The sequence below is a fragment of the Pseudomonadota bacterium genome (assembly GCA_026388255.1).
In the GTDB taxonomy this organism is placed as follows: domain Bacteria; phylum Desulfobacterota; class Syntrophorhabdia; order Syntrophorhabdales; family Syntrophorhabdaceae; genus JAPLKB01.
This window is the reverse complement of record JAPLKC010000043.1, coordinates 1-57,671: the sequence shown is the minus strand read 5'-3', so window position 1 is coordinate 57,671 and position 57,671 is coordinate 1. Positions and strand designations below refer to the sequence as shown.

Below are 57,671 nucleotides of genomic sequence, written 5' to 3'. Positions count from 1 at the left end.
TTTCTGCAGAAAACCTCCCGGTTTCTCAAGGATATCTCTTTGCCGCAAACCTCGAATGCCCAGATCGTATGAAGATATTCGATGCTGTCATAAAAACACCGGTGACCAATGCCACATTAGAAAGGATGCTTACCGCATACAAGAAGGTCGAGCCGGATTCAAGCAACACAAAGCCCAAATCCATGAAAAAACAGGTTAAAAGTCTTGTATCAATAAAAACAACCTTTGAGACGGGCCTTGGAACCTATTTGAGGGAAGATATTGAAAAGTTTCTTTATGAACTACAGGTTTTCTGTGATTTTGTACAACAACAGGCGCCCATGGCTCCATACGGTAAGAAAAGACCACCACAAGTGTGAGAGGGGCAGTGAATAGTGAATAGTTAAAAAGCAGAAAATGTGAAAAAAGCAGTGAATAGTGAATTACTGTTGATTGTATTTCTCCGAAATCGCCCATAGTTAAGGGCAATCAAAAAAACATTGAACTTTAAGGAGGTATAGGCAAGTTTTGACATTTGATAAATTGACACTCTACTATCTTAAATGGCAAAATATTTGCGAGGAAAAACCAATATTACACAAAGCCAAGTGCGACATCAAATTGTAGCCGAGGATCTATGAAACCTGTCTGGACAAAAGAAAATGCCACAAAACTTCTCAGAACAGCCCTGGATGATGAAACAGCCGGTTTTCGTGACGGTCAGTGGGAAACCATAGACGCTTTAATCCATAATCGTAAGAAAATACTATTGGTTGAGCGTACAGGATGGGGCAAGAGCATTGTCTATTTCATAAGCGCTAAAATACTCCGGGACTGGGGGCAGGGTCCTGCAGTTATCATTTCGCCGTTGTTGGCGCTTATGCGGAATCAGATTACCGCGGCGGAAAGAATCGGGATTCGTGCTGTTACAATAAATTCGACGAATCAGGATGAATGGAAATCGGTTAAAGATCAGATGCTTGATAATCAGGTAGATGTAATGCTTATATCTCCCGAAAGACTGTCGAATGACGATTTCATAAAAGATATTCTCATGCCGGTTGGTCAGCGCCTCGGGCTTCTGGTGATAGATGAGGCTCATTGTATTTCAGATTGGGGGCACGACTTCCGCCCTGATTACCGGAGAATTGTCAGCGTGTTACAACAGATGCCGCCCAACATGCCCGTATTGGGTACAACTGCGACCGCCAATAACAGAGTTATTCTTGATATTAAAAATCAACTCGGCGACATTCTGTTAGTACGAGGACCGCTCATAAGGGAAAGCCTTACCTTGCAGAATATACGATTGAAAGACCAGGCTGCACGACTTGCCTGGCTTGCAGAGCAGATTCCTCGCTTACACGGAACCGGCATCGTTTATACCCTCACGAAACGCGATGCAGAAATAGTGGCGAGCTGGCTTCAAAGGAACGGAATTGTCGCTGCAGCGTATCATTCGGATGTAGAACACCCTGATTTTCCTGATTCAGACGCATACCGCAAAAATCTCGAAGAAAGGCTTCTGCGGAACGATTTGAAAGCCCTTGTCGCCACTACTGCTCTTGGCATGGGGTACGACAAGCCTGATCTCGGTTTTGTAATTCATTTTCAATCTCCCGGCTCAGTTGTCGCATATTATCAGCAGGTAGGCAGGGCAGGCCGGGCAATTAAGCATGCATACGGGGTATTGCTTTCCGGGGAGGAGGACCATGAAATTCATGAGTATTTCTGGAAATCGGCCTTTCCGGATGAAAATCACGTTAAAAAGATATTGAACATACTGGATGATTCTGATGGACTGTCTATTCAGGAATTGCAGGGAAAGGTCAATTTGAGGCAATCACAGATCGAGCATGTATTAAAAATTCTTCGGGTTGATAATCCGGCGCCTGTAATAAAGGAAGGAAGTAAGTGGTTCAGGACAACATCCAATTATGATATAGATAAGGAACGAGTCGCTTTTCTCACAGGTCAACGATTACATGAGTGGGAAGAGGTCCAGCAATATATCGACAGCAAGGACTGCCTGATGAAATTTCTTCGTAATGCATTAAATGATCCTGATGATAGTTCCTGCGGAAAATGTGCAAACTGCAGGCCGGACATTGCGTTACCTTTGGAATGCTCTCGTATTCTCGGTGTATCGGCAGCGGAGTTTCTTCGCCACGGGGAGATAATACTGGAGCCGAAGAAGCTGATCCTGAAAGATGCATTTCCAATCTATGGATTTCATGGAAAATTTGAAAAACAGGGTCTTGCATCGGAACCCGGGCGTATCCTGGCACGATGGGGCGATGCCGGTTGGGGTCATGTGGTAATTACCAATAAAAATGCAGGGCATTTCGATGATATTCTCGTTGATGCTGTTGCAAAGATGGTTTCTGAGAGATGGAGACCTGCACCGGTTCCTTTATGGGTAACATGCGTGCCGTCTTTAATCCACCCCGAACTGGCGCCCGATTTCGCACGCCGGGTTGCATCGAAGCTGCAAATCCCCTTTTTGCCTGTTATTGAAAAAATCAAAAAGAACGAACCGCAGAAATTGAAAAATAACCGCTTCTACCAATGCCGTAATCTTGATGGTGTTTTTGAAATACGGAATCAGGTTCCAAAGGCTCCTGCGTTGCTGGTTGATGATATTGTAGATTCAGGATGGACCCTGACAGTGACAGGCGCGCTTTTAAGGAAAGCTGGTTGCACAAAGGTTTATCCATTAGCATTAGCGACGACTGCGGGGAGATAAGGGAATGACGAAAATATCGAGCAATACACAGGTAGTTCTTCTTTTAACAACACATATAAGTAAACCGGGAAAAGGAGACCCTGAGCCGCTCAACATCAGTGAGTGGAACATCCTTTCCGGTTGGTTTAACGATAAGGGCTTGCAAATAGGAGATTTATTGACAGGTGACCCCGTGGAACTTTTCTATGGCTGGAAGAATGAAAAATGTTCTATAGAAAGAATTCAATATTTGTTGAATCGGGGAACAGCCCTCGCTCTTGCTGTTGAAAAATGGCAGCGGGTTGGAATCTGGGTTTTAGTGCGTTCAGATAGTGAATATCCCGGACTCTTGAAAGAGCGACTTAAAAATCATTCTCCCCCGGTTTTGTTCGGATGCGGGAATAAAAGGTTATTAAATTCAAGCTGCATTGGCGTTGTAGGATCGAGAGATGCCGACAATGAGGATCTGGACTTTGCCCGCACCCTCGGAAAAAAACTGGTTGATTCGGAAAGATCGGTCGTGTCCGGCGGAGCCCGTGGTATTGACGAGGCTGCCATGCTTTCTGCTCTTGAAAGGGATGGAACAGTTATCGGAGTTCTGGCCGACAACCTTTTTAAAGCGGTATTCTCACAGAAATACAGAGCTGCACTGAAACAACAGAATCTCGTCCTTATCTCACCATTTTACCCGGAGGCAGGGTTTAATGCAGGAAACGCAATGGCCCGCAACAAGTATATCTATTGCATTTCCGACGCAACAATTGTCGTTCATTCGGGAACAACAGGCGGAACATGGAATGGGGCTCTGGAGAATTTGAGAAAGGGGTGGGCGCCTGTCTGGGTTAAGTGGAGCACCGGCAAATATTCCGGCAACTCTTTAATAGTTCAGCGTGGCGGCAAATGGTTACCGAAAGAAATATTCGAAAGTAATTTGAATGCAATATTAAAACCGAAGAACATTGACAAGGGGTTGGCTGAACAAAATATCGGGCAAAGCGTGACTGAACAGCAAACAATATATCACTCAGGGACGGAGGAAGACCTTCTCTCTGACGACATGAAGGGAGACAAGACAGCAAGCAAAGAATGGCAGGATAAATCATTGTATGATGTTTTCTGTTTGAAGCTTGAACTAATGCTGGCCAATGGACCCCTGGAATCAGAAGGGCTCCATGAAAAATTCAATATAACAGAGACCCGGATGAAGGTCTGGTTAAAACAGGCAATAGATAATGGCTTGATTGTTAAAAGAAACAAACCTTTAAGGTATGAACTGGCAAAGGACAGGGCACATAAACAAATGAACCTCTTTTGAGAATGAATAAATCAGAAGAAATCGCCGGTACAATACTCTCAACCCTTGCAGCAATAAGGAGGAAAACATGTCGGAATTAATTGATGCAAAGGGGCTTGCATGCCCTGAACCGGTTGTTCTCGCAAAGAAGGCTTTGAATTTGCACGATGAAGTGACTGTTATTGTAGATAACGAGACTGCAAGAGAAAACGTGAATCGCCTTGCCGCAAGTTCAGGCTGTGCAGTTGACATGACGGAGGAACCCGGCGGTATTTTCAGGATACACATTAAGAAACAACAGAATAGACAGGCTGGAGGAGATGCGCCGTCGGTGTGCCGGCGCCCCGAAGATACGCCGACTTCTGCGCATGGGCCTACGGTGTTTGTCATTTCATCAAACGTCATGGGACATGGAAACGATGATCTGGGCGCTGTCCTCATGAAGGCCTTCATACACACTGCTGTTGATCTGGATTATGGGCCGGATATCATGATTTTTTATAATACCGGCGTAAAGTTTACAGCTTCCGACTCTGATGTTATTGATGACCTGTTAGCGCTTCAGGAAAAGGGCGTGAAGCTCCTGATATGCGGCGCCTGCGCAAACTTTTTTAATCTGACCAATAAAATCGGTGCAGGGAGCATATCAAATATGTATGACATTGCAGGGGCTCTTTCAACGGCGGGAAGGATCATCAAGCCATGAAAGATGATAGAAACTATTGCGTGGCCTTATTCGACTCGGTAAGCCACGCGATGAAGGCAGAGAAGATACTCAAAAAAGCAGGCATACCTCACAAGCTCATTCCGGTACCGCGAAGCATAAGCTCTGACTGCGGAGTCTGCCTGCGCTTCCTTCCTGAGCAGAAGGACGCGATCATAGATGCTCTCGAATCAACCATCCGCATAAGCGAGATACGAGAACTTTTACCATAAGGCAGTTCCATGCTTTTCATGTCTTTACCAGGGCGCTACGTTCCGTTCAATTCGTTAAATTGTTCCTCAAATTCCATTGATTTTCTGTGATGTTCACCGGTAAGCCTGTCCAAATCATCAAAAAGCCGTTCTATCTCTATCTTTGAGTTGTGAATAGAGATCGAAAGTGATGTGATTGTCTTTCCGTCACCCACGTTAGACGCACGGATAAGGGTTTGGTTGTCGTCTTCTATCCGGTTTTCCAGTTTTGTTATAGCCTTTTCAAGTATTTCAATCTCTTGCTGGAGTGGCCCTAATACTTTTGAGCGGCTTTCGATCAAACGGGCACGCACCCGCCGCAAGTCCTTCCTGCTTGCCCCTTTATTCTGAGATTCTATCGTCTTTCCATTATTCGCCTTTGTGATCGTTTTTTCGTCTTCCCAGCCGATCCTTTCGAGAAAATCGTCGTATGTGCCTTCGAAGATACTTATTTTCCCATTGTCAAAGACAATTAACTTTGTCGCGATTGCCCTGAGTATCATTTCGCTGTGAGTTACAAAGAGGACAGCCCCTGTAAATGTGTCGATTGCTTCTATGAGAGAGTCTATTGACTCGGTGTCAAGGTGGTTGTCAGGCTCGTCAAGTAGAATCAGGTTTGCGGGACTTACAAGAAGCTTTCCTATCAACACCCTGCTCTTTTCGCCGCCGGACAGAACAGCAACTTTTTTCAACGCGTTGTCGCCGTCGAACATCATTGACCCGCAGATGCCCCTTGCAGAACCAAGGCTGTGGGCCGGGTGGGCGTTGAGCACTTCTTCGAGTACTGTTTTGTCCGGATCAAGCCTCGCGACGTTAGTCTGTCCGAAATAGGCAAGTTTCAGATTCTGGTTGTATCTGATTTCGCCTTGCTTAGGTTGAAACTCACCCGCAAGCAGGTTTAGCAGGGTTGTCTTACCCTTTCCATTCTTACCGATAATAGCGATACGGTCATTTTTTTTAATGGCAACCCGAAAGGCATGAATCAGAGGAGGAACATCTTCTGAAAAGAAAAATGATACATTATCAGCCTCTACAAGCCATTTTCCGGGGAATGGCGCCGAGTTAAAGGTAAAATCAAGTTCAGGAAGTTCTGTCAATTTCTCACGCTTTTCCCTTTTCTCAAGCATCCTTACCTTTGACTGGACAGCCTTTGCCCTCGATGCCTGAGCCCTGAACCGGTTAACAAAAAGCTCAACATCTTTTATCTTTCTCTCATCATTTACCCGGGTCTTTTCGTAAACCTCTTCATCCTGGAGTATCTGCTGATATAGTTTTTCCGTTGAACCTGCAATCTTGCGGATGTTTTGCCTGTGAATGCCCATTGTGTGGGTAGTCACGCTATTCATAAACGCACGGTCATGTGTAATAAGGATTAGCTCATTTTTCCATATCCGCAAAAATTGTATGAGCCACCTCACCGACACAATGTCGAGGTAGTTTGTGGGTTCGTCAAGAAGCAGGAGGTTCGGCCCCGAGGCCAATATCTTTGCAAGATTCAGGCGTACCTGGAAACCGCCCGATAAATGATATGGGTTCCGGTGAAATTCGCCCGGAGAAAAACCAAGGCCGGAGAGAATGGATTTTACCCTGTAGGCCTCATCCCTGCCATCCTCGGCAACCTTCAACGCCAGGCAAGCCTCTTCCAGGACAGAGCTTTTAGTAAAATTGATATGTTGGGAGAGATATTGGATTGTATATCCGTTAGGGATACCGACATCGCCCGAATCAGGTTCTTCCTCGCCAAGTATGAGCCTGAAGAGCGTTGTCTTGCCCGAACCATTTCTCCCGGTGAGGCCGATACGTTCGCCAGGATTTACCGAAAAGGAGACATTGTCAAAGAGAACCTGTCTGCCGTATGTTTTTGAAAGGCCTGTAACTATAAGCATTATAATAAAACCTGTCCACAGTTCATGGCTTACCGTTTACAGCGGGAATATTATTTATGGATTTTTCTTCAGAGAGATTTTGCATTACATCTTCGTATTCAGGTATAACTATGCCCCGTTTTACCATAATGTCGTAGATGATTTTTGCACGCCTTTCAACATAGCGCGACTCCCCGTCAACACGGAGTTTCCTCGGGTTTGGGAGTACAACGGCAAGTCTGGCAGCTTCTTCCGGGCTCAAGGCTGATGCAGGCTTACCATAATAATGGAGCGATGCTGCTTCAACCCCGAATATGCCTTCGCCCCATTCTGCCACGTTGAGGTAAAGTTCAAGGATTCTCCTCTTAGAGAGCGTCCTCTCTATTCTCCAGGTCAGGACCGCCTCTTTCAACTTCCGCATGGGGTTCCTTGCCGGGGTAAGGTAGAGGTTTTTCGAAAGCTGCTGACTAATGGTGCTTCCACCAACTTTAAATGCCCCCCTCTCAATATTCTTTTCAAGCGCCTTCTGAATAGCCTCTACATCAAACCCATGATGTGACCAGAATTTGTCATCTTCTGCAATAATTACTGCCTTGATAAGGTAGGGAGATATATTGGACAGGGAAACCCATTTTTTCCGAATCTTCAGTTTTTTACCTTTGTTTTCCCATTCTTTTTCACGGTACTCCATAAAAGATGTCTTACCCGGGTTCTCCTTTTTCATCCTTGATATATCGGGGAAGACAAAATAATAGCCTGCGCCGGTAATGAAAGCAAAAACGACGATAAGAAAAACAACCTTTATTATCTTTGAAAAACTTTTTTTCCGCCCTTTCATTTGAAACCGCTATTAGCATAAAGGAATGTACGAAAAAATACAATCCTGTTTGCACTAAAAAAATAACTGGTACGTGAATCCCTAATCGCTTTTTTATCATGGATCAAAAAACGTTTCATGGTTGGTTACACCAATAAGATGAATAAGTCTTTTTGTCGTTCCGGCAAAAAACATCCATTCTGCTCGCTTTGGGTCCATGTCCACAATGTCTTGAAATTTTAAACCGGTCACCAACCTTTATTTGCTAAAAATGGGCTGTAGCGCAAATTATGAAGGGTGGATATGGTTTTATATGGATAATGCCGTATTTTTTCAACAGCGATGAAATTTGAAGGTGCAAAAATTTCTTAAAAATAAGCAAAAATATTTTTAAAGTTTAGAAAATTTTGTCAGCATGAAAAACAACTTTAAGATTTTATTATTTGCGAGAGAGGGGATTTGAACCCCTACGGTTTAACCCGCTGGATCCTAAGTCCAGTGCGTCTGCCAATTCCGCCACTCTCGCGTGCTTGATTTAGAATTTAACATCATTTAATCCGTTTTATCAACATTGGCGTTCTTTTCTCTTGCATATTGTTTTAAAAACATCAGGTCATTTTCTGTAAATCCCTGCCATGCAAAGGGAAACAGGGCATTATTCTGGTACGCCGGATCATCTGTCAAAGGGTAACGGGCAAAAGATTTAAATTCGTCAAACATAGAAGTGTGTGGAATCGGTGTGTATTCTGCAATATGTGCCCGTACACCGAAATCCGTAATATAATCTATGGTTGTTTTCACATCTTCCCACTTCTGAAAAGGCAGGCCGGCAAGCATGTAGATACTGATTGTACTGGCAGGAAACCCTGCTTTAATCAGACAGCTCAAGGCATTTTCAAATGTCCTCGGATTCACTTTTCCACCGGTTGATTTCTGAATAAGAGGATTAACCGTCTCAAGTCCTATCCTTATGTCTTTGAACCCTGCCCCCAGAAGAAGAAAGGCCAATTCTTCATCTACCAGTGCAGCATTCAGGGCATTGGGATTATATATTTTAACGGGAAAGGGAAGTTCTATAATATGTCTAAGCAAGGGTTTTGCAAACAGCTCTTTATTAAACAGAAAGTTGTCGTCATAGATTACGAAACTATTTAAACCGTAGTTATGCCAGAATAAAATCTCATCTGCAGTGCTTTCCGGTTTCCTTCGTACTATATTCGGATGCATATATGGTGTTGCACAGTATGTGCATTTGTAAGTACACCCGTAAGACGTAAGCAAGGGGACAAAGGGGATATGGTAATACAAATCAAAACACGGATAGGGGAGATTATCAAGATCGTACATATCGGGCTTATAAGATAGCGCGGTAGTTAACTCTTTCTCTATAAAGCCGTAAAAGCTGTTTATTTCGTTATTTTTAACAATAAGATCAGCGCTTGTCATTGCCTTTAAGGCGTGCTCATAACACAATGAAGGGTAAATACCGCCAATCACAATTTTGGCCCCGGGAAATAAGTTTCTTGTCGCATCGGATACTTCTTTTGCGCCGGCATACCAGTATGTCATGATCGAAGTAATAAGAATCAGGTCCGGACTTTCCACCGAAGAAAGCTCTTTTATTAAGACTTCTTTTGAGATGCCGTATCTTTTTAATCTTTTTCTTATGCCTTTCAATGGTTGAGGCTTATTAACCCTTTCCTTTATAAAAGGTGCCCTTCCGTCCTCTTTTCTTTTATTTTCCTCCACCCTGAGACAATCAATAAGTTTTATTTCCATGCCGTTTTTTCTTAAAACACTGCCAAGATATAACAAGCCAAGCGGGGTTGACCAGTAGCTGTATGCTGAAAAATCATAAATATACGGATTAATAAGAAGAGCCTTTAAACGTTTCACGTGAAACGCCGTTTTGTCACTTTTTTTGATGTGAACATCTTAATCGTTATCAGCCCGAAAATAAACCCACCTATATGGGCGTACCAGGCAATACCTTCTGTTTGAGAGAAAACAAGTTGTATAAAAAACCATATGGTAAGAAGCACAACGGCCGGAAGTTCAACGACCTTTATGAATATTAATATGAATATCAGAGTTTTTATGCGCGCATGAGGAAAAAGCAACAGATATGCACCGAGAATACCGGATACAGCGCCACTTGCACCGATCATCGGGACAGCCGAGGACGGATCATACAGAAGCTGAAAAAGAGCTGCGGCAATGCCTGAGCAAATATAAAAGAAAATAAATCGTCCGTGTCCCATGGAATCCTCGATGTTGTTGCCGAAAATCCACAGATACAACATGTTCCCGCCAAGGTGAATAAATCCCCCGTGAAGAAACATGGATGTAAAAACAGTTAACACGTTGTAAGGAAGCAGTTCGTATTTGCTTGTAAAAGCCATGAAAAAATCATGTGGAACCAGCCCATAATATTTATATATGTTATTGCTTTCAACAGAGGTTAGGGAAAGCCTCTGCCAAAGAAAAATTAATATATTTACAAAGATAATACTTGTTGTTATAATGGGTTTGATGCGCGTTGGAATATTATCTTTTAAGGGTATCATTAACGTATTTCTTACCATTTGTTGCAAGCCAAGTCAAAAGCAACAGCATAAAAATATAGCGGAAAGGTTTAACATATGCCCGAATTAAGAAAAGACCCTATTACTAGCAGATGGGTTATCATATCAACAGAAAGGGGGAAAAGACCTGTTTTTCTTACAGAGGAAAACCCTCCCCAGAAAGCAGGGATGTGCCCGCTTTGCCAAGGCAATGAAAATATGACACCTCCTGAAGTCTATGCTATAAGGCCGCATTTGTCCCAGTCCAATAGCCCGAACTGGATACTGCGGGTTGTTCCGAACAAATTTCCGGCATTAAGAATTGAAGGAGGGCTTGACAAAGAAGGGATTGGCCTTTACGACAAAATGAACGGATTAGGGGCACATGAGGTTATTATAGAGACCCCGTTACATGGACAAACTTTATCAAAAATGGATGCGCACGAAATACAGAGAGTTTTTGTAGCTTACAGGGAAAGAATGCTGGATCTTGCAAATGATAAACGGTTTAAGTATATAATGGTATTTAAGAATCACGGTTCTATTGCAGGGGCATCTCTCGACCACTCACACTCACAACTTATAGCGCTCCCTATTGTTCCTAAAAAGGTTTCGGAAGAAATCGATGGCGGACTGGCATACTTTAAATATAAAGACAGATGCATTTTTTGTGACATTATTACACAGGAAAAAGAAGATAATGTTAGAGTTGTTATGGAAAACGACAAGTTCATAGCGCTCTCCCCATATGCTGCCCGATTCCCTTTTGAAGTCTGGGTGCTGCCGAAGAAGCACGAGGCCTATTTTGATCAGCACGAAAAAGATGATAACTATTATGCAATTTCAGAGATTACCTCTCTTGTTTTAAAAAAGTATGACAAAGCACTTAATTCACCTCCATACAACTACATACTTCACACAACGCCATCGGGCTTTGGCGATATGCCTTATTTCCACTGGCATATGGAGATTATACCAAGACTGACAAAAATGGCAGGGTTTGAATGGGGAACAGGCTTCTATATCAACCCAACACCACCGGAAGAAGCTACGGCATACCTTAAAGAAACAAATGTTTAAGGGGGTAATATGAATGTTTTAATAGCATCTCCTGAAGTTTTTCCGTTCATTAAGACCGGCGGTCTAGCTGATGTGACGGGCTCGCTCCCGAAGGCGCTGAAAAAATTAGGCGTTGATGTGAGAATAATACTACCGAAGCACAAAGGAATTGAAGAGCAAGGATTTCCAATTAAATATAAAAACTACAAATTTTCGTGCCCTATATCTCAGGGATACATTGACGGAGAGATTGCGTTGACCGAGTATGATGGTGTTACCGCATATCTTGTGGAGAAAGATGAGTATTATTACAGAGATTATCTGTACAGCACACCTGATGGAGACTACCTTGATAACGCTGAAAGATTTATCTTTTTTTCAAAAAGCATCCTTGAGGCAATAAAGGTAACAGGGTTTGTGCCCGATGTATTGCATTGCAACGATTGGGAAACTGCCCTTGCGCCGATGTTTTTAAAGACATTGTACAAAGATGAGCCGGTTTTAAAAAATATTGCAAGTCTGTTTACTATCCACAACCTTGGATACCAGGGAGTTTTCTGGCAATATGATATGCATCTTTTGAATGTAGGCTGGGAGTATTTTGCGCCCGATTACCTTGAATTTTTCGGTAATATCAACTTTTTAAAGGGGGGTATAGTTTTTTCGGACATAATCAACACAGTAAGCAGGAAATACAGCGAGGAAATACAGACACCGGAGTTTGGCTTCGGCCTTGACGGTGTATTGCAGACAAGGAAATCAGACCTTTACGGTATAATAAACGGGATAGATTATGAAGACTGGAGTCCAGAAAAAGATCCCTATATCCCTGCTCATTATGACAACAAGGACACGACAAACAAAAAAATATGCAAAGCATTGCTCCAGGAAGTATTTGAGCTCCCGGTGGCCGAGGACATCCCGCTGATCGGCACCATATCAAGACTTGCCGACCAGAAAGGTTTTGATCTAATAGCATCTTCCCTTGAAGAAATGCTCTCACTTGGGACACAATATATAATTCTTGGAACAGGGGAGAGAAAATATCATGATCTTTTTACGGAATTATCCAAAAAGTTTCCGAAATCATTTTCATTGAAAATAGCCTACGATAATAAGCTTGCACACTTAATTGAGGCAGGCGCGGACATGTTTCTTATGCCGTCAAGATATGAACCGTGCGGCTTAAACCAGTTGTACAGCCTCAGATATGGCACCGTTCCTGTTGTAAGGGGTGTGGGCGGGCTTGAGGATACAATTACGGATTATACAAAAGAACCTGAACGCGGCACAGGATTTAAATTCTACGATTACACAAAAAAAGAAATGCTTGATACAATAAAAAGGGCGTTAAAAGTTTACGAAAACAAAAGCACATGGATTTCTCTTATAAAAAGATGTATGAGCGAGGATTTCTCGTGGCAAAGGTCGGCAAAGGAATATATGGGACTCTATAAAAAAGCTATTGAGAAGCATGAATCCCGTTGATTTATTTGGAAAAATTATTGAAATATCCCACTCAAACCTCGAAATAATATCGAGAATTAACGCAATCCTTAACATTATAGCAAAGGAAATGTATTTTGATGAAGCGATTGTCTTTACTTACGACGAGGACAGAAGGCTTACATGTAAATATATGAACCAGAAAAGCCTTTTATTTAAAATACTTTGCATGTACAGATGCCATATCGGTGAGGGCATAATTGGCAGTATAGCACAAAAAAGAATGCCCCAATATTTTTCAAAGAGAGACATTCCTTTGAGGTTTGGTTGTCTTTTTTATCCTGAGCTTGACGGGTGTATTGAGAAATATAAGACGTTTTCTTTTCACCCTCTGACCGATGACAGCTATCTTTATGGTGTGCTGGTGACATGCTCTTCGACCAGGGAATTCATACACGATTCGGAAAAAATCCTTTTATCCATAATTTCAAGAGAAATTGGAGGGGTTTTAAAGACTAACGAAATGCTTATCTCTTCTAAAAAAAGGATCAGTGAGCTTGTAACTCTTTCTGAGCTTGGCAAGCTTCTGACATCGAACACAGAACCCCATACGCTTTTTAAAAACATCGGATTGATTGTAGCAAAAGCCTTGAATGCAACATTTGTTACGATTAAGCTGGAGCATGCTTTCCTTAAGTTTGATTTAGAAAGAATTACCTACGGCGAAATAGACCCTGCAACGGAAAACCATGTCAACAGACTTGAGAAAGAGGCAGTGCAGCAGAAAAGCGCAGTTATCATAAAGAATCATTTATTAGATCAGGGTGATATGCCGCCGATAAGTTTTTCCATGTATTCGATGCCTATTGTGTCAAGAGATAGAGTCATAGGAATAATAACGATAGGCGGGACAAAATCGCAACAAAATTTTACCTTAGAGCAAAGCGGGCAATACCTTGTTAATACCATAGTAAATTATATAACAAACGGGTTTGAAAACACTTTATTGAATTTGAAGCTAAGGAATGTAATAGAGGAATTAAATAATGCACAGAAAAGACTGATAGAACAGGAAAAATTCAGAAGTCTTGGCGAGATGACTGCAAATATTGCCCACGAGATAAAAAATCCGCTTGTAATCATAGGCGGCTTTGCGAAAAGACTTGCGAAGAAGTTGTCTTTGGACCGGACAGAGAACAGGTATGTGGATATAATTATAAAAGAGGTTTCGAGGCTTGAGGCTGTTCTTAACGAAATCCTTGATTATGTAAAAGAAACGCATGCCCCCAGAGAAACGTGCAATATGAACGATTGTATTGACGAGATCCTCTATCTTTTTTCATCTGTTCCGACATGGGAGAAAATAGAAATAGACAAAAAAACCGACAACAATCTTCCGACGATATTGTGTGATATTCAACAGATTAAGCAAGTATTTATAAACATAATAGTGAACGCTTACGAAGCCATGCATGGTCTTGGAAAAATAACCATACAAACAGAACAGACCGTGCTGGACGACGATCCCTTTCTGGTTGTTTCCATAACTGACACTGGGGGCGGGATAGACCCGGCAGTTATAGATAATATATTTAATCCTTTTTTTACAACTAAAGAAAAAGGTACAGGTTTAGGTCTTGCCATATCAAACAGAATCATTATGAACCATCTCGGAAGAATTGAAATAAAAAATATGGCAGGGAAAGGCGTCACGTTCTTTGTTTACCTCCCTTTAAAAGAAAATACAATAAAAGAGGAGTTTTTATGAATGCGATAAGAATATTGGTTGTGGATGACGAAGATAATATACGGTTTCTTTTTAAGGAAGAGCTCGAGGAAGAGGGATACCAGATAGAGATCGCTTCAAACGGGTTCGAAGCGATTGAAAAAGTGAAAGGTGCAAGGTTTGATTTAATTGTGATGGATATAAAAATGCCCGGAATGGATGGAATACAAGCATTGAACGAAATTAAAAACCTGAACAAGGATCAGCTTGTAATTTTATGCTCAGCTTACGGAGAGTTTAAACAGGATTTTTCAAGCTGGGTTTCAGATGCGTATGTGGTGAAATCTGCAGACATGAGCGAGATGAAACTAACGATAAAAAGGCTTCTGGGCATTAATTAACGGCTTAACAGGCAATAAATATCTTGATATTGAAACACATATAAAATAATATAATCACATTGTGGTTTAAAGATGGGGGTGTAGCTCAGCGGGAGAGCATCTCGTTCGCAACGAGAGGGCCGCGGGTTCGATTCCCGCCACCTCCACCATTCTAATTTAGAATTATATAGAAGCATGTTTAAGCCATTACGCAGAGAGCCCCCACGTTCTATTGCTTTATATTTCCCTTACCAGCTAAATATAAGCTACCAGGTTATATCAACATGCTTCCCGGCAGGATATATTAGGTATAAGGAAGCTACAAAAAATAATATCTGCTTGATAAATATTTCTCTTACTGCCTTGGCTGACCGTATTAGATGCCTATAATATTTGGTAGCTTGTTAAATATTACTCTTGCATTTTATGTTAATAACTGTTAGTAAATATAGGATAATTTAATTTAAAAAGGTGCAGAAATGGCTAAATACCCTAAGATTCCAGGGGCTACGGTAAGACGATTATCAAACTATTTAAAATGTCTTGAAGACCTTGAAACGAAAAATGAAAAAGTAGCATCGAGTGCGCTTCTTGCGACAATATGCAATGTTAATGCGGCTCAGGTGAGAAAAGATTTTGCATATTTCGGCGAATTCGGTATCAGAGGTATGGGCTACAACATAAAAGAGCTCGAGCATCATATAAAAGAAATACTTGGTGTGAACAGGGAGTGGAGGATTGCCGTTATTGGTATTGGAAACATTGGAAGTGCCCTCCTTGTATATAAAGACTTTTTAAAACAAAATTATAGGATAGCAGCTGCCTTTGATATAGACCCTGTCAAAGTTATCGGGCAGATATCGGAAAAGGTAGGAAAGCCTGTCGAGATTCTTCATATGGAAATGTTAAAAGAAGTGATAGAATCAAGAAAGATTGAAATAGGCATCATAACAACGCCCCCGCAGGAGGCTCAGAAAGTTGCAGACCTCCTAGTTGATGCAAACATAAAGGGGATTTTAAATTTTTCACCTGCGCCGGTTAGAGCCGAAGACCCTGTTAAAGTAAGAAACGTTTTCTTTACAGCTGCTCTTGACAATCTTGTATACTACCTAACAAACTAAGGGGTTTTGTATGTGGAAACTACTTGGAAATATTGTTGAAATGTTTGTTTATTCCGCAGTTTATATGATTATTGTATTGGTTTCGGTGAAGATTGTTGGCGCAATATTTTCAACCGATTTTGAGAAAAAAATCTCGGAAGAAGGCAACATAGGACTTTCATTAATCTGCGCATGTATTTTTATCGGCCTTGCAATCCTCCTTTCCACGATTGTTAGATAATGAAAACGCTCTTTATAACCGGCACAGATACAGGAGTTGGTAAAACCACAATAGCAGCAAGTATGTCCGCCTTCTTATCGCTTCGGGAAAATTTAAACGTAGGCGTAATGAAGCCCTTTGAAACCGGGATTTCAAAGAGAAATAAAGATCTGCTTCCCTGGGACGCAATCTGCTTGAGAGAGGCATCTGGCAGTACAGACGACCTTGACGATATAAATCCCTATATGTTTGAAGCTCCCCTTGCGCCGGAGGTTGCAGCAAACCTTGAGCATATTCAAATAGATATCGATATTGTTGACAGGATATACAAAAAGATTACAAAAAAACACGATATTGTTGTAATAGAAGGAGCCGGAGGCGTACTCGTACCGATCAAAAAAGATTTTTTTTATGCTGATCTCATAGAAAAGTGGGATGTGCCCACCATCATAATATCAAGAATTGGCTTGGGCACTATAAACCATACATTACTTACCTGCAGCTACCTGCAGTCGAGAGGTATAAAAATTATCGGTGTGATTTTAAACAACGACAGCGGGGTAAATGACCTTGCAGCACAAACTAATCCTGAAGCATTAAGATGGCACATAAAAGTGCCCATACTCGGTGTTTTTCCTCATTTAAAGGGCTTACTAAAAGAAGGTATGGACAGAGAGCTGCTCGCAGATACATTTGCCAAACACATAGATACCGGAACGATCTTGACCGCATTAAAAAAATAGAAACTAAAAAGTTAAATAATCTGCAACTCCATTCTTCAATACACAGCATATGTTCATAAAACTACGGAAAGGATAATATTTTTCTCTGTGCATCACTATTGTTTCACTATCTGGCTTTGGCCAGTACCTCTTTAAAAAATGGTCTTGAACGCTCAATAATATCCATTTCAACACAATATGCGATCCTGAAATAGCCCTGCTTGCCAAAGCCGACCCCTGGAACTGCAAGTACACGATGTTTTTGAAGGTTGCTTACAAATTTAATATCATCCTTTATCGGTGACTTCGGGAAAATATAAAAGGCACCTTCAGGCTTTACAACTTCAAAACCTGCGTCTACAAGTATATTGTATATGACATCCCTCTTTCTCTGATAATCTGCTATATCTACACTCTTCCTCTGAAACTTAGCGACAAGCCTCTGCATGATTGCGGGGGCATTGATGAACCCGAGGATTCTATTTGCAAATATGGCAGCATCGATGAGCTTGCTTGCATTCTTCATAAGGGGAGATATAGTAATATACCCTATTCTTTCACCAGGCAAAGCGAGATCCTTTGAATGAGACGTAATTGTAATGGTATCCTCATAAAGGAGGAATAAATCCGGAAACTGAATATTGTCATAGATGATCTTCCTGTATGCCTCATCGGAGATAACAAATATTCTCTGCCCCTTCCTTTTTCTTTCATTGAGTACAGATGCCAGCTCTTTAAGCTCTTTTTTGTTATACACAACGCCCGTAGGGTTATGAGGAGAATTTATAATAATTACCTTTGTTCTATCGGTAATCGCCTCTTTAATCTTTTCTATATCGAGGTGAAAATTATCCTTTGTGTCTACGAGCTTCATTACACCACCGTGGTTCCCTACATAGAACATGAACTCCACAAAAAACGGGCACGGCACAATTACTTCATCTCCCGGGTCAAGAAGCGACTTCAATGCAACGTTGATGCCCCCTGCCGATCCTACCGTCATTATAATGTTGTTTTTTGTAAAATCAAGCCCTGAACGCTCCCGATAAAATGCCGCAATTTCTTCCCTCACGTCTTCATAGCCGCTGTTTGTCATATACCTGTGCTTGCCTTTTATATCAGATGAAACTATCTTTATAAGTTCCCTTTTTAACTCATCCGGAGGCTCTGTAATTGGATTGCCCAGGGTAAAATCAAATATTTGGTCCTGACCGTATTGTTTTTTCAGCTTCTCCCCTTCTTCAAACATGGCCCGAATCCAGGAAGAGCTCTTCATTAATTCTGAAATCTTATTTGAAATGACCATTTGTTGCCTCCTTACGAATATCGCTTGCCTATTCTTCTGAAACCATCGAGGGCATTCATTATTTTCTCCATAGTCACACAGTATGCAATTCTGAAATAGCCGCTTCTGCCAAACCCTCTTCCCGGCACAACAAGAATCCTCTCCTCCTTCTGCACTCTCTTGACAAATGCAAGCTCGTCCTTAATGGGAGATTTCGGAAACAGGTAAAACGCGCCGCCGGGTTTAACGCATTCAAAGCCTGATTCAATAAGTGTATTGTAAATAATATCCCTCTTTTTTTTGTATTCCATGACATCTACAGAGCTTTCCTGAAACATGCCTGCGGCGCGTTGAAAAAGAGCAGGGGCATTCACAAATCCCAGAGCCCTTATGGATATGATGAGCCCTGAGATAAGAAGATCAATCTCCTTTATATTGGGCGATATAGCGATGTATCCAATTCTCTCGCCGGGTAGGGCAAGGTCTTTTGAATGGGAGGTAATACTTATAGCAAAGTCATAAATCTTAAAGATGTTCGGCAGCATAATGTCGTCATAGACAATCTTTTTATATGCTTCGTCCGCCACAATATATATCTCTTTACCCTCCTCTCTTTTCCTGTATAGTAATCCTGCCAGTTCCTTTAGGCTTTCTTCACTGTATACGGCCCCTGTCGGATTGTTCGGGCTGTTTATAAGAATAGCCTTTGTTTTATCGTTTATTGCGGCTTCGATTTTTTCTATATCGAGCTGAAAATCCTCTTTTGTATCAACAAGCCTCATTATGCCGCCGAAGTTTTCAATATAGTTTTTAAACTCCCAGAAGAAGGGGTTTGGCACGATAATTTCATCGCCCTTGTTTAACATGCTTTTAAAAAGTATGTTAATACCGCCTGCACACCCAACAGACATGAAAACGTGCTTGCCTGTAAACGGTAACCCATAATGCATCTTCAGGTACTCGGCAATCCCCTCCCTTACGATTTGGTAACCGCTGTTCTCCATGTATTTGTGCATACCGGGCGTTGTTTGTGTAAGTATGTCTATCAGGGCAGACTTTAATGCCTGAGGGGGTTCCACATCAGGGTTCCCGAGAGAAAAGTCATAAACTTTATCTTCGCCCAGAGCCTTTTTCATCTGCATACCTTCTTCAAACATCTTCCTTGTCCATCCCTCCTGGTTCCGGATAAGCCTTCTCATCTTGTTTGAAACTATCATTATTTCCTCCTAAAATAGCAAAAAAGACCATGGACATTAGTTCCACAGCCCCTAAACTAAAAGAGCCATGGGTTTTGCACCCATGGCTCTTTGCTTATATTAAAGCAAATTTATGCCTGGGTGCAAGCTTCTAAAGTAATAATATCCAAAAAACCCTGCGAATTTATCCATACTTGTACATTTAAAAATAATATGGTCTTCTTGTCAAGAGGAAAATATTATACACAATAGTAGCTGGTAGAAGTTTTGAAAAAAGGAACAATGAAAGTCTATGGCTTACTGAATAGTAATATTGATATGGGTATTCCTGAAAGCACGACATAAAGAATATTGATTTTCTTGTACAAAGCAAGCAATGTAAGGAACGCAAAGATTATTTTAATAATATCCCATTGGATTGCAAGGAAAAAATTGACAGAAACGTATAAAAGGAGTCCGACAAATGTTACAAGCACACCCCTTGTTACACTGTAAAAATATCTGGAAATCCTTAACTTTTCGAAAAAGGGGACAGAGATTATTAATACAAAAAACGACGATGCAAAGCTTGAGAGTGTGCTGACTATGGCGCCGGACAGTCCGTCAACCAGATAGCCCACAAAAGTTGAGGTGATAATGATCGGCCCTGGAGTAACCTGTCCGAGTGCTATCGCGTCCATAAAGGTTTTATTGTTCATCCATCCCCTGACATTAACAACCTCATGGAGCATAAGAGGCAAGGCGCTGTATCCGCCGCCAAAGGCAAAAAGATTCACTTTGAACATTACGGCGGAAAGCTGTAACAACTTAATGCTGAAAAAATATAGAAAAACAAAGCCTGAAACAAGGGCAATAGAAAAAAAGAGAATATGTTTCATGTGAAACAAAGCAGTTCCTCTTCCTGCACTGCTTACAACAACGCCTTCACCCTTAAACACTAAAATGCCCAGCAAAGCCGCTCCTGACACAACCAGAAAAGGGCTAATGCCGACCCATAGCAATCCCGCAGAAACAAATGCTAATCCGGCATCTTTATAATCTTTCAACGATGTTTTTCCGAAAGAATATGTTGCGTTCAGCATTATGGCAACAATGATGATATTAAGTCCAGCAAATATTGAGATAATGTGGGGCAAGTCGTGAAAATGTGTGTATAGTGCTGAAAATGCCAGCATCAATAAAAAAGCGGGCAGCACAAAACCTGAACATGAAAGAACTGCCCCTGAAATGCCGTTGGTTTTCAGGCCGACATATGTAGCCATTTGCATGGCCGTTGCGCCAGGAATGGACTGGCACAGAGCAACACCATCTTTGAAGGCCTCATTATCAAGCCACGCATTGTGTTCCACTGACAGCTTGCGTATGTATTCGACCAGGGCCGGTCCGCCGAAAGCGCCTGCACCGAGTTTCAGAAATGCAAAAAATAGTTTTGAGTAAGAAGGGTTTTGCACTGACGAATCGCTACTTTACAAGCGGGAGGACAGACCTAAACTCATTGGTTCCTGCCTTTTGTAATAACTCATAAATGAACATCTCGGTGGATGATATTACAGCGCCGCACTGGCGCATCCTTTCCATGGAAACGATATGGTTTCCCCTTGCCCTGGAAGAAACAGCGTCGCTCATAATGTGCACATTGAAGCGGGGCAGTGCAAAGATTGCAGTCTGGGCCACACAGATGTGAGCCTCAAGCCCCGCAAGAATAAGGGTGCTTTTTCCAAGCTTGTTAATCCAGTCAGAAAAGTCACCACAGAAAAAACAATTGAAATGAACTTTTTTTATCCGATGAGCATATTCCAGTTCTTTATTTGCTTCAGGAATTGTATTGCCAAGCTTTTCCTGCTCAGTTACCACTATGGGCAGCCTCATTATATTTGCGAATCTGACAAGCCGAAGCACATTCTCAACAACGTTTTCTTTGTCCGATATTGCCGGCACTAATTTCTCCTGGACATCGATAATCACAAGGACACAATCCTCTCTTGCAATCAAGCCTTGCCTGTCATGCTGTTCTGCTGTCATTCTAATCCTCCATGATAGTTTGTCCAGTTCCACTTTGCTGTGGAGTTAATAAACTCAACCTTTTAATTTTTTAACCAGCAATGCAACCCTTTTTCCGAGTTTCCTTGCGTTAAGGACTGTTTTTTCATCCGGTGCGCCTGTGCATGCAACACCGTAATGACCTGTTGCATCTAAGGGGTCGCCAACTACAATCATTCCGTATATGAGAAATGCCTGGATAATGGAGATCATAGTGGTTTCTTTTCCGCCGGAAAGATCGCCGGAAGTTGCAAAGGCAGCGCCCACCTTGTCGCCCATCTGTTTGCGAACAACAACAAGCTTATCAAAAACCGCTTTCAATTCGGCTGCCATTGAACCGAAATAAACAGGAGAGCCTGCAATAATGCCATCCGAAGACAAAAAATCTTCTTTTGTGACTTCTGTTACCGGTTTTACCAAGCAGATTAAGCCCTCTGCCTCATTGACTCCCTTTGCAATTTCCTCGGCCATTCTTTTAGTGTTGCCGGACCTCGAATGATACATAACCAATACCTGCATATTTACCTCCACATTGAAGATGCTATGTTGTTCACAACCTGCTCATTCCACGCAGTCTTTTTCAACCACGCATATTTCCGGGAGATTTCTATATTGCTCTGCGTAATCAATCCCGTAGCCCACAACAAAACCGTCTTCTATAGTAAGCCCCACATAATCGCCTTCCATTTCCACTTGCCGCCTTGCCCTTTTATCAAGAAGCGCGCAAATCTTCAAGGATTTTGGATTTCTTTCAAGGAGCATCTTTTTTATACTCCTCAGCGTGAGCCCTGAATCAATAATGTCTTCGACGATTATCACGTTCTTATCTTGTATGTCTTCTTCAATGTCTTTTGTGACAATGATTTCCCCTTTGGATTCCATAGCGTTTCCATAGGACGAAACCCTCATAAAATCAATTTTTGACGGGTTTTTAATATATCGTATGAGGTCTGACATAAACATAAAAGAGCCTTTCAGAAGGCAAACAAAATAAATTTCCTCGTCGTCAAAGTCTCTTTCGATAGATAAAGCAAGGCCTCTCACAGCATTGTCAATTTCTTCTTTTGTAAATAAAGGTTTAAGCATATCAAATATCTCCTATAATGCAGGTTCCAGAACTATTATTTCATGTTCTTTTGGCAGCGACTCTTTTTTGATCTCAATTTCAGAAGCTTTTGCCCTCTTAACGCCTTTTTTGTCCCCGATAAATTCCGTGACATCCGAGATGGGAAAATTGCATTTATCAGTTTTAAAGTGCATCGGTATGGTGATGGCAGGCTTCAGATCATCCATAACTTTCGTAGCCTCCTGTGCGTCAATGGTGTAAAAACCCCCGACAGGAATTAGCAGGATATCGACTTTTCCGATTTCCTCGAGAGCTTCCTTCTCCAGGGTATGGCCCAAATCACCGGCATGCACTATTGTGAGTTCATCGGCATATACAACAAATATGAGGTTGTTACCCCTGTCCTTGCCTTTTGATGTGTCGTGATGACTTGGAATTGCCTTTATTTTCAGACCGTTAACATTATGAGTACCGGCTTTTGTTATGTGCGTAAATTTTCCCTTAATATCTTTTGTATAATTATGGTCCTCATGGTCATGGCTTGCAAGTACGATATTGGCTTCGTCGGTAATTTCACCGTATGACAGCGCCCCGCCGAAGGCGCCTGATTGGTAAGGGTCGGTAATAATTCTTATGCCCGTATCAGTTGTTATCATAAATGCCGAGTGTCCATAAAATTTAATCTTCATAATTGTACCCTCCTTTTAATTTCAAGCGGACAAATTCCCCGCAGCTTACTGCGAAAGTTTTTTACTTTAACGCTCTACCTTCTCGCAGTGGGTCAGTTAATTGATCCACCATCTTCATAAAACCATCTTATATTATACACCTTTTTCAATCATATCCTCCACCGATTTCCTGTAAAAGATACGGCGCAAATTTATGTACGCGTACTGCCTGAAGTGCACAGAAATCTTGCTATTCAAGTGGCAAAAACGGGTATTAATTTGAACGGATTGCCGTTTACTCCAAAAATGACTGAATGTAGCGGATGATCCTGTGCTATATTTACAAGAAGAAGGTGCCATGAGTAAAAGGAAAATAGGATGTAAGTAACCAATATTAAGAGAGAAAGCAGGATATGTTACGTATAGCTTCCCGAAACAAACACAGACAGCTTTTTAACTTTCATAGTAGCTTTCAAATAGTAATAAATAACCTGAAGCATTGACATTTTTGCATTCAAAAGATAGTATTCTTAGTATCTTGATATTTTTCCTTACTATTTTATACCATAGGAAGGTAAGATGAAAGATCCATCCATGACAAAGCCGGAACTGATCAAAGAGATATCTGTATTAAAAAAGAGAATCCACGAACTGGAACAAACGGAAACCGAACTTAAGCGAGTTGAGGAAGCGTTGCATGAGAGCGAAACCAAATACCGTTCCCTCTTTGAAAACGCTGTAGAAGGTATCTTTCGGGCCACAATGGAAGGAAGATTGCTCTCCGCTAATCCTGCCCTGGCAAAGCTCTTAGGTTATAATTCCCCGCAGGAATTCATGGAGCAAATCACTGATATCGGCGGACAATATTATGCAAATCCGGCAGATCGCGAAACGTTCAAAAACACCCTTGAAGCGGAAGGGATAATCAAGGGGTTTGAGACACAACTCCTCAATAAAGACGGAAAACCTGTGTGGGCATCCCTAAATGCCCGTGCAATTAGAAACGATGAAGGTGCGTTAATTTACCAAGAAGGGACAGTTGAGGGCATCACTGACCGCAAGCTGGCGGAGGAGGCGCTATGGGAGAGCGAGGGGAAATACCGCATTCTTTTCGAGAGCATCAACGACGCCGTTTTCTTGCACGATTTGGACGAGGAAGGTCTGCCCGGGCGTTTTCTCCAGGTCAACGATGTGGCCTGTCGCCGTCTGGGTTATACGAGGGAGGAGCTGCTGTCCCTCGCGCCACGGGACATCACGTTGCCGGAAGAATATGAACGGATTGCCGACAAACGAATTAGCCTTACTTCACAGGTAGACATTCTCGTTGATACGATTCATGTGACGAAGGATGGACTTAGAATCCCCGTGGAGAGCAACATCCGCAAGTTCCAGTATCTTGGCAGACAGGCTGCTCTCTCCATTTCGCGCGACATCACCGACCGTAAGCGGATGGAGGAGGAACTGCTCCGGGCTCACAAACTGGAGTCCCTGGGTGTTTTGGCCGGTGGGATTGCCCATGACTTCAACAATCTGATGGCTATAGCGTGGGGGTATATTGATCTGGCCCTCATAAACCTGCCCGCTGATCATGTTTCTCGCAAACGGCTGTTGACTGCTATGCAAAGTATTGAGCAGACAAAGGATCTGACCAGCAAGCTGATCACGTTTTCCCGGGGCGGGGGTCCCCACATGAAAATCTTTGATGTTACTGAGATCATCAGGGATGCTGTCCACAGGACAGCAAAGGGAACAAAAGTCAGTGTGAAGTTCGACTTTATGGATAATCTCAGACCTGTTGAGGTAGACAAACTACAGATGAAGCAGTGTTTTTACAATTTGACGACGAACGCTGTGGAGGCCATGCCCCAGGGAGGGAATCTTACGGTGCAGGTTGAGAATGTTGAGATACCTGACGGAGAAGATCTTGCCCTCAAAGGGGGACCGTATCTCAAAATGACCTTTACCGATGAGGGCATAGGCATCCCCTATGAGCATCTGTCGAAGATATTTGATCCCTATTTCACTACCAAGGAGATGGATGCCCAGAAGGGACTTGGACTTGGGCTGGCGGTCTGTTATTCTGTTTTGAAGAAACACGGCGGCCATATCACAGTGAAATCTCAACCGGGAAAAGGCACTTCTTTTGCCCTTTATCTTCCGGAACCGATGGATCCGGCCAAGGAAAAAGAGTTTAAGAAGACATTATCGACCGATACGTTCCGGGTCCTTATCATGGACGATGAGCCTCAGATTCGTGCGATCGAGCGGGCCTATCTGGAGCGACTGGGTTATGATGTAACGGATGTGAAGGATGGACAGGAGGCGCTTGATACTTACAGAAAAGCTCTCCATTCCGGGGCGCCCTTTGATCTGGTGCTTCTGGATCTGACGGTTCGCCAGGGATTGGGGGGTCAGTTTGCCATGGAGTGGATGTTAAAGATCGACCCATCTATCAAGGCCATAATTGCTTCCGGCTATGTGGATGATCCTGTCATTGTGAACTATGCCGATTACGGCTTTCAGGGGGCCCTGAAAAAGCCTTTCAAGAGAAAAGAAGTGAAGAATTTAGTGGAAAAAATACTTCATGGTAATTGATCGTTTGTCGTGCTAATTTTCAATCTATTGATTGACTACATAAGGGCTTTAAGGATTCGCTCGTTGTGTCAATGGATGAACGAATCTGTTCTTCCACGATAATGCTGCCCAGGGGTAGATATTGAGATTCCTGATTTCCTGTGCTGTTATGCTTTTGTTCCACATTTTTATTTACGCAGGTTCCTGTCCGCCAGAGCTATGAGACGGGCGGGAAAAACTGCGGCTATTAAAATTCTCATCTAAAACGATTACAATAAAATAGGCCCCGATGCCTGTGATAAAACTATCTCTAAAACCCGAATATCGGCTCTTATCTATATGAGCCCTTTTTCCTTGAAGCTGCAATAGCTTTCTTTTTCGGGTTTGCTTTCCCCGATAATCGTGCTTTTTGCGGAATATTTTCCTATGATAATGTGGTCAAGGACTTCAATGCCGAGTATTCTGCCTGCGTCTATAAGACGGCGGGTAATTTTCAGGTCCTCTTCAGAGGGTTCCGGGTCACCGGAGGGGTGGTTATGGGCGATAACCACCGATGACGCGGTGTGGGCAATCGCTTTATTGAAAACTTCTCTGGGATGTACCAGACTGGCGTTGAGGGTGCCTACAGAGATGTTTTCAATGCGAATAATCTTATTTCTCGTGTTAAGTATAATGAGCATAAAATGCTCTTTTTTCATATCCTTGATACTTGCCCGTATAGCTTTAACAACACTCTGAGGATTCTTGACATCCATGCCCTCAAATCCATTCTCGGTTTCCAGTTCCTGCCTTTTTGCAAGCTCGAAAGACGCCTTGAGTTGTATTGCCTTTGCCGGGCCGATGCCTTTAATTTCTGAAAGTTCTTCTATGGTTGCTTCGCTTATGCCCCTGACGCTGCGGAATTTTGCATATAATTCCTGAGCGATGGTCATGACTGATCTCTTTGAAACTCCGCGACCGATAATCAGCGCCAGAAGTTCCGGCGAGGAAAGCGCTTCCGGGCCAAGCCGGAGAAGCCTTTCTCTGGGCCTTTCTTCCTTCGGCATATCGCGGACAGTAAAGGATGTATTGTCAATCATAATGCCCCCTGCTGATACTACTTTACCTTCCTGAAGACAATATCTTTAACAGCCGGCTCAAAGGGCAATAATAGTCTGTCTATATCGCTGTTTTCATTCATCATGAAGGTCATTTTCATATCAAAGCCTCCGATAATGCTTTTGCTCGATGTTTTAAAGGTGTCGTACTGGAAGTGTTTGAGCGTTGTGATCGTATCTTTAATATCCCTTAAAGAAAATACGAGATTGTTGTCTTTAAGCTCTATTTTCACGGCACCGAAGGCCGGATGCTCATATTTTCCGGCATAATCGGCCAGAGCATGGGACGGCTTTGTATCCTTTTTCCTGTTCTTTTCCTCAGTTTCCCTGCTTGCTTTCAAATTTGCCAAAGCAGCCGGATATTCATCAATAAACCTCTTATTCCAGGATATTTCTTTTAAACCCAGCGCTCTATCATACGTGGAATAGGATACGGAGGCAATAAACTCATAGTTGTCCGCTCTGTTGGTAAGGATTACCAGACCGATGTTTTTCCTTGGAATAAAGCCTACATGCGCGGTAAACCCTTCAATCATGCCGTCGTGGCTGACAAGATAATGTCCCCGGTAGGGTGTTATCCCCCATGCCATTCCATAGCTCCCGGGCAGAACTTCTTCATATTTAAGCAGCCCGCCTGTCAATATCTGCGGAGTAATAAGCTCGGTCAAAACGTCCCTTGAAATCAATTGTCTATCCCCGATTTTACCCTGATTCAAGTGCAGCAAGACCCACTTTGCCATATCTTCAAGGTTGGAATTGATGGAGCCCGCAGGCCCGTATACCCCTATATTCTCAACAGGAAGTTTCTTTAAAGGCACGCTGACATACTCTGCCTGATTTTCAGGGAATTTCTTTAATGCTTCCATATTCATTTTGTAAGGAAAAGCATAATCAGGGGATTTTTTTAAATCTTCGGGAGAGAGACTGGAGCTGTTCATATTCAGAGGTTTGAATATTCTGTTTAAAACAAATTCCTCCCATGTAATCCCTGAGACTTTATCCACTATGGCCCCTGCTGCCAGATAGTGAAAATTACAATATTGAAAACGCTCTCTGATCCCTTTATTCAGCTTAAAATATTTAAGCTTTTTCATTGCCTCATCCCTAGATGCGTCTTTCGGATCAATGGCTGTATCATATCTGGGGAGGCCTGTTCTGTGCGATAGTAAATCCCGTATTGTCACGTACTCTGTGGCATAGGGGTCATTGAGCTGAAAGGCGGGGTAGTATTCACGGACAGGCTTGTCAAAATCAATCTTTTTCTCATCAACAAGCATGCCTATGGGAAGGGAGACGAAGGCCTTACTGCATGAACCGATGCCAAAAAGGGTTTTTAGCGTTACTTTAGTCTTTTTTTCCATATCCTTGTAGCCGAAACCTTCTGAGAAGACAACCTTTCCATCCTCTATGACCAGGATTGCGGCGCCGGGCACATTCCATGTTTTCATTTCACCCTTAACGAAAGTTTTATAGCTTTCAGCGTTGAAGGCAGCTGCTGACGACGCGGCCTGAAGCCAAAACAGCACCATAATGCAAAAGACTGCCGTCAGTAATCCTTTGAACTTTCTCATGTATGCTCCTTTATAAGAGTTTTTTATGTTTACTATAAAAAAATCCTGATAAAATGTCTATATGGATTTTAATCGATCACACTTTCTTTCCAAGCCATTAAAAACATGTTAATATTTGTTATTCTGAGGAATTTAAAAATAAGACATTTGCAAAACTCTAAAATGCCTTCATACTGGCGGAAACCGGTATCCAGAAGTTATTGAATTTACTGGATTCCGGCTTCCGCCAGTAGAGCGAAGCGGGCAGTAATCCCGTGCAGACGGGACATAACAGAGAATAACAATCAGGGCACTTTTGAAAAGGTCTTAATAATAAACTGACAAACAACATGCGCGTGAAAGGAGAAAAAATGGGACCAAAGGAAATCATAAACGATATATATCTCGTTGGAGATTCGGACCTTACGGATTCACGGGATTGCTCGATCTATCTGTTGAACCTTGGAGAGATGGTGCTTATTGACACCGGAGCGGGTTCAAGCGTTGACATGATTATACGGAATATTGAAGAACTGGGTTTTGACCCTACCAGACTTTCAACAATAATCCTTACGCATTGTCATATTGACCATGTCGGCGGTGCATACGAATTGCGGAAAAGGCTCGGCTCACGTATAATCATGCATGCCCTCGATGCTGATGTTGTGGAGCGAGGCGACGACACGATGACAGCAGCTTACTGGTATGGTGTTCGTTTTGAACCTTTACCGGTTGATGTGAAGTTTGATACAAAGGAGGAACGCTTTAATTTCGGAGGGCAGGAGATTGTGTGTCTTCACACGCCCGGCCATTCGCCGGGGTCTATCTCGGTTTATCTCGACAGGGGGGAAAAGAGAGTACTTTTCGGTCAGGATATCCACGGCCCCTTCCTTACAGAATTCGGGGCCAACATGTCTCATTGGCAGAAATCTATGGAAAAGCTCCTTGCTCTTAAAGTAGACGTGCTCTGTGAAGGCCACTTTGGCATATATCAACCAAACGAAAAGGTGACGGAATATATTGAACGATATCTTGACGAGTATGGGGAATAATGTGATCGGTACCATAAGTTGGTCCTTTTAACCAACTTATGGTACCAAACGACAAAGACCAACTTATGGTACCAAACGACAAAGACCAATTTATGGTACCAAACGACAAAGACCAATTTATGGTACCAAACGACAAAGACCAACTTATGGTACCGATCACATTATTGGGAAAATATAAAGAATAATTGGCGGAAGCGCACCAAGCCCCTCACACACCCATTTTAGAAATACGATTTATTCCTATAAAAACAACAACATAGAATTATCATAATCACGACATGCTTTTTTTACAAATATACTTTATTCTTTTCTATTTCCTTGCATCTATTCCTTTTCAGTTCTGTATGGTCTGCGTGAAGCATAGCTTTTACCACATCGGCTATGGCAATGATGCGTGCTTCTATGAGTATCTCATCCCCTTTCAGTCTTTTCGGGTATCTTGGGCCATCCATGCTTTCATGGCGTTGGTAGATAATATTAGCAATGGACCAGGGAAATTCAATTTAAGGTAGAAGCCCGCATTCTGTATGCAGTTTAAAGATAATTGTCGGGTTCATTGTTGCATTCATGCATATAGAATGTTAAAGATGTATAAGGAAAACTCAATGAAATTAACGCAGAAAAAAGCGTCCTTGGATAAGATGCATCGGTTTAGAAAATCGCTGCTCGAACTTTCCGCAAAGCTGATTGGAATGCAGCCCTACGATATTCATCAGGAGATCGAAAAAGGACTCAAACTTACACAGGAATTTGGCATGTTTGACTGGATTGTCCTGACTGGATTGTCGGATGACGGAAAAAAAGCCACTATCATATATTCTTATACAAATCAGGAAACCGATGGATCTGCGGCCACAATCACTGACGAAGATATTCAGTGGATTTTTCCGGATTTTTTCAATGGGAGGACGTTTGCCTTGGCCCATTTGCCTGATGATCTACCTCAGAATGAGATGGCAGGTAGGTGTTTTTGTGCAAATAAAGGTATCAAATCTGCCCTGATAGTGCCCCTTGAGGCGTGCAAACCAATCCGTGGGATACTTTTTCTTGCTTCAAATCATGATGGCAGTATCTGGACAGATGAACTGGTAGTAGAGTTCCGTCATCTTGGGGGGATCCTTGCCGGTGCCATGGAGCGCAAAAAATCGGCGGATCAGATTCATGAACTCTTACGGTTTGAACATCTTTTATCTGAAATATCCGCTACCTACATCAATTTACCCACTAATAATGTTGAAAAGGTCATAAGAAATGATCTCGGCCGTTTGGGGCAGCTTCTGGATGTTGATAGATCTGTTTTTTATCTTCTCGATGAGGACAAGCATTCATTTAGATTTGATTTACCCTTTGTCTGGGTGCCGGAGAAGGAGAATGTGACCGGCAAAGTTATCGAGGAACGGATGCAAAGCGACCCAAACTTTTTTGAAGATCTTCAATATGTCTTCGAAAAATGGTCAAAGGGCGAACCCCTGCAACTGACAACCCTTGATGAACTTCCCAAAGAAGCAGAAAGGGTGAGACAATTCTATCTTAGAATAGGTGTCAAATCTATCTTATCAATCCCCGTATCAGTTGCGTGTTCGACCGTGGGTGCTCTTGTTCTCACGACCACCAAAAAACATCGAACCTGGTCTCAAGATTTGATCCCCAGGCTGCGTCTTTTCGGAGAGATCTTTGCGAATGCGCTAATACGGAAGCAATCGGAGGAAAAGTTACAAAACGCACTTTCAGAGATAAGAAAACTCAAAGAGCGTTTTGAGGCCGACTACACATACCTCAGAGAAGAGATCAACCTTGGACACGATTTTAGCGACATTGTGGGGAAAAGCGCTGCACTGAAGCAGATTCTTGTAAAGGTAAAGCAAGTAGCTCCTACATATGCTACCGTCCTCTTGCTCGGCGAGACGGGTACAGGGAAAGGGCTTATCGCAAGAGCCATCCACAACGCAAGTAAAATCAAGGATAGGCCCTTGATTCAAGTTAACTGTGCCTCTCTTACGCCAAGTCTAATAGAAAGCGAGCTCTTCGGTCACGAGAAAGGCGCCTTCACCGGCGCCCAGTCGAGACGATTGGGCCGGTTCGAGCTTGCAAATGGTACGACCCTCTTTCTCGATGAGATCGGCGAACTTCCCTTTGAGCTTCAGGCAAAACTGCTCCGTGTGCTTCAGGATGGAGAATTTGAGCGGGTCGGTGGAAGTATCACAATTAAGACGGATGTGCGGGTGATTGCGGCGACAAACCGGGATCTTGAAAAGGAAGTGGAAGCTGGAAGATTCCGTGAGGATCTTTGGTACCGTTTGAGTATTTTCCCGATCTATGTTCCTCCGCTCAGAGAACGTGTGGAAGATATACCCCTATTCGTGAGATGGTTTGCAGACAAACATGGAAAGCGAATCGGGAAACAATTTGATGCAATCTCTATGAAAACGATTAAGGAATTGCAAAATTATTCCTGGCCTGGAAACATCAGAGAATTGGAGAATGTCATCGAAAGAGCGGTGATCACAAGCAGTGGCGGCAACCTTCATATTGAAATACCGCTCCGCTTTTCAGGCAAGTCTCCAAATAAAGAGCAGCAGCTTGAAAAATACAAACGAGAAATCAATAAAGCGCTTAAAGATACCAACTGGAAGATTGAAGGGCCTACCGGGGCTGCCCGGTGCCTGGGCCTCAAGGCGAGCACGCTAAGATATTGGATGAAAAAATTGGGCATCCAGCGCCCAATAATCTGAACCGATTTTCTTCTCCACCATCTCTTTCTAAAAAAGCCACAAATAATCTTATATTCTGCGGATAACCACAAAAGCTGTGGGCTAATGGTGCTTTCACATCATTTTACGGGATCTGTCGGGTATCACAAAATATCAATCAAATCAATATATTGTCTCCTTGAAGTATTTGCGAACATCCTTTGGCATGAGTAGTGCAATTAGTTATTTAGTGCTGATCAATTTATCTGTTAAATGAAGCGTATAGTTTTACAATGCACGAAAGGATTCATGATTATAGAAAATTCAAAAAAACTGCTGACACATGTTCCGAGAGTTGCTGGCAGTGTTTATCGGCAGGAGCTTGCCAGATCTGAATGGGCTGCATACAATGTGTAATAATTTGTATTATTACGATGAAAAACAAAACATGGTTGTATAATGGTTTAAGATGCAAAATAATTTTTGGAGGTTAAAATGAAAAGAGGGAGATTATTCGTAATTTTAATCTGTGTATGTTTTATGACGTTGCTCGCAATGTCTTTAGCGACTGCGGCTGAACCAAAGGGAAAGCCTATAAAAATTGGCGGCACCCTTCCCATAACCGGCCCGGTTGCGGATAACGCAAAATGGGTAAAACGGGGCTATGAATATTGGGTTGAAAAAATTAATAAGGCCGGAGGGCTTTTGGGCCGTCCTGTGGAGCTCGTAATATATGATGACGAGGGTAAACCGGACAAAGGGGTCATGCTTCTTGAAAAAGCCATCACGGTAGACAAAGCTGATCTCCTCATCGGTGGATATCCTGGAAACACTTGTGCCGCTCAGATGCCTGTGGCAGAAAAATACGGCATGATTTATATCTCCCAGGGTGGTCACATGGCATCTTTCAGTCAGGGGTTTCAGTATTCCTTCAGCGCTACTCCTATGATGGGAGAGTGGCTTAGCGCCGCCTTTTTTATGTTTCTTGACAGTTTGCCTGCCAAAGACAGACCGAAATCAGTTGCCTTTATCAGACTGAACAATCCCATAGGCCGTTCAGGTATTATCCCTGAGCGTAAATGGGCAGAAAAACTGGGTATGAAGATTGTTCTTGAGGAATCATATGATCCTCCTCTGACAAGCGCCGATGCTATTATCTCCAAAGCCAAGGAGCGGGGTGCGGAGCTTCTTTACTGTACTCAATTTTTCCCGGATGCAGTTCTCACCGTACGTTCCGCCAAATCACTGGGCTACAACCCGAAGTTCTTCCAGCAGTCTATTGCCGCCACATCTCCGGCCTGGACAAAGACGCTCGGTGCAGATGCCAACTATGTATTCCAGGCAGTCATTATGGTAAACAGCCTTCCTTATCCGGGGATCAAGGAACTCAATAAGCTTGCAAAGGAAAAGTGGGGTGAACGTGATGCCCCTGAATACTTCCTCTTCGGCTATAGCTGGATCGAGACACTCCAGAAGGGTGTTGAAGGTGCAAAAACACTTAAACAGGATGACATAAAGAATTTCCTGAGGAAGAACGAGATCACCATAATCAGCGGCAAATACAGATTCGATGAAAAAGGCTTGCCATTGCCATATTCCTACGTGATGCAGGTGATCAACGGTAAGGCAGAGGTGATCTACCCGATAGCCACAACAGCAAAACCAATATATCCCAAACCACCATGGGGGAAATAATCGGAGAAGAGAACGTTGTTTTCTCCGTTATGAAATTGTTGCAGCTCAATAAATATTGTTAGGAGAAATACTTTGCAGGGAATATCATTAAACCAATTCATCCAGAGTATAGTGAGTGGACTCCTTCTGGGCGGAATTTTCACGGTCCTTGCCGTAGGTTTCAGTCTCATACTTGGTATAAGCCATGTGGTAAACCTGAGCCACCCCGTGTTTGCACTGGTAGGGGCATACATCACTTACTGGCTCCTGGAACTCTATGGTGTCCATCCCCTTGTTTCCCTGGTGATTGTTATCCCGGTTCTTTTTATAATCGGAGTCATCATGGATCGGACGGTTATCCGATTAACTGCACGAAAAACCAGGGACCTTACATCGGCGTCCCTGGTGCTCACCTTCGGTATAACCATTATTGTAGAGAACATGCTGCTTTATTTCTGCAAAGCAACTCCGAGGCTGGTGACAACAGATTTTTCAGGGAAATCGATATTTATCGGCGATATAGCCCTTTCAGTCAATCATCTCATCAGTTTCGGCATTGCAGCCGTCACTGTCGGGATTGTATATATCTTTCTTCACCATACCTTTCTCGGAAAAGCAGCCAGGGCTATATGGCAGGATCGGGAAGGGGCTGTTCTGATGGGCATCAGAACAAGCACCATAACTGCAGTTACCTATGGCGTATCCCTGGCAACCGCCGGGATCGCCGGTACCTGCATGAGTCTTATGTACTCGATTGAACCGGCAACACATTACGGTTGGATCATTTTTGTCTTTGCAGTGGTGATTCTCGGCGGAGTGGGGAGCATTCTCGGAACTGCCATATCAGGCCTTATTATAGGCCTTATCATAGGCATCAGTTCTGCACTCATCCCTTTGACGTGGATTAACCTTGTGTTGTTCGGAATAATAATTCTGTTACTGTTGGTAAAGCCTACGGGTCTTTTTCAGCAATAAATCCGGAGAAGTGATGGAAAAGAAGAACCGCTCAATTTTAATCTTATTTCTGGTTGTCATAGGCTTGGGTCTTTTTCCTTTCCTAAGGCCTGACGTCTACTACCTTTCAGCCATGTTCAGCCTTTTTATGTACGCAGCACTTTCATGCGGCTGGAACATATTCGGCGGATACACTGGGTACATGAACTTCGGTCATGCGGCATTCTTTGGTATTGGAGCATACACAAGCTCAATCATGCTGCTCAAGCTGGGCCTCTCTCCCTTTTACACTTCGGTCCTGGGAGGTGTGATCGCAGCTATAGTGGCAGGTATCATAGCCTGGCCCTGCCTCAGACTGAGAGGTCCTTATTTTGTCCTTGTCACATTCTGTCTTGGCTTATCAGCCCGGGTTGTCGTCATTAATGTGGAGTCTCTCGGATCATCAACAGGGCTCTGGCTGCCCTTCATGAAGGTAAGTATGTTTGCAAACCGGGTGATTTTCTATGAAATTATGCTTGCTCTTATGTTCATTGTGATTCTTATTGCCATGTGGGTCGAGCGGTCCAAATTCGGACTCGGTTTAAGGTCGATATTTCATGACGAGGACAGTGCCGAGACCCAGGGTGTCAACGCAACATGGCTGAAGATATGGGCATTTGTTATCAGTGCATTTCTTGCAGGCGTGGTGGGAGGGATTTATGCATACTACAGGAGTTATATTCACCCGGATTTTATTTTCGATGTGAATATCTCCGTCCTTGTGGTCCTCATGGCTCTCCTTGGAGGCCGGAAATCATGGGTTGGTCCGATTGTAGGAGCAAGCATTCTGATAATCATTAATGAATTACTGACTGCCGCAGCCGGCATAGGTGCAGAGGTCTCCAGAATAATATACGGACTCCTTCTTGTGGTGGTAATCATGTATTTGCCGAACGGCCTGATAGGTCTGTTCAGGAAAAGCAAAGTAGAAGGAAAAACGAGTCGAGAGTCCAATTAAGACATATAAAGACCGTTATGATTCATAATAAAAATAGTATGAACAGGAGGTTACATAAATGACAGAAGAAAAAAACAAATGGTTGACAGATAAATACTGGGTAACAGAGTTCAATTACCTGGATGAGATCAGGCAGCAGTATACATTGCCTGAAAAGGTCCGTATCCATGACGTAACATTACGGGAAGCTGAACAGACACCGCATGTAGCACTCAAGCCGGACGAAAAGCTTCGGATATATGAGGCCCTCGATGACATGGGTGTGTACAGCGTAGAACTCCTCCCAATCATTTCATCCGATGACAGAGAAGTGGCAAAGGAACTTGTAAAGATGCGAAAGGCCGGACGAAAGACCAAGATAGTTTTTCTCTGCAGATGGGCTGAAAAAGAAGTCGAGTTTGCTGCTGAAGCCGGTGCGGACGGCGTTGTTGTGGAATGTCCAGCGTCCCCATGGTTCGGCGAGGTTGTGTGGAGTCTCAGTGAGGATCAGATGGTTGAAAAATTGGTGAAAGCAGCGGCCCTTGCAAAGAAATTGGGGCTTGAAACCTCGGTCATGCCCTGGGAAGCCACAAAAACGCCCATGCCGTTCCTTGAGAGATTATACAAAGCAGTGGCTAATGAAGCAGGAGTTGATCAGATAACCTATACGGACACTATGGGTTTTGGGCTCCCGTTAACAACCATGTATATGGTAAGAAAAGTCAAAGAATGGGCGCCGAATGTTACCGTTGCCCTTCATGCTCACAATGATTACGGGCTGGCTACCTCAGTCATGCTTTCAGGTATCGCGGCAGGGGCTGTAACGGTCCACACTGCAATGAACACCCTTGGTGAAAGAGCAGGAAATGCGTCCACCGAAGAAGTAGTTATGGGTACCGAACTGCTTCTCGGGGTCGATACCGGCGTAAGGCTTGACCGCATATATCCCACCTCCCGCCTTATATCGGAAATTGCCAAGATACCTATTCCTTCCAACAAACCCATCATTGGGGACAACGAGTTTACCTTTGAGTCAGGGATGGTCGTTGACATGACCCTAAGGATGGCCAAAACAGACAAACCTTTCAGCACCCAAGCTTTTGCACCAGAGTTAATCGGCCGCAGGGGTGTCAACCTTATTCTCGGTAAAATGAGCGGCGGGACCATTGTCAGGGATAAACTGGAGAAATTTGGCTTTACGGCCACAAAAGAACAGGTCGATGAGCTTGTGGAAAAGGTCAAGCGCGAATCAATTGTGCGTAAATGGTCCATTTCCGATGAGATCTTCGAATCCATGGCCAGGGAGGTTCTTCAAATCAAATGATGAAACACGCAAAACATTCCCCCGATTCAAAGCCTATTCTCACAGGAGAAAAGGTAACCAAGAGATTTGGCGGTTTGACGGCTGTTTCCGAAGTCGATTTTGTTGTAAAAGAGGGAGAAATCATGGGGCTTATCGGTCCCAATGGCTCCGGTAAGACTACTCTCATCAATTCAATATCGGGATTTTATGCACCCGATGGCGGTAAGGTTACCTTCAATGGCACTTCTATCGGGGGATGGAAGCCATCCAGAATTGCCCGGCTGGGTATCGGGAGGACCTTTCAATTTGTCAGACCCTTCGAAGAGCTGAGTGCCCTTGACAATATCGCAGTCGGGGTTCTCTATGGCGCCAGCGAAAGCAATATTGTGACAGGCAGGCAAAGGGCTCTCGAGGTTCTGGAATTTGTGGGTCTGGCAGACAAAAAGGATGCAATGGCGGGTGATCTGATTATGGCCGAGAGAAAACGTCTGGAGATTGGCAGAGCCTTGTCTATCAATCCCAAGCTGATCCTTCTTGATGAGGTCTTCGCAGGTTTAAACGATTCCGAGGTTAAGGAAGGCATTGAACTTATCTTCAGGATATCCGAAGAACTTGGAATTACAATCTTAATGATCGAACACGTCCTGAGTGCCCTCATGGAAACATGCAGCAGAATCATGGTATTGGATTACGGCCGTAAAATTGCTGATGGTGAGGTCGAAGAGATTGTTCGGAACCCGAGGGTGATCGAGGCGTATTTGGGGGCAGCATATGCTAAGTGTAAATAATGTAAGCGTATCATACGGTAAGCTGCAGGCCCTCAGGGATGTTAGAATTGATGTTGCCGATCACGAATTTGTGGCGATAATAGGCTCAAACGGAGCCGGCAAATCGACCCTTCTTCGCGCCATCTCGGGTCTCACGAGAATATCGGCAGGATCTATTGAATTCCACGGACAAAGACTTGATGGTCTCTCACCCCGGCGGATCTGCGAATTAGGGATTGTTCAGGTTCCGGAAGGGAGAAGGATTTTTCCTCTTATGAAGGTAAAGGAAAACCTTCAATTGGGTGCCTATCTCAAGCGACCCCGAAGACTTATCGAGGAATCGTTCCAACAGGTATACGACCTTTTTCCTATTCTCAAGGACCGGCAGAACCAGCTTGCCAAAACCCTTTCAGGCGGCGAACAGCAGATGCTTGCCATAGGTCGGGGATTGATGTCGCGTCCGTCAGTCCTTATCCTGGACGAACCCACCATGAGCCTGTCGCCCAAATTATCAACCGACATTCTAATGACTCTGAAAAAACTGAATGAGCAGGGTATTACCATTCTCCTTGTTTCCCAGGAAGTCATCCAGACCCTGGAGCTGGCAAGACGGGCCTATGTGGTAGAAAACGGTCAGATTTGCCTCCAAGGCACAGGATGTGAATTAACTGAAAGTGAACATGTAAGAAAAGCATATCTGGGCCTGTAGAAGTGATGAAGACAATCGGAAAAGAAATTGTGAGTGATAAACGAAGAAAAACCGAGGCAGCATCGAAAATGCCATGCCTGAAGTGCGGGCAACCGGTTATTTCAGCAAAGCTGCTTATGAAGCTTACCGTTCTTCTCAGTGAGAGGGGTGATTGCAAGGATTTGAGCTTCTTAATGCTCTGCCCGAAATGTAAGAAAGAAACCCTTGCCTCCCGTTTGATCGGCGATTGTCTTGAAAAAGTCGCAGCCCCCGGATACGTGCCTCAAAGGCGGAGTGAAAGGCTTCAGTCCACGAGGCTGGACGAGCGGACCGGGGCGACAGTATTCAAGAGTTCCTGCTGTAACTGCAATAATGGATGTGATGCACTGGTTTTTGTGAAAGACGGAAAGGTAGTGAAGGTTGAGGGTGATCCAAGCTCTCCCACTACGAGGGGAATACTCTGCGCAAAGGGTCTGGCCTCGAAGTACCAGATTCAGCATCCCGAGAGACTGAGACATCCGCTGAAGTGTGTCGGCCGCCGGGGCTCCGGTAATTGGGAAAAGATTTCCTGGGATGAAGCTTTGGACACCATAGCCCGGAGACTCAAAGAGATCGAAGGGGATTATGGAAAGGATGCCGTGCTTCTCGCAACGGGTACTGCGAGAGGATGGGTTCAATATTTCGAGCGGTTTGCCAATGCATTTCGTCATCAGTTAGTGGGTCCCGGTTACGCACAGTGTCTCTGGCCCAGGTTTACCTCTCAGCAGCTTCTCGGCATTGCCCCTGCCCTTGAATGCCCGGACCTTTTTCTTCACCCGGAGGTGACAAAGTGTATGCTCGTGTGGGGCATGAATCCTCCCAACACATCTCCCATAAAATGTTCGTGGATGATGGATGCCAGGGCATTGGGTGCAAAATTAATTGTAGTTGACCCTATTTTTTCCGAGATAGCCTCCAAAGCGGACCTCTGGCTGCAGTTGAGGCCCGGGAGCGATGCTGCCCTGGCCTTGGGGATGCTCAATGTGATAATCAATGAAGGTCTTTACGACAAAGATTTTGTTGATATATGGTGCAACGGATTTGAGGAATTGAAGGAGAGAGTCCAGGATTACCCTCCTCGGAAAGCCGAAGAAATAACATGGGTTCCTTCACAGAAAATCATTGAAGCTGCGAGACTTTATGCCATGACAACACCGGCACTGCTCATGCAATGTGTCGCAACCGAGCAGAACGCCGATACCATATCGTCCTGTATGTCGCTTGGAATACTTGCAGCAATTACGGGCAATATTGATGTACCAGGTGGCAACATACTTCCCATGCCGCGTCCGGTTAATCCCAATATCAGTCTTAATCAACTTCTGACAGAAGAAGACCATGAAAAGAGGCTGGGCAGTAAGAGATTTCCTCTCCTTGCAGGCAAAGACTCCTGGTCTCCCACAGCACACGCCCCAACGGTCTGGAAGGCCATTCTTACGGGAAAACCGTACCCTATAAAGGCAATGTACTGCCAGGGATCTAACCCGGCGCTTTCATACGGCAATAGCACAATGGTAATGAAGGCTTTGAAAAAACTGGAGTTTATTGCTGTTGCTGATTTTTTTATGACTCCCACAGCTCTTCTAGCTGATATTGTCCTGCCTGTAGCCACATGGATGGAGCGTTCGTCTGTCCAAACGTTTTTTCAGGTGACTTACAATGACATTCATCTTCAGCAGAAAGCAGTAGAAGTGAATGAATGCTGGTCCGATTATAAGATTATTAATGAACTGGCTATTAGACTCGGGTTTGGCAATCTAATGTTCAAAGACGAAGAGTCTATGTGCGGCGCCATTCTCGAACCTTCAGGTATGACTTTTGAAGAGTTCAGGAATATGGGTAGGTACACGGTCCCATATACATACAGGAAATATGAAAAGACAGGGTTTACCAACCTTGGTTTTTCACGTCTCCATTCTTCCTACAAAGTAGAACTTTATTCAAAAAAGCTCGAATCTATGGGGTTTGATCCTCTCCCACTCCACACAGAACCTTCGGAAAGTCCGATAAGCTCACCTGAAATAGCCAGGGAATTTCCACTTATACTAACGACGGGAAGGAAGGAAGCTATATACAGACACACCGAACTGCGTAACATTCCGGTACTCCGGGAGATAATCCCCGATTTCCTTGTTTACATCAACCCGAAGACGGCCCTCGAACATGGAATAGGGCAGGGGGACCCCGTTATCGTCGAATCCCCAAGGGGTAGTATTGAGGGAAATGCCTACCTCACGGAAGGGATAGACCCACGAGTGCTCCTGGCACCATCCCAATGGCCAGGCAGGAATAATGCCAACAGACTTACCCATGATGCGCATTCCGCGCGCGCCATCGGATCGGCGCAGCTCCGTTGCCAACTCTGCAGAATCAGGAGGGCTTAAGGAATGGAAACCGGGACGCTGCTGATTGATATAGACAGGTGCATACGCTGTTTTGCATGCGAGGTTGCCTGCAAACAGGAGAATGATCTGCCCCCGGGGCCGAGGGCGGTCTCGGTGGTTACCATAGAACCAAGAAGCATAAATGGCGAACTGACCACGGATTTTGTGTTTACCACATGCCTTCAGTGCGACGACCCGCTGTGTATGGCGGTATGCCCCCATGGTGCTATCTCGAAAAGAAAAGACGGAGTTGTTCTGGTCGATAACACTGCGTGCAAAGAATGCGGTTACTGCGTGCACGCGTGTCCTTTCGGCGCTATTCAGATCAACCCGAAGAAAAGTACAGCGTGGAAATGTTCGATGTGTATCGACCGCCTCGAATACGGCCTTATTCCGAGCTGTGTCCAGCACTGCTCAGGTGGGTCTCTCCAGTACGTAACGCCTCGTGAACTCGACAAAGCAACCGAAGGCAGACATAAGGTGTATATGGGAAAAGTATGTTATGTCTCGGCACGATGGAAGCTTGTGCCGCTGTAATTTTTTTAGCCGAAAAATATACGGGCGGGCATGTCCGTAAGCTATAAAAACAAGAATGTAGTCGGATGGCAGGAGCAGCGATATGCATTTCGAGTTTCCGAGTTGATTACATATCTGTCCATGGAAGACCCCCTCTATCCCGGAGAGTTTATAGGTTCGGGAACAGTGGGTAATGGCTGCGGCAAAGAGCTGAACAAGTGGATCAAGCCCGGAGACGTTGTCGAGTTGAAAGTGGAAGGTATCGGCATCCTTCGAAACAGTGTTGAACGTAATAAATCCTGAGAAAAATGGGAAGGGAGGCCAAAAAATATGAACAATAATATACATAGGAAACATACACGTTTTATTGACTTGAGCATCACCGTAGAGTCCGACCTTCCAAGTGACCCGCCTGTCTCTATACCAAAGATAGAGTACATTGACCATATCGAGGGCGGAAGAACAATGAAGCAGTTCTTCCCGGGATTGGAGGACAAAGACCTCCCTCAAGGTCTCGGCTGGGCCGCCGAGTCCATAACCCTTACTACCCACTCAGGTACCCATATGGATGCCCCATACCATTACCATCCAACACAGGACAACGGCCTGCCTTCCATGACTATCGATGAGATACCCCTCGAGTGGTGCTTCCACGATGGGGCGCTTCTCGATTTTCGTCATAAGGGAGACTCCTATAGCATTACCGTATCAGACATCAAAGATGAATTGAAAAGGATAGGCTACGACATTAAGCCCATGGACATAGTGATTATTCATACAGGCGCCGATGCTTTCTGGGGTAAGCCTGAATATCTCTCAAAGGGTCCCGGTATGACCAGGGAGGCCACCCTCTTTCTCGCGAGAAAAGGGGTGAGGATAATGGGGATCGATGCTTGGAGCTTTGACCGCCCCCTCTCTGTTCAGGCCAAAGACTTTGAAGAGACAAAAGACCGCAAGGTCATATGGGAGGCCCATTTTGCCGGGATAGAGATAGGTTACTGTCACATGGAGAAAATGGCCAATCTCTCCGCCATAGGCCGTCCCTACGGGTTCACTATTTGTTGTTTCCCTATTAAGGTAAAACGGGCAAGTGCCGGATGGGTAAGACCCGTTGCCCTTGTTTGGGAAGAATAAAGATCAGAAGGATAAAGGAGAAAGCATGGAAATACTGGATGAAGGATCGGGCGAGCTTATCGGATGGCATCACCCCGATGAGGCCCGCGAATGGGTGCAGAAAAAGAAGTCCCGGGAACTGAAAAGCAAGCTGATGACTGCCAAAGAGGCGGTAGAACAGTTTGTCGGAGATGGGGACTATATTGCAAGCGGAGGCTTTGGTCATGTCAGAGTCTCCATGGAGATCATCTACGAGATAATAAGACAGAAGAAGAGAAATCTTGCCATGGCAGGAAAAACAGCAGTTCACGACCTCGATCTTCTTGTCGGTTCCGGGTGTGTGAACAGGGTAGAACCCGCTTACTCCTTTGGTCACGAGTTAAGAGGCCTCTCCCCGGCAGGAAAAAGGATGGTAGAAAGCGGGGAGTGCAAAGTCCTTGCAGAAACAAGCAACGGCGGGTATCAATGGCGGTTCCTTGCAGGTATGATGGGTCTTTCCTTTATTCCCTCCCGCACCTTACTCGGGACCGATACGTTGAAATACAGTTCCTGCAAAACCGCGAGGGATCCATATACGGGAAATCCCATTGTGCTTATTCCGGCGGCCTACCCTGATGCGGCATTTATACATGTCAACCGCGCTGATGTTTACGGAAACGCCCAGATCGACGGCATTACAGTGGAAGATTTCGAATTAGCCCGATGCGCCCGCAGGCTCATTGTCACAGCGGAAGAGATTGTCAATGATGAGATGATCCGCGATGAACCATGGAGGACGGTCATCCCCTTCTTCTGTGTTGACGCAGTTATTGAATCGCCCTACGGCTCCCATCCCTGCGAGATGCCAGGTGTCTACTTCTACGATGAGGAACATATCTCGGAATGGCTCGGTATGGCTAAGACCCAAGATGGCGTGCAGGCCTATCTCCAGAAATATGTATTCGGGGTACACAATTTTGAAGAATATCTCGAGCTTTGCGGAGGCATCAGGCAGATGAATTATCTCAGACGAAGAGAATCCATGAGAGAGCCCATGAGCGCTCCCTGGAGAAAGTGAGGAACTATGGAAAACTATAATATAAGGGAATACCTTGCATATCTGGGAGCCTTAATGCTTGAAGACAAAAAGTCCGTCTTCGTGGGTACGGGTCTTCCGATAATCGCCGCCATGCTTGCCCAGAAAACCCATGCCCCCAACCTTCTCATTGTCTTCGAGGCCGGAGGGATAGGCCCCCGCATACCGGAACTCCCCATTTCCGTCGGACAGGGGAGGACCTTCCATAAAAGCATTATGGCAAGCAGTATGCACGATATTATGTCTCTATCACAGGCAGGGTACATTGACTATGGTTTCCTTGGGGCTGCACAGATCGATATATACGGGAACCTGAATACTACGGTGATTGGAGACCACGACCACCCCAAAACCAGACTGCCCGGATCAGGAGGCGCCGCGGATGTGGCATCTTTCTCTCAAAAGCTTATTATTATAACTGCAAAACAATCTAAGCAGACCTTTGTCAATAAACTTGACTTTCTGACCAGCGCGGGATATCTTGACGGTCCTGGTTCCAGAGAGAAAGCGGGTCTGCCGAGAGGGACAGGGCCATACAGGCTTGTGACTCAGTTTGCAATCTATGGGTTTCATACAGAATCGAAAAGAATAGAGCTTCTTTCTCTCCATCCCGGTGAGACCATAGAATCGGTAAAGGCGAACTCCAGTTTTGATATTATTCCCCCTGATGTGATCAGAGAAAGTCCGACCCCTCCCCCGGAATATCTGAAACTTCTACGGGAGGAAATAGACCCGACAGGGATCGTGCTGGGAAAGTAGGGAACTTTGTCATTGATTACATTAATAAATAATCTTTTCACTGAGGTTTGGCTGTCTTGGGAGGCAGAGAGGAAGTTTAGAGAGTAGAGAGGGAAGCTGAACGCCATATTATCAAGAATGAGAGCCTTCCTTGTTTGAGTAATTTCCTGATTATTATAAGTGGTCTATCACAACAATGCTTAACCTGACCTGCATATGAATGACCATGAAGCAATTTTACCATCTTTTGGAACCTGTTTTTGATTAAACAGGACAGTTATTTATGAGAATTACGGGTGCTAACCTGCTATCCCCGTCATTCATTTTTTCCGCATTATCAGCAAAATTGAGATAATATTCGTAAAACTTTGTTGGGTAGCATAAGCTGGTTAAAAGGACCAACTTATTGTACCGATCACAATTAATTAAATCAACAAGTTATGGCGGAAGTGCATGGGAATCGAACCCACCCACGGGCTCTACACCCGTGCACTGGTTTTGAAGACCAGGAGACCCACCAGGCGCCTTGGCACTTCCATTGTGAATAATGTATTAAATGTATGCATTTTTGTCAATCTACTTGTATCCGGAAATTTCCATAAGTATGGCCGACCCCTGTCTTGCCTGCCTGTCCGTAAAGGGACATCTGTAATAAAGGCGAAATTCATACAAACGGATCGAATGGACAAAAGCACTCTTAACAACAGTCTATTAATGAAAGAATTCCTTTATGGCATCTATAATATAGTTTTTCTCCGTCTTTTTCAGTTCAGGGTATGCCGGAAGAGCGAGGCTTGTTAAAGCAGCATCTTCTGAGACGGGAAAAGAACCTTTTGCATAACCCAGGTAGCCGAAGCATTCCTGGAGATGAAGCGGGACAGGATAATATATCCCTGTCTGAATACCCTTCTCTTTTAAAAAACCCTGGAGCCTGTCCCTCTCTTTTACCCTTATAACGTATTGATGGATAATGTGGGATGTATCGTTGTCAAGCTGAGGAAGCATAATAGGCAAACCACCCAGTTTTTTGTTGTAAAATTTTGCGTTTTCAATCCTTTTTGCATTCCATGATTCAAGGTAGGGAAATTTAGCAACAAGGGCGCATGCCTTTATCTCGTCAAGCCTGCTGTTTATGCCTATCATTTCATGATGGTAAGTGGCATTACCCATGCCGTGAACCCTGAGTTTTTTTGCCTTCTCGCCGAGGTCTTTTCTCTTTGTAAGCACCATCCCGCCTTCACCTATGCCACCCAGGTTTTTTGTCGGGTAAAAGCTCAGGGATGCTATGTCTCCAAAGCTTCCGGACATGTTTCCATTTCGCCGGGCGCCGAGTGATTGCGCCATATCCTCAACAATAGGAATTCCGTATTTTTTTCCGATTTTACATATACTGTCCATATCGCAGAGTTTTCCAAAGAGATGAACTACTGTGATAGCCTTTGTTTTCGGTGTTATTGCGAGCTCAATAAGCACAGGGTCAATATTAAGGTCTTCCTTCCTCACGTCAACAAACACCGGTTTTGCCCCCAGAAGGGCAATAGAGCTTGCTGTTGAAAAAAATGTATACGGTGTTGTAATGACCTCGTCACCCTCTTTTATGCCGAGCGCCATGAGAGAAAGGATTAATGCATCGGTGCCGTTTGCACATGTTATTGCATAAGGCACACCGGCATAATCTGCAATAGCGTTTTCAAGCAAGGTACAGTATTTGCCGAGGATCAGTCTTTGCTCCGACAGAATCTCCTCCAAACTCTTCGAAATATCCTTTTTTACCTTTTTGTATTGTTCTTTCAAGTTTATAACCGGTATGTTCATTGGAAATCCTTTTTCTTTATTTATTTTTTATACGGTTCGCCGAATTGGTTGAGATATACGATATCCTGGAAGGTCTTTCTTGGTGTTATAGCAGGTACAATATCAAAATATCCAAGGGGTGTCATTTCGACAATTGCATAATCATCGGGGATATTTAATATGTCCTCTACTTGCCCTGCATCAAAGAGACCGACATGGCATGTGCCGAGACCGAAATTCCATGCTGCAAGCACGAGGTGCTCCATAGCAATTCCCGCATCGAACATGAACCAATAATCCCCCTTATCTGTAGAGCATTGCCCTTTATAAAAACCGGATACGCCTCTTTTTGAGGCAAGACATATTGTTAACGGGGCTTCAATAAGTGCGTTCCTGGCGGGGTTATTCGATCCGAGTGTGTCTGATAAAAGCCTTTTTGTCAGATCGTCTTTTACAATGATAAACCGCCATGTTTGTGTGTTTGCCCATGAAGGTGCCCGTCTTGCCGCCTCAAGAATCTCAAAGAGAATCTCTTCAGGCACCGGATCGGTTTTATATTTTCTTATGCTCCTTCTTTCCTGAATTGTTTTTAAAATATCCATGGCTTTTTAAAGACTATGCTAACATATTTTTTACGAAATTCTCAACAGTACATTGAATTAGTACATGAATTACTCTTTAATATAATGGGATATCCTGAGCTGATCATCGCCCGGGCGTGTCTGTTCGATGCTTATAACTCAATCTTATCGAGATCGATTTGTTGGGGTGCGAGCTCTTCTTTTGCATAATCTAAATATATTTGCTCTTTTATAAAGAAGTCAAACAGTTCAGGATCGATATAGTTATCTTTCACCATGAATTTCATGATCTTAATTACCTCGGAGATGGCTTTCCCCTTTTTATACGGCCTGTCTTTAGCGGTAAGGGCTTCAAATATATCAGCCAGCGCAAGCATGCGTGATTGAAGAGGGAGTTGATCTCCCTTAAGGCCAAGAGGGTAGCCCGAACCATCAGGTCTTTCGTGATGTGTTGCTGCATAATACGGAACATGCTTCAATTTCTTCGGGAAAGGCAATTGAGAGAGCATCTTATGAGTAACCTTGGCATGATTATTGATAATGTTTCTTTCATCTTCAGTAAGAGTTCCGTTCCTGATACAAAGATTACGGATTTCATCATCGGTAAGTATGGATTTTAACGTGCCATCTGCAGTCCACCGGCTGCCTGCAATTTCGTTTACCCTCTTAACCATTTCGTCAGTCATAAATTTGCTCCCATCATTGGCACCGTCAAGGAACATCAGGTCTTCTTCAAGTGTTTTAATAAAATCGTTTCCATTATAAACAACATTGCCCTTTTCTAAGGATGGTCCTTGCCCGCCCACTTTTTTTAGAAACTCGATTTCGTGGTCTCTCTTTAATACCTCAAAACGGGTTTTCAACAGTTCAATCCGGTCACAAATAGTTTCAAGTTTTGTTGCTTTGTCAACGACATATTCCGGCGTTGTTACCTTGCCTACATCATGGAGCCATGCGGCTATCCGAAGTTCTTTCATCTGGTCTTCATTAAAATGCGTATCCGCATAAAAACCTTCTGTGGATGTATTTATCTTGTTTGCAATGGTCATTGTCAGCTCTGCAACGCGCCTCACATGACCACCGGTATAGGGAGATTTTTCATCGATTGCAGCAGCGATTGATTTAATAAATGATTCCAAAAGGTTTTCCAGTCCGTGGATGAGCAGGTTGTTGGTGAGGGCTACCGCTGCCTGTGATGCCAACGATTCTGTCATCCGGCGGTTATCGGCAGAGAAGGGAACAACTTCACCTGTCGATATATCGCTTGCATTTAAAAGCTGAAGCACGCCAATGATGTCATTTTCGTGATTTCTCATCGGGACAACAAGCATTGATTTTGACCTGTACCCGTTTCTTTTGTCAAATGTACGTGTGCCTTCAAAATTAAATCCCTCTGCATCATACACATCGGGAATATTGACCACCTTGCCTGACAGGGCAGCGTAGGTAGAGACATTTGAATAATTCGGTGTGCCGTCCGTGTTTACCAGTAATACCGGACGCCAGGTAATTTTTCCGCTTGTTCCACCCATATGGATATTGAGAGTAGAACTTTGGACGACGGCAAAATGGAGTTCTTGCCCGTCATCGGACATGATATACAGTGTCCCTCCTTCAGCATTGGTAAAATATCTTGCCTCCTCAACAATCATGTCGAGAAGCCTGTCGATGTTTTTTTCAGCAGACAGGGCAACACCGATCATGGTCAGCTTCCTTGTTTTTTCAAGCTGATCTTCGATGAACTCCCTGATAAAGGATGCCGGTTTTGTGAGTAACTCGGTTATCCTATCTTCTTCGGGCGAGCATTCTATTTGGTCTATTTTTTCTGCGTCCATCTGCAGTCTGTCCTTGACTATCTATTATAGCACAACATTTTGCATATGTCTGTTTTCATTTATGCCCTGTTTATGACCACAGAGGCTTTTTCATCAAAGGGATTTGTCCTCATGGCAAGAGAGAATAGAAAAGGATAATTTCTTTTCAGGTATCTCATATAATCCAGCCACTCGCTTACGATCAGATGGAATACTCGCTTGATATCCACAGCAAGGTGATCTCCGTCCGGTTTCGGAAGGTCGAGAAAGTTATTGCGGTAAGCCAACTCTTCTGTCAGGTGGAATGTGGCACGGAGGAGATCGGTAAACGATTGATGTTCCATCAGCACCGGATTTTCCAGAAGTCTTACCAGAAAACCTCTCCTTTCAAAGAGAAACTTCTTCAGGTTTTCAAGATCAACTTTTTCTATATCCACGCCATAGTTATGTCTATGGGCATTTTCTCTTGCAGTGTGAAAATCCTTATCTGTCCATTGAGCGGTGATAAGCAGTTCCGGTCGTATTATATCAAACTCAGGATCATATCGGGAAAACCTGTCCATAAGGCCCATGCCTACTTCGCTGAAAAAAACACCGATAACCATGTTCAGCTTCTCCATACGGCTCTCGATCTCTCTTTTGGCGAGCATGATTTCGGTTAAATTGCCTATCACGCCAAGAAATGTGCCCACGCCCATAATAACGAGGATTATGGTGAATATCTTGCCTGACAGGGTTATGGGATGGATGTCCCCGTACCCTACGGTGGCCATGGTAACAACAACAAAATAGGCGGAATCGATAAGCGATTTTTTCTCGATAAGCATAAAACCAAAGGTCCCGGTGACTATCAGTGCAAAAAAGATAATCAAAAAGATCTTCAAACGTGTCTTTATGGCATGCATTGTATATGACACCTATCAGCTTTTGTTAGGTATAAATCTAATGATATCAGGAGATTTTCAGGCTTGTCAACGGGAAAAGCTTTAAAATACCCTTTTAAACAAAAATAGTTTATAATTTGTCCTTACACTGCGAAACAGGGAGGATCATTATATGAACTTAAAGGCTATCCAGAAGATTTGTTACGGGATGTATATCGTCGGTTCTAAAAAGGAAGGCAAGCTGAATGGACAAATTGCCAACACAGCGTTTCAGATTACCTCTGAACCTCCAACAATAGCAATAAGCATAAATAAACTCAACCTGACACATGAGTGTATTATGGAAAGCAAAATATTTGCGATTTCCATTCTTTCAAATGAGGCGCCTATGACGCTGATCGGGAATTTCGGGTTCAAATCAGGCAGGGACATTGATAAGTTTAAAGACGTAAAGTTTAAAACCGGTTTAACAGGCGCCCCCATCGTACTGGAATATAGCGCAGGCTATCTTGAATGCGAGGTCATCGGTGTTACCGACGTGGGTACACATTCTATTTTTATCGGAAAAGTGGTTGACTGTGATACCTTAAGCGATGGAGAGCCGATGACCTATGCATATTACCATCAGATAAAGGGCGGTAAATCTCCGAAAACAGCCCCGACGTATGTTAAAGAAGAGGAGCCCGGGGAAAAGCCCGCTATCGCCGGCAAATATAAGTGTAATGTCTGCGGATATGTATATGACCCGGCAAATGGTGATACTGATGCCGGCATAAAACCCGGCACAGCCTTTGAGAAACTGCCTGAAAACTGGGTATGTCCTGTCTGCGGCGCATCAAAAAGCGAGTTCGAACCGGAGACATGAAAAGACATTACTTCATAATATATAAAAAATAAAAAAGGAAGGGTCATATGGATACGGACAAAACTTTAAGGGAAACTAATTTTGCTGAGATAGGTGTTCCCAAAAAAGGGAAGGTCAGGGATATATATGATCTGGGTGATAGGCTTTTAATCGTTACCACCGACAGGTTATCCGCCTTCGATGTGGTTTTACCTACCGGCATCACTGATAAAGGCAGGGTTTTAACAAAGCTTTCCGGGTTCTGGTTTCATGAGATGGAAGATATTATCAGTAACCATATACTGGAGACGGATGTTGAAAAATATCCCGAGCCTTTGAAAAAGTATGGTGGACAACTGAAAGACCGGAGCATGATCGTTAAGAAAGCAAAGGTGATACCCGTTGAGTGTGTGGTCAGGGGATACCTTGCAGGCTCGGGATGGAACGATTATAAGGAAAAAGGGAATATTTGCGGAATACCGTTGACCAAAGGCCTCCGGGAATCATCAAAACTGGAGATGCCTATTTTTACACCAACCACAAAGGCTGATGAAGGCCACGATATGAGCATTACCTATAATGAAACAATTGATCTGATAGGTGAAGCGGTGGCAAAAAAACTGAGAGATACAAGTATAAGCATATATGAAAAGGCATGCAAAATTGCCGAAGAGAAGGGTGTTATAATAGCAGACACAAAGTTCGAGTTCGGCATGCTGGACGGAGAAATGATAGTTATAGACGAGATGTTGACCCCTGACTCATCGAGGTTCTGGTCGATAAAAGGTTATCAACCGGGAAAACCTCAGGACAGCTATGATAAACAGATTGTGAGAGATTATCTTAATACGCTCGACTGGAACAAAAAATATCCAGGTCCGGAACTGCCGGCCGAAATAGTCGACAAGACACAGGCACGATACGTGGAGATACTCCGGATACTGACAGGAAAAGGCTTATGAAATTATGAGTGTCGAATACTGGCTTTTTCCATAATAATATCATGATTTACAAATACCTTTTGCCTTACGTTGTTGGATGATAAATATAATTTTGCCCGTAATCCTCTGAAAAATAATCTTTGAAGTATTGTATACAATATTGTATGCTCCTAATTGTAATGAATCACCATGCTGCAAGCGGATGGGGCATCAAAGGCGAGGCAACAATGTTAAATGAATTACCCCGTGATAAGTTGCGGGGCAACCATCTCGAAGTAAGCTTCGTAGTATTAACCCGCGAGGCAATCAATACTCTTGAAGGCGAATTGGTATAAAATGGAAGATAAAAACAAGAACAAAGAGCGGCTTATCAAAGAATTGTCTGAATTGCGCCAACGTATTGCTGAACTTGAAAAAGCAGAAACCAGGAGAGAGCGGACAGAACAGGCCCTGCAGGAATCGGAGAACAAGTTCAGGGAGATGGCAGAGAAATCGCTTGCCGGGATGTATATTGTTCAGGATGGCCTATTCAGATATGTTAACGCAAGGTTCGCTGAAGTACATGGTTTAACAGTCAATGAAATTATAGACAAAAAAGGACCGATAAACCTGGTCTTGCCCGAAGACTGGCCCAGGGTAAAAGAAAATATGCATAAAAGGCTGTCAGGAGAAATCGAATCCCTTAATTTTGAATTCAGAATACTTGCAAAAAACGGCGATATAAAAAATGTTGAAGCATACACTACACGTATTATGTATCAAGGGAAACCGGCAATTATAGGGACGCTTCTCGATATAACAGAGCGGAAAAAAGCTATAGAAGCCCTGCAGGATGAGAGAAAAACCCTTTTTACCATCCTCGAACACCAGCCTGTCGGCATTGCGCTCATAGATAAAAGCGGTAAATATCAGTACCTCAACCCGGAATTTACCAATATTACCGGTTACAACCTTCAGGATATTACTATCGGGACAGGCTGGTTCGAGAAGGCATATCCTGATCCGGAATACAGGAGAAAAGTTATTGATGCATGGAAAACAGACAGATTACACGAAGGAGGCAAGGGCGCCGATATAGAGTTCATCATTACCTGTAAGAATGGGCAGACCAAGTGTATAGAATTCAGAACAACGCATTTGAAAGATTACAGCATTACCGCTCTGACGGATATAACCGGGCAGAAACGGGCAGAGGAAGATAGGGAAAAACTGCAAGCCCAGCTTCTCCAATCACAAAAAATAGAGTCTATCGGTCAACTTGCCGGCGGCATTGCCCATGACTTCAATAATATCATTTCTGCTATTATGGGGTATGGGGATATCTTAAAGATGAAGATGGACAAGGATGATCCGAGAAGGATGTATCTGGAACACATACTCACATCATCAGAAAAGGCTGCAGGTCTTACCCAGAACCTTTTGGCCTTCAGCAGGAAACAGGTAATAGAGCTTAAGCCTTACAAGGTTAATACCCTTATAAAGGCAATGGAAACACTGTTAAAGAGACTCTTAACAGAAGACATAGATTTGGAAGTAATACTTGAAAATACAGATGTTACCATTATGGCCGACAAAACACAGATAGACCAGGTATTGATGAATCTTACCACAAACGCACGTGATGCTATGCCAAAAGGAGGCAGGTTAGTTATCGAAACAAAAAAGGTAAAAGCGGATACCGAATTTCTGCAGATGCAGGGATATGACAAATCTGGCGAATATGCCCTGATATTGGTAAAAGATACCGGCATTGGCATGGATAAAAAGACAAAAGAGCACATATACGACCCCTTCTTCACCACAAAGGAGGTAGGCAGGGGTACAGGGCTCGGCCTCTCTATGGTATACGGCATTATCAAGCAGCATAACGGGTTTATTGATACATACAGTGACCAGGGCGTGGGTACAACGTTTTGTATATTCATCCCGGCAATAAAAACAATAAAAGACGAAGAGAAAAACGGGATTCTGGAGGTTAAGGGCGGTACAGAAACAATCCTTATAGCTGAGGATAATACTGAATTACGAACCCTTGCCACGATGGTGCTCGGCATGGCAGGCTATACCGTCATTGAGGCCGTTGATGGAGAGGATGCCCTCCGGAGTTTTTTTGAACATAAAGATGAAATAGACCTTCTTCTCTTCGATGTTGTTATGCCCAAAAAGAACGGGAAAGAGGCATATGAGGAGATAAAGAAGATTAATCCCGACATCAAGGTGCTCTTCACCAGCGGCTATACCGGCGATGTTGTTATTGATAAAGGGGTTCAAGATAAAACAGTTAACTTTATTCAAAAACCATTAACATCGTACGATTTGTTAAATAAAATAAGGGAAATACTGGATGCACAGGTCTCTTGCTGAGGCATGAAAAAAACTGTGGGTGCTATGTTTCGCCGATTCTCAGCACCTTTGCCCCGCGAATCTTTCTTTCCTTGAGTTCGACGAGAGCTGTGTTGGCATCTTCAAGCATGTATTCCTGCACCTCCGGTTTGATTGGTATTTTTGCCGCCAATTCAAGAAATTCGCTGATATCCCTGCCTGCCACATTGGCAACGCTTTTTATCTCTTTCTCAAGCCAGAGATGGCCCGGATAGTCAAGATCGAGAAGAGTTTCCTTGTCTATCTCCTCCTTTCGTATCGCATTAATGACAAGCCGACCGCCCCTCTCAAGATGCCTTAATCCCTCCAAGATCGGTTTCCAGACCGGGGTTGTATCAATGGCACAACGAAGTTGTTCCGGTGGTTCGTCTTCAATGTCGCCTGACCAGTGAGCGCCGAGTTCCCGTGCAAAGGTACGTTCCCCGTCACTGCGGGCAAAGACAAATATCTTTGATTTCGGGTACTTGTATTGCGCCATCTGCAGGACAATATGGGCAGATGCGCCGAATCCTATGAGCCCGAGGGTGTCGCCGTTTTTAATGCCTGTGAGCCGTATCGACCGGTACCCGATTGCGCCGGCGCATAAAAGCGGAGCCGCCTCTATATCGGAAAATATATCGGGGATCATGTAGGCGAATTTTTCAGGGACAGCGGCATACTCGGCATATCCTCCGTTAACATCCCTGCCCGTGGCTTCAAACTGTATGCAGAGGTTTTCATCGCCTTCAAGACAGAACCTGCATGTTCCGCAGGCAGAGTGGATCCATCCGACGCCCACCCTGTCGCCTGCTTTCAGTTTTTTTACCTTTTCACCTGTTTTCTCTATTTTTCCCACAATCTGGTGTCCAGGGACAACAGGAAATCGGGGCGGGGGAGTTCTGCCCTCAATCTCATCAAGTTCGGTATGGCAGACGCCGCAGGTAGATACCCGGATAAGGATTTCATCTTCCTTCGGCACAGGGATGGGCAAATCCGTTAATTCAAGGGGATGCTTGTTTTCACTGATGTTGCATATCCTGTTCAATATCATTGCTCTCATAGTGTTAACCTTCCTGTAGTGAATTGCACCGGGAACAACAATACTCTATCACCATGATATTCGAGGGTCAACGAAGTTTTTATCCTCTTTAACCCTGAACCCCATTTTTCAATTTCTTTCGATACGTAGTTATGGCGACGCAGGTCATGGACCAGTTTCAGTCCCTGTTTCTCAGGAAGGTCTGGGCTATTCGAATAATCAGGACAGAAACAAAACCCCAGGCAAAAGGAAGCCAGAGGGGTATATTGAGAAAGGTAGGAAGTGTATAGCTCCAGGTACCGGCTTTTGTGGCAATAATCTCGGCAATTGAACCGAGAACTGCACCGGCAACAAACACAACATGATCTTCATTGTCAGGCCACAGGAAATACCGTATGAGATAAACAATTACTATAAAACAGGTAGCAGCAATATTATGTCTCCAGATAAGAATAAAAATAATCACCAAAAACCAGAAAATGACAAGGTCACGAATTAAAACCTTTATCTTCTTTTTATCCATTCCATACCGTCCTTATGCAGTTGATTCCAGATGCTTTCCCTGTCGGTTGAGCTACTTTATACAAATACCGGGAATACATGTCAACTGAAATACAAAAGGCAAATACATCGCACAGGCAGGCTTTGCAACAAGCTCGCTTCAGTTCGACAAGTGGGAAGTTTCTGCGAAGAGACTATACACATCCAATAATATGAACCCCTCTGTTGTCTATATGTCCGATAGTTTTAATGCAACGTACCCAATAAAGCGAAAACGATGAGTTTGAATTAGACAAAAATATGGATAATGAAAAAGGATGCAAGTAACTTATATAACCCGGAAAAACAGAAGAAATATCATACAAGGCAAAACAAACCGCTTTGTGAATACTTTTTTTGAGCCATTTCCATGTTGACACCCCCGACTTTGTATTGTACGTCAGCTTTGGTGTCCACTAAATACGGCCTGTTGCCCAATGATGTATTCAAGATGTCAGTATTTATTGACAGTGCTTAAATTTAGAGGGAGATTCCTTGTCAATATTTATACAACAATAACCCTATCCGGATCAGGTAGTCCGAGAGCAAAGTCTCTCACCTCCTTAAAATCCGTATCGTCCAAATCTACTCCCTTTTCAAGCCTTACATAGTTGTGCCCGCCAGCCTTTTCTGTAGGGAAGGCAAATCCGAAGTCGATGTAATCTTCTGCCAGGCGAATATAGGTCAGCGTTTCCAGATTGATAATATAATGTTTGATCCTTATGAATTGCGACACTTTAGACCCCCTTCTGTATTTTAACAATTGATTACTCCTCAATTTGTACAAACTTGAACAGCAACGGCATAACAAGAAGAATAATGCCTGTACCTATGAGCATTCCACCAACAACAACAATAGCAAGCGGTTTTTGGATTTGACTCCCCACACCATGGGCCAGAGCGGCAGGAAGAAGTCCCAATGAGGCGGTAAGACCGACCATAAGAATTGACCTGAATTTTTCCCGTACTGTTTCAATAATAGCTTCCTGACGATTTTTCTTTTCCTTATACACCTCAAGATAATGGCTTATTAAAATACACGTTTTAAATGTCGATATGCCGATGATCGATATAAAACCGACTATCGCAGAGATACTGAGAGACTGACCTGTTACGAGGAGGCTGATGACGCCGCCAAAGACAGCGCAGACGGGCGCCACCGTTGTGAGCAGTACGTTTCGCATATTTCCATGGAATACATACAGCAGGATCATAATAAGGAAAATTGCCAAAGGTATTGAAATGTAAAATCTTCTGAAGGCCTCCTCCATTTCGTTAAATATACCGCTCCATTCGGTAAAATATCCTTCGGGAAGTTTTACATTCCGGGTTTCTTTCTGAGCCTTTTTTACTGTACCTCCCAGGTCTTTTGAATCAACTCCGAATTTGATGGGAATATATCTTTTATAATTTTCCCTGTAAATGAATGACGCGCCTGTGTCATACCTTATATTTGCTACTCTTGATAACGGTATAACCCCTCCGGAAGGTAAAATAATGGGGATGCTCGATATTCGTTCCGGTTCTTTTCTGTACTCAACAGGAAAGCTTACCTGGAGGGCAAAACTTTTTTCACCTTCTATAATCTGGCTTGCCACCTTACCGCCCAATGCCGCAGAAACCATATCCAGAATCTCGCCCACATTAAGCCCGAGAGCTGCTGCATTTGCCCTGTTTACGTCTATCAATAAATTGGGTTGACCAAGCTCCCGATAAATTCCCACTTCTTTAATCTGGGGAACCTTTTCGATTATTTCCTTGAAATCTTTTGCTAAACGATCAAGTTCGGCAAGGTTTTCTCCAAATATTTTCACCGCATTTTCACCCTTTACACCGGACATCATTTCTTCAAGGTTATCCTGCATATATTGGGAAACGCTGATAATAGCATTAGGAACAGATTTGTTAAGTTTTTCCCTTATTTCATCTTCCAGAACCTCTTTTGTTATACCTCTTTTCCATTGGTTGTATGGTTTTAAACCAACATAATACTCGTTATTGAACGGGCCTGTCGGGTCAGTTCCATCTTCCGGCCTTCCCACACGAACAGCAACTGTCTTTATCTCTTGAAATTCAAGGAGCATACTTCTGACCTTTTTCGCAGTCTCATGGGTTTTGCTGAGCGCAACAGAGTAAGGGAGTGATATTCTGATATAGATATTCCCTTCATCCATTTTGGGAAGGAATTGAGTACCCATTACCAAAAAGCCGACAATGAATCCTGCCAGAACAACCCCTGAAGAAGCGAGAAGTACCGTCCGGGACTTTTGCATTAAAGTCCTGATGAACCGCGCATAGTAATCGCTCATAATCTCAACAAATTTGAACCCTTTCCCTTCGTGCCCTCCAAGAAACGTATGAATGGATGCCGTCGAGGGTCTGCGCGCAGAGGTTGAGGTCGGCGAGCGAGACGTCGGCGCCCCACGGGCCGTGGTCGAACCCGCCGGGGACGTACGCGTCGAACGCGTCCTCGCTGGCGTGCCAGCCGGGGCCGTGCCCGCAGTCGTGGCCCAGCGCGATCGCGTCGGCCAAGGCCGCGTTCACCCCGATGCCCCGGGCGATGGACGTGGCGATCTG

General features: G+C 43.8%; 53 protein-coding genes, 3 tRNA genes and 1 pseudogene (1 of these 57 running past the window's edge). 32 read left to right on the top strand and 25 right to left on the bottom strand.

Going from position 1 to position 57,671, the window contains the following annotated elements; genetic code table 11:
* The 5 genes from NT178_05965 to NT178_05945 all read left to right on the top strand — a co-directional run.
* On the top strand, positions 1-359 hold the 3' end of the coding sequence (locus NT178_05965; protein MCX5812074.1) for a ParB/RepB/Spo0J family partition protein. The gene continues 571 nt to the left of window position 1, outside the view; only the last 359 of its 930 coding nucleotides appear in the window; the start codon falls outside the window, past its left edge; the stop codon is at positions 357-359.
* A 257-nt stretch (positions 360-616) separates the two neighbouring features.
* Positions 617-2,725 carry a RecQ family ATP-dependent DNA helicase gene (locus NT178_05960; protein MCX5812073.1) on the top strand — a complete coding sequence of 703 codons (2,109 nt, stop codon included), beginning with the start codon at positions 617-619 and terminating at the stop codon, positions 2,723-2,725.
* Positions 2,726-2,729: 4 nt separating this feature from the next.
* Positions 2,730-4,019: a DNA-processing protein DprA gene (locus tag NT178_05955; protein MCX5812072.1), complete on the top strand. Its 1,290-nt coding sequence runs from the start codon at positions 2,730-2,732 to the stop codon at positions 4,017-4,019.
* A gap of 67 nt (positions 4,020-4,086) precedes the next feature.
* Positions 4,087-4,704 carry a sulfurtransferase-like selenium metabolism protein YedF gene (gene yedF, locus NT178_05950; protein ID MCX5812071.1) on the top strand — a complete coding sequence of 206 codons (618 nt, stop codon included), beginning with the start codon at positions 4,087-4,089 and terminating at the stop codon, positions 4,702-4,704.
* A complete protein-coding gene (locus NT178_05945; GenBank protein ID MCX5812070.1) occupies positions 4,701-4,934 on the top strand; it encodes a DUF3343 domain-containing protein in 234 nt (77 codons plus the stop codon). Before yedF ends, NT178_05945 begins: the two co-directional genes overlap by 4 nt.
* A gap of 35 nt (positions 4,935-4,969) precedes the next feature.
* Here the strand turns inward: NT178_05945 and NT178_05940 are convergent, their stop codons facing one another.
* The 5 genes from NT178_05940 to NT178_05920 form a co-directional block, all read right to left on the bottom strand.
* Complete coding sequence (locus NT178_05940; GenBank protein MCX5812069.1) at positions 4,970-6,838, bottom strand: ATP-binding cassette domain-containing protein; 1,869 nt, start codon at positions 6,836-6,838, stop codon at positions 4,970-4,972.
* 22 nt (positions 6,839-6,860) lie between these two features.
* Positions 6,861-7,655: a monofunctional biosynthetic peptidoglycan transglycosylase gene (gene mtgA / locus NT178_05935; GenBank protein MCX5812068.1), complete on the bottom strand. Its 795-nt coding sequence runs from the start codon at positions 7,653-7,655 to the stop codon at positions 6,861-6,863.
* Between the two features lie 423 nt (positions 7,656-8,078).
* A tRNA-Leu gene (locus NT178_05930) sits at positions 8,079-8,160 on the bottom strand.
* Positions 8,161-8,186: 26 nt separating this feature from the next.
* Positions 8,187-9,530 (bottom strand): radical SAM protein, encoded by a 1,344-nt coding sequence (locus tag NT178_05925; protein ID MCX5812067.1) that lies wholly within the window; start codon positions 9,528-9,530, stop codon positions 8,187-8,189.
* A complete protein-coding gene (locus NT178_05920) occupies positions 9,527-10,036 on the bottom strand; it encodes a rhomboid family intramembrane serine protease (GenBank protein ID MCX5812066.1) in 510 nt (169 codons plus the stop codon). Before NT178_05920 ends, NT178_05925 begins: the two co-directional genes overlap by 4 nt.
* Before the next feature lie 240 nt (positions 10,037-10,276).
* On the opposite strand from NT178_05920, the gene galT reads away from it, so the two are divergent.
* The 8 genes from galT to bioD all read left to right on the top strand — a co-directional run bounded on the left by galT (position 10,277) and on the right by bioD (position 16,872).
* Positions 10,277-11,278, top strand: a complete 1,002-nt coding sequence (gene galT / locus NT178_05915; GenBank protein MCX5812065.1) for a galactose-1-phosphate uridylyltransferase — start codon at positions 10,277-10,279, stop codon at positions 11,276-11,278.
* 9 nt (positions 11,279-11,287) lie between these two features.
* Entirely contained in the window at positions 11,288-12,745 is a 1,458-nt protein-coding gene (gene glgA / locus NT178_05910; GenBank protein MCX5812064.1) for a glycogen synthase GlgA, read from the top strand.
* A complete protein-coding gene (locus tag NT178_05905; GenBank protein ID MCX5812063.1) occupies positions 12,732-14,471 on the top strand; it encodes an ATP-binding protein in 1,740 nt (579 codons plus the stop codon). The genes glgA and NT178_05905 overlap by 14 nt, the downstream gene beginning before the upstream one ends.
* Positions 14,468-14,830 carry a response regulator gene (locus NT178_05900; GenBank protein ID MCX5812062.1) on the top strand — a complete coding sequence of 121 codons (363 nt, stop codon included), beginning with the start codon at positions 14,468-14,470 and terminating at the stop codon, positions 14,828-14,830. Before NT178_05905 ends, NT178_05900 begins: the two co-directional genes overlap by 4 nt.
* Before the next feature lie 74 nt (positions 14,831-14,904).
* A tRNA-Ala gene (locus NT178_05895) sits at positions 14,905-14,979 on the top strand.
* 309 nt (positions 14,980-15,288) lie between these two features.
* On the top strand, positions 15,289-15,930 hold the full coding sequence (locus NT178_05890) for a redox-sensing transcriptional repressor Rex (protein ID MCX5812061.1): 642 nt from the start codon (positions 15,289-15,291) through the stop codon (positions 15,928-15,930).
* Between the two features lie 10 nt (positions 15,931-15,940).
* On the top strand, positions 15,941-16,150 hold the full coding sequence (locus tag NT178_05885) for a hypothetical protein (protein ID MCX5812060.1): 210 nt from the start codon (positions 15,941-15,943) through the stop codon (positions 16,148-16,150).
* Positions 16,150-16,872: a dethiobiotin synthase gene (gene bioD, locus NT178_05880; GenBank protein ID MCX5812059.1), complete on the top strand. Its 723-nt coding sequence runs from the start codon at positions 16,150-16,152 to the stop codon at positions 16,870-16,872. Before NT178_05885 ends, bioD begins: the two co-directional genes overlap by 1 nt.
* Before the next feature lie 106 nt (positions 16,873-16,978).
* Here bioD and NT178_05875 read toward each other — a convergent pair whose 3' ends face one another.
* The 7 genes from NT178_05875 to NT178_05845 all read right to left on the bottom strand — a co-directional run bounded on the left by NT178_05875 (position 16,979) and on the right by NT178_05845 (position 23,127).
* On the bottom strand, positions 16,979-18,157 hold the full coding sequence (locus NT178_05875; protein MCX5812058.1) for a pyridoxal phosphate-dependent aminotransferase: 1,179 nt from the start codon (positions 18,155-18,157) through the stop codon (positions 16,979-16,981).
* Positions 18,158-18,168: 11 nt separating this feature from the next.
* Positions 18,169-19,353, bottom strand: coding sequence for a pyridoxal phosphate-dependent aminotransferase (locus NT178_05870; protein ID MCX5812057.1), 1,185 nt, complete (start codon positions 19,351-19,353; stop codon positions 18,169-18,171).
* A 269-nt stretch (positions 19,354-19,622) separates the two neighbouring features.
* Entirely contained in the window at positions 19,623-20,783 is a 1,161-nt protein-coding gene (gene chrA, locus NT178_05865; protein MCX5812056.1) for a chromate efflux transporter, read from the bottom strand.
* A 10-nt stretch (positions 20,784-20,793) separates the two neighbouring features.
* A complete protein-coding gene (locus NT178_05860; GenBank protein ID MCX5812055.1) occupies positions 20,794-21,354 on the bottom strand; it encodes an isochorismatase family protein in 561 nt (186 codons plus the stop codon).
* A gap of 54 nt (positions 21,355-21,408) precedes the next feature.
* Entirely contained in the window at positions 21,409-21,891 is a 483-nt protein-coding gene (locus tag NT178_05855; GenBank protein MCX5812054.1) for an NAD(P)H-dependent oxidoreductase, read from the bottom strand.
* Between the two features lie 42 nt (positions 21,892-21,933).
* Positions 21,934-22,458 carry a hypoxanthine phosphoribosyltransferase gene (gene hpt / locus NT178_05850; GenBank protein MCX5812053.1) on the bottom strand — a complete coding sequence of 175 codons (525 nt, stop codon included), beginning with the start codon at positions 22,456-22,458 and terminating at the stop codon, positions 21,934-21,936.
* 12 nt (positions 22,459-22,470) lie between these two features.
* Complete coding sequence (locus tag NT178_05845; GenBank protein MCX5812052.1) at positions 22,471-23,127, bottom strand: MBL fold metallo-hydrolase; 657 nt, start codon at positions 23,125-23,127, stop codon at positions 22,471-22,473.
* 558 nt (positions 23,128-23,685) lie between these two features.
* Between NT178_05845 and NT178_05840 the strand changes: the two genes are divergently transcribed.
* Positions 23,686-25,701, top strand: a complete 2,016-nt coding sequence (locus tag NT178_05840; protein ID MCX5812051.1) for a PAS domain S-box protein — start codon at positions 23,686-23,688, stop codon at positions 25,699-25,701.
* Between the two features lie 314 nt (positions 25,702-26,015).
* Here the strand turns inward: NT178_05840 and radC are convergent, their stop codons facing one another.
* Positions 26,016-26,759 carry a DNA repair protein RadC gene (radC, locus tag NT178_05835; GenBank protein ID MCX5812050.1) on the bottom strand — a complete coding sequence of 248 codons (744 nt, stop codon included), beginning with the start codon at positions 26,757-26,759 and terminating at the stop codon, positions 26,016-26,018.
* Positions 26,760-26,776: 17 nt separating this feature from the next.
* Positions 26,777-28,348, bottom strand: a complete 1,572-nt coding sequence (locus NT178_05830) for a serine hydrolase (GenBank protein ID MCX5812049.1) — start codon at positions 28,346-28,348, stop codon at positions 26,777-26,779.
* 350 nt (positions 28,349-28,698) lie between these two features.
* Here NT178_05830 and NT178_05825 point away from each other — a divergent pair, with 350 nt between their 5' ends.
* Positions 28,699-29,379, top strand: coding sequence for an MBL fold metallo-hydrolase (locus NT178_05825; GenBank protein MCX5812048.1), 681 nt, complete (start codon positions 28,699-28,701; stop codon positions 29,377-29,379).
* A 287-nt stretch (positions 29,380-29,666) separates the two neighbouring features.
* On the opposite strand, the gene NT178_05820 is transcribed toward NT178_05825, so the two are convergent.
* The gene (locus NT178_05820) at positions 29,667-29,864 is read right to left on the bottom strand and encodes an HD domain-containing protein (protein MCX5812047.1); all 198 of its coding nucleotides are present in this window, start codon (positions 29,862-29,864) and stop codon (positions 29,667-29,669) included.
* Positions 29,865-29,984: 120 nt separating this feature from the next.
* On the opposite strand from NT178_05820, the gene NT178_05815 reads away from it, so the two are divergent.
* The 13 genes from NT178_05815 to NT178_05755 all read left to right on the top strand — a co-directional run bounded on the left by NT178_05815 (position 29,985) and on the right by NT178_05755 (position 44,317).
* Positions 29,985-32,111, top strand: a complete 2,127-nt coding sequence (locus tag NT178_05815; protein ID MCX5812046.1) for a sigma 54-interacting transcriptional regulator — start codon at positions 29,985-29,987, stop codon at positions 32,109-32,111.
* A gap of 453 nt (positions 32,112-32,564) precedes the next feature.
* Complete coding sequence (locus NT178_05810) at positions 32,565-33,764, top strand: amino acid ABC transporter substrate-binding protein (GenBank protein ID MCX5812045.1); 1,200 nt, start codon at positions 32,565-32,567, stop codon at positions 33,762-33,764.
* 72 nt (positions 33,765-33,836) lie between these two features.
* Positions 33,837-34,718 (top strand): branched-chain amino acid ABC transporter permease, encoded by an 882-nt coding sequence (locus NT178_05805; GenBank protein ID MCX5812044.1) that lies wholly within the window; start codon positions 33,837-33,839, stop codon positions 34,716-34,718.
* 13 nt (positions 34,719-34,731) lie between these two features.
* Positions 34,732-35,694: a branched-chain amino acid ABC transporter permease gene (locus tag NT178_05800; GenBank protein ID MCX5812043.1), complete on the top strand. Its 963-nt coding sequence runs from the start codon at positions 34,732-34,734 to the stop codon at positions 35,692-35,694.
* 58 nt (positions 35,695-35,752) lie between these two features.
* Complete coding sequence (locus NT178_05795) at positions 35,753-36,997, top strand: hypothetical protein (protein ID MCX5812042.1); 1,245 nt, start codon at positions 35,753-35,755, stop codon at positions 36,995-36,997.
* Positions 36,994-37,764 carry an ABC transporter ATP-binding protein gene (locus NT178_05790; protein MCX5812041.1) on the top strand — a complete coding sequence of 257 codons (771 nt, stop codon included), beginning with the start codon at positions 36,994-36,996 and terminating at the stop codon, positions 37,762-37,764. Before NT178_05795 ends, NT178_05790 begins: the two co-directional genes overlap by 4 nt.
* Positions 37,748-38,452 (top strand): ABC transporter ATP-binding protein, encoded by a 705-nt coding sequence (locus NT178_05785; protein MCX5812040.1) that lies wholly within the window; start codon positions 37,748-37,750, stop codon positions 38,450-38,452. The genes NT178_05790 and NT178_05785 overlap by 17 nt, the downstream gene beginning before the upstream one ends.
* A 5-nt stretch (positions 38,453-38,457) precedes the next feature.
* A complete protein-coding gene (locus NT178_05780) occupies positions 38,458-40,854 on the top strand; it encodes a molybdopterin-dependent oxidoreductase (protein ID MCX5812039.1) in 2,397 nt (798 codons plus the stop codon).
* Positions 40,855-40,857: 3 nt separating this feature from the next.
* Complete coding sequence (locus NT178_05775) at positions 40,858-41,391, top strand: 4Fe-4S dicluster domain-containing protein (protein ID MCX5812038.1); 534 nt, start codon at positions 40,858-40,860, stop codon at positions 41,389-41,391.
* Positions 41,392-41,421: 30 nt separating this feature from the next.
* A complete protein-coding gene (locus tag NT178_05770; protein MCX5812037.1) occupies positions 41,422-41,673 on the top strand; it encodes a fumarylacetoacetate hydrolase family protein in 252 nt (83 codons plus the stop codon).
* A gap of 27 nt (positions 41,674-41,700) precedes the next feature.
* Complete coding sequence (locus NT178_05765) at positions 41,701-42,504, top strand: cyclase family protein (protein MCX5812036.1); 804 nt, start codon at positions 41,701-41,703, stop codon at positions 42,502-42,504.
* 25 nt (positions 42,505-42,529) lie between these two features.
* Positions 42,530-43,540, top strand: a complete 1,011-nt coding sequence (locus tag NT178_05760; protein ID MCX5812035.1) for a CoA transferase subunit A — start codon at positions 42,530-42,532, stop codon at positions 43,538-43,540.
* A gap of 6 nt (positions 43,541-43,546) precedes the next feature.
* Complete coding sequence (locus NT178_05755) at positions 43,547-44,317, top strand: 3-oxoacid CoA-transferase (GenBank protein MCX5812034.1); 771 nt, start codon at positions 43,547-43,549, stop codon at positions 44,315-44,317.
* Positions 44,318-44,737: 420 nt separating this feature from the next.
* Here the strand turns inward: NT178_05755 and NT178_05750 are convergent.
* From NT178_05750 to NT178_05730, 5 genes are all read right to left on the bottom strand, one after another.
* A tRNA-Sec gene (locus tag NT178_05750) sits at positions 44,738-44,833 on the bottom strand.
* Positions 44,834-45,007: 174 nt separating this feature from the next.
* The gene (locus NT178_05745) at positions 45,008-46,111 is read right to left on the bottom strand and encodes a DegT/DnrJ/EryC1/StrS family aminotransferase (GenBank protein MCX5812033.1); all 1,104 of its coding nucleotides are present in this window, start codon (positions 46,109-46,111) and stop codon (positions 45,008-45,010) included.
* 20 nt (positions 46,112-46,131) lie between these two features.
* Positions 46,132-46,692: a nitroreductase family protein gene (locus NT178_05740; protein ID MCX5812032.1), complete on the bottom strand. Its 561-nt coding sequence runs from the start codon at positions 46,690-46,692 to the stop codon at positions 46,132-46,134.
* Positions 46,693-46,823: 131 nt separating this feature from the next.
* The gene (locus tag NT178_05735; GenBank protein ID MCX5812031.1) at positions 46,824-48,506 is read right to left on the bottom strand and encodes a GAF domain-containing protein; all 1,683 of its coding nucleotides are present in this window, start codon (positions 48,504-48,506) and stop codon (positions 46,824-46,826) included.
* Between the two features lie 59 nt (positions 48,507-48,565).
* Positions 48,566-49,369: a potassium channel family protein gene (locus NT178_05730; protein MCX5812030.1), complete on the bottom strand. Its 804-nt coding sequence runs from the start codon at positions 49,367-49,369 to the stop codon at positions 48,566-48,568.
* Between the two features lie 172 nt (positions 49,370-49,541).
* Between NT178_05730 and NT178_05725 the strand changes: the two genes are divergently transcribed.
* The 4 genes from NT178_05725 (at position 49,542) to NT178_05710 (ending at position 53,518) form a co-directional block, all read left to right on the top strand.
* The gene (locus tag NT178_05725; protein MCX5812029.1) at positions 49,542-50,234 is read left to right on the top strand and encodes a flavin reductase; all 693 of its coding nucleotides are present in this window, start codon (positions 49,542-49,544) and stop codon (positions 50,232-50,234) included.
* A 47-nt stretch (positions 50,235-50,281) separates the two neighbouring features.
* The gene (locus NT178_05720; GenBank protein ID MCX5812028.1) at positions 50,282-51,175 is read left to right on the top strand and encodes a phosphoribosylaminoimidazolesuccinocarboxamide synthase; all 894 of its coding nucleotides are present in this window, start codon (positions 50,282-50,284) and stop codon (positions 51,173-51,175) included.
* Between the two features lie 143 nt (positions 51,176-51,318).
* Positions 51,319-51,489 carry a hypothetical protein gene (locus NT178_05715; GenBank protein MCX5812027.1) on the top strand — a complete coding sequence of 57 codons (171 nt, stop codon included), beginning with the start codon at positions 51,319-51,321 and terminating at the stop codon, positions 51,487-51,489.
* Between the two features lies 1 nt (position 51,490).
* Entirely contained in the window at positions 51,491-53,518 is a 2,028-nt protein-coding gene (locus NT178_05710; GenBank protein MCX5812026.1) for a PAS domain S-box protein, read from the top strand.
* 22 nt (positions 53,519-53,540) lie between these two features.
* Here NT178_05710 and NT178_05705 read toward each other — a convergent pair whose 3' ends face one another.
* From NT178_05705 to NT178_05685, 5 genes and pseudogenes are all read right to left on the bottom strand, one after another.
* Positions 53,541-54,575: a zinc-dependent alcohol dehydrogenase family protein gene (locus tag NT178_05705; protein MCX5812025.1), complete on the bottom strand. Its 1,035-nt coding sequence runs from the start codon at positions 54,573-54,575 to the stop codon at positions 53,541-53,543.
* Between the two features lie 157 nt (positions 54,576-54,732).
* Entirely contained in the window at positions 54,733-55,077 is a 345-nt protein-coding gene (locus NT178_05700; GenBank protein MCX5812024.1) for a hypothetical protein, read from the bottom strand.
* 522 nt (positions 55,078-55,599) lie between these two features.
* Positions 55,600-55,830 carry a hypothetical protein gene (locus tag NT178_05695; GenBank protein MCX5812023.1) on the bottom strand — a complete coding sequence of 77 codons (231 nt, stop codon included), beginning with the start codon at positions 55,828-55,830 and terminating at the stop codon, positions 55,600-55,602.
* Between the two features lie 31 nt (positions 55,831-55,861).
* A complete protein-coding gene (locus tag NT178_05690; GenBank protein MCX5812022.1) occupies positions 55,862-57,403 on the bottom strand; it encodes an efflux RND transporter permease subunit in 1,542 nt (513 codons plus the stop codon).
* Positions 57,404-57,440: 37 nt separating this feature from the next.
* Positions 57,441-57,671: pseudogene (locus tag NT178_05685) on the bottom strand (HD domain-containing protein).

Bases quoted from the DNA above. Each gene is read 5' to 3' on its own strand.
- NT178_05775 (MCX5812038.1), top strand. From the start codon at position 40,858: ATGGAAACCGGGACGCTGCTGATTGATATAGACAGGTGCATACGCTGT.
- NT178_05780 (MCX5812039.1), top strand. From the start codon at position 38,458: ATGAAGACAATCGGAAAAGAAATTGTGAGTGATAAACGAAGAAAAACC.
- NT178_05830 (MCX5812049.1), bottom strand. From the start codon at position 28,348: ATGAGAAAGTTCAAAGGATTACTGACGGCAGTCTTTTGCATTATGGTG.
- NT178_05800 (MCX5812043.1), top strand. From the start codon at position 34,732: ATGGAAAAGAAGAACCGCTCAATTTTAATCTTATTTCTGGTTGTCATA.
- NT178_05875 (MCX5812058.1), bottom strand. From the start codon at position 18,157: ATGGTCATTTCAAATAAGATTTCAGAATTAATGAAGAGCTCTTCCTGG.
- hpt (MCX5812053.1), bottom strand. From the start codon at position 22,458: ATGCTTAAACCTTTATTTACAAAAGAAGAAATTGACAATGCTGTGAGA.
- NT178_05690 (MCX5812022.1), bottom strand. From the start codon at position 57,403: ATGAGCGATTACTATGCGCGGTTCATCAGGACTTTAATGCAAAAGTCC.
- NT178_05755 (MCX5812034.1), top strand. From the start codon at position 43,547: ATGGAAAACTATAATATAAGGGAATACCTTGCATATCTGGGAGCCTTA.
- NT178_05705 (MCX5812025.1), bottom strand. From the start codon at position 54,575: ATGAGAGCAATGATATTGAACAGGATATGCAACATCAGTGAAAACAAG.
- NT178_05785 (MCX5812040.1), top strand. From the start codon at position 37,748: ATGCTAAGTGTAAATAATGTAAGCGTATCATACGGTAAGCTGCAGGCC.
- NT178_05845 (MCX5812052.1), bottom strand. From the start codon at position 23,127: ATGAAGATTAAATTTTATGGACACTCGGCATTTATGATAACAACTGAT.
- NT178_05870 (MCX5812057.1), bottom strand. From the start codon at position 19,353: ATGATAGTTTCAAACAAGATGAGAAGGCTTATCCGGAACCAGGAGGGA.
- NT178_05810 (MCX5812045.1), top strand. From the start codon at position 32,565: ATGAAAAGAGGGAGATTATTCGTAATTTTAATCTGTGTATGTTTTATG.
- NT178_05905 (MCX5812063.1), top strand. From the start codon at position 12,732: ATGAATCCCGTTGATTTATTTGGAAAAATTATTGAAATATCCCACTCA.
- NT178_05790 (MCX5812041.1), top strand. From the start codon at position 36,994: ATGATGAAACACGCAAAACATTCCCCCGATTCAAAGCCTATTCTCACA.
- NT178_05735 (MCX5812031.1), bottom strand. From the start codon at position 48,506: ATGGACGCAGAAAAAATAGACCAAATAGAATGCTCGCCCGAAGAAGAT.
- yedF (MCX5812071.1), top strand. From the start codon at position 4,087: ATGTCGGAATTAATTGATGCAAAGGGGCTTGCATGCCCTGAACCGGTT.
- NT178_05825 (MCX5812048.1), top strand. From the start codon at position 28,699: ATGGGACCAAAGGAAATCATAAACGATATATATCTCGTTGGAGATTCG.
- NT178_05815 (MCX5812046.1), top strand. From the start codon at position 29,985: ATGAAATTAACGCAGAAAAAAGCGTCCTTGGATAAGATGCATCGGTTT.
- NT178_05890 (MCX5812061.1), top strand. From the start codon at position 15,289: ATGGCTAAATACCCTAAGATTCCAGGGGCTACGGTAAGACGATTATCA.
- NT178_05940 (MCX5812069.1), bottom strand. From the start codon at position 6,838: ATGCTTATAGTTACAGGCCTTTCAAAAACATACGGCAGACAGGTTCTC.
- radC (MCX5812050.1), bottom strand. From the start codon at position 26,759: ATGATTGACAATACATCCTTTACTGTCCGCGATATGCCGAAGGAAGAA.
- bioD (MCX5812059.1), top strand. From the start codon at position 16,150: ATGAAAACGCTCTTTATAACCGGCACAGATACAGGAGTTGGTAAAACC.
- galT (MCX5812065.1), top strand. From the start codon at position 10,277: ATGCCCGAATTAAGAAAAGACCCTATTACTAGCAGATGGGTTATCATA.
- NT178_05885 (MCX5812060.1), top strand. From the start codon at position 15,941: ATGTGGAAACTACTTGGAAATATTGTTGAAATGTTTGTTTATTCCGCA.
- NT178_05700 (MCX5812024.1), bottom strand. From the start codon at position 55,077: ATGGATAAAAAGAAGATAAAGGTTTTAATTCGTGACCTTGTCATTTTC.
- NT178_05900 (MCX5812062.1), top strand. From the start codon at position 14,468: ATGAATGCGATAAGAATATTGGTTGTGGATGACGAAGATAATATACGG.
- glgA (MCX5812064.1), top strand. From the start codon at position 11,288: ATGAATGTTTTAATAGCATCTCCTGAAGTTTTTCCGTTCATTAAGACC.
- NT178_05720 (MCX5812028.1), top strand. From the start codon at position 50,282: ATGGATACGGACAAAACTTTAAGGGAAACTAATTTTGCTGAGATAGGT.
- NT178_05920 (MCX5812066.1), bottom strand. From the start codon at position 10,036: ATGGCTTTTACAAGCAAATACGAACTGCTTCCTTACAACGTGTTAACT.
- NT178_05795 (MCX5812042.1), top strand. From the start codon at position 35,753: ATGACAGAAGAAAAAAACAAATGGTTGACAGATAAATACTGGGTAACA.
- NT178_05715 (MCX5812027.1), top strand. From the start codon at position 51,319: ATGCTCCTAATTGTAATGAATCACCATGCTGCAAGCGGATGGGGCATC.
- NT178_05840 (MCX5812051.1), top strand. From the start codon at position 23,686: ATGAAAGATCCATCCATGACAAAGCCGGAACTGATCAAAGAGATATCT.
- NT178_05770 (MCX5812037.1), top strand. From the start codon at position 41,422: ATGTCCGTAAGCTATAAAAACAAGAATGTAGTCGGATGGCAGGAGCAG.
- NT178_05740 (MCX5812032.1), bottom strand. From the start codon at position 46,692: ATGGATATTTTAAAAACAATTCAGGAAAGAAGGAGCATAAGAAAATAT.
- NT178_05860 (MCX5812055.1), bottom strand. From the start codon at position 21,354: ATGACAGCAGAACAGCATGACAGGCAAGGCTTGATTGCAAGAGAGGAT.
- NT178_05725 (MCX5812029.1), top strand. From the start codon at position 49,542: ATGAACTTAAAGGCTATCCAGAAGATTTGTTACGGGATGTATATCGTC.
- NT178_05710 (MCX5812026.1), top strand. From the start codon at position 51,491: ATGGAAGATAAAAACAAGAACAAAGAGCGGCTTATCAAAGAATTGTCT.
- mtgA (MCX5812068.1), bottom strand. From the start codon at position 7,655: ATGAAAGGGCGGAAAAAAAGTTTTTCAAAGATAATAAAGGTTGTTTTT.
- NT178_05960 (MCX5812073.1), top strand. From the start codon at position 617: ATGAAACCTGTCTGGACAAAAGAAAATGCCACAAAACTTCTCAGAACA.
- NT178_05855 (MCX5812054.1), bottom strand. From the start codon at position 21,891: ATGCAGGTATTGGTTATGTATCATTCGAGGTCCGGCAACACTAAAAGA.
- NT178_05760 (MCX5812035.1), top strand. From the start codon at position 42,530: ATGGAAATACTGGATGAAGGATCGGGCGAGCTTATCGGATGGCATCAC.
- NT178_05945 (MCX5812070.1), top strand. From the start codon at position 4,701: ATGAAAGATGATAGAAACTATTGCGTGGCCTTATTCGACTCGGTAAGC.
- NT178_05745 (MCX5812033.1), bottom strand. From the start codon at position 46,111: ATGAACATACCGGTTATAAACTTGAAAGAACAATACAAAAAGGTAAAA.
- NT178_05955 (MCX5812072.1), top strand. From the start codon at position 2,730: ATGACGAAAATATCGAGCAATACACAGGTAGTTCTTCTTTTAACAACA.
- NT178_05765 (MCX5812036.1), top strand. From the start codon at position 41,701: ATGAACAATAATATACATAGGAAACATACACGTTTTATTGACTTGAGC.